This window comes from Thermoflexus sp. (genome assembly GCF_042408815.1).
GTDB lineage: Bacteria > Chloroflexota > Anaerolineae > Thermoflexales > Thermoflexaceae > Thermoflexus.
The window spans coordinates 1-57,671 of sequence record NZ_JBHOQR010000003.1; the positions used below are offsets into that span (position 1 = coordinate 1).

At 64.1% G+C, this 57,671-nt stretch carries 46 protein-coding genes, 1 tRNA gene and 1 pseudogene; 27 read left to right on the forward strand and 21 right to left on the reverse strand.

Annotated features, from left to right (window positions below; genetic code table 11):
- Nucleotides 1-422, reverse strand: a pseudogene (locus ACFMO3_RS01865) (hypothetical protein); the annotation flags it as partial.
- A 322-nt stretch (nt 423-744) separates the two neighbouring features.
- A complete protein-coding gene (gene dnaA, locus ACFMO3_RS01870) occupies nt 745-2,073 on the reverse strand; it encodes a chromosomal replication initiator protein DnaA (protein ID WP_376788926.1) in 1,329 nt (442 codons plus the stop codon).
- 687 nt (nt 2,074-2,760) lie between these two features.
- Between dnaA and rfbB the strand changes: the two genes are divergently transcribed.
- Nucleotides 2,761-3,801 carry a dTDP-glucose 4,6-dehydratase gene (gene rfbB, locus ACFMO3_RS01875; RefSeq protein WP_376788737.1) on the forward strand — a complete coding sequence of 347 codons (1,041 nt, stop codon included), beginning with the start codon at nt 2,761-2,763 and terminating at the stop codon, nt 3,799-3,801.
- A gap of 178 nt (nt 3,802-3,979) precedes the next feature.
- Here the strand turns inward: rfbB and ACFMO3_RS01880 are convergent, their stop codons facing one another.
- From ACFMO3_RS01880 to clpB, 3 genes are all read right to left on the reverse strand, one after another.
- The gene (locus ACFMO3_RS01880) at nt 3,980-6,052 is read right to left on the reverse strand and encodes a helicase-related protein (protein WP_376788738.1); all 2,073 of its coding nucleotides are present in this window, start codon (nt 6,050-6,052) and stop codon (nt 3,980-3,982) included.
- 213 nt (nt 6,053-6,265) lie between these two features.
- Complete coding sequence (locus ACFMO3_RS01885) at nt 6,266-6,910, reverse strand: alpha/beta hydrolase (RefSeq protein WP_376788739.1); 645 nt, start codon at nt 6,908-6,910, stop codon at nt 6,266-6,268.
- A gap of 129 nt (nt 6,911-7,039) precedes the next feature.
- Nucleotides 7,040-9,652 carry an ATP-dependent chaperone ClpB gene (gene clpB / locus ACFMO3_RS01890; protein ID WP_376788740.1) on the reverse strand — a complete coding sequence of 871 codons (2,613 nt, stop codon included), beginning with the start codon at nt 9,650-9,652 and terminating at the stop codon, nt 7,040-7,042.
- 342 nt (nt 9,653-9,994) lie between these two features.
- Between clpB and ACFMO3_RS01895 the strand changes: the two genes are divergently transcribed.
- From ACFMO3_RS01895 to ACFMO3_RS01905, 3 genes are all read left to right on the forward strand, one after another.
- The gene (locus tag ACFMO3_RS01895) at nt 9,995-13,075 is read left to right on the forward strand and encodes a molybdopterin-dependent oxidoreductase (protein WP_376788741.1); all 3,081 of its coding nucleotides are present in this window, start codon (nt 9,995-9,997) and stop codon (nt 13,073-13,075) included.
- A 141-nt stretch (nt 13,076-13,216) separates the two neighbouring features.
- Complete coding sequence (locus ACFMO3_RS01900) at nt 13,217-14,416, forward strand: glycosyltransferase (RefSeq protein ID WP_376788742.1); 1,200 nt, start codon at nt 13,217-13,219, stop codon at nt 14,414-14,416.
- 206 nt (nt 14,417-14,622) lie between these two features.
- Nucleotides 14,623-15,159: an NTPase gene (locus ACFMO3_RS01905; RefSeq protein WP_376788743.1), complete on the forward strand. Its 537-nt coding sequence runs from the start codon at nt 14,623-14,625 to the stop codon at nt 15,157-15,159.
- 29 nt (nt 15,160-15,188) lie between these two features.
- Here ACFMO3_RS01905 and ACFMO3_RS01910 read toward each other — a convergent pair whose 3' ends face one another.
- From ACFMO3_RS01910 to argJ, 4 genes are all read right to left on the reverse strand, one after another.
- A complete protein-coding gene (locus tag ACFMO3_RS01910) occupies nt 15,189-16,274 on the reverse strand; it encodes a pyridoxal-phosphate-dependent aminotransferase family protein (RefSeq protein WP_376788744.1) in 1,086 nt (361 codons plus the stop codon).
- Nucleotides 16,275-16,428: 154 nt separating this feature from the next.
- Nucleotides 16,429-16,505, reverse strand: a tRNA-Val gene (locus ACFMO3_RS01915).
- A 31-nt stretch (nt 16,506-16,536) separates the two neighbouring features.
- Nucleotides 16,537-17,637: a M20 family metallopeptidase gene (locus tag ACFMO3_RS01920; protein ID WP_376788745.1), complete on the reverse strand. Its 1,101-nt coding sequence runs from the start codon at nt 17,635-17,637 to the stop codon at nt 16,537-16,539.
- Between the two features lie 58 nt (nt 17,638-17,695).
- Nucleotides 17,696-18,895, reverse strand: coding sequence for a bifunctional glutamate N-acetyltransferase/amino-acid acetyltransferase ArgJ (gene argJ / locus ACFMO3_RS01925; protein WP_376788746.1), 1,200 nt, complete (start codon nt 18,893-18,895; stop codon nt 17,696-17,698).
- A gap of 246 nt (nt 18,896-19,141) precedes the next feature.
- On the opposite strand from argJ, the gene ACFMO3_RS01930 reads away from it, so the two are divergent.
- From ACFMO3_RS01930 to ACFMO3_RS01965, 8 genes are all read left to right on the forward strand, one after another.
- Nucleotides 19,142-19,531: a response regulator gene (locus ACFMO3_RS01930; RefSeq protein WP_376788747.1), complete on the forward strand. Its 390-nt coding sequence runs from the start codon at nt 19,142-19,144 to the stop codon at nt 19,529-19,531.
- Entirely contained in the window at nt 19,521-19,952 is a 432-nt protein-coding gene (locus tag ACFMO3_RS01935; RefSeq protein WP_376788748.1) for a response regulator, read from the forward strand. Before ACFMO3_RS01930 ends, ACFMO3_RS01935 begins: the two co-directional genes overlap by 11 nt.
- Before the next feature lie 11 nt (nt 19,953-19,963).
- Complete coding sequence (locus ACFMO3_RS01940; RefSeq protein ID WP_376788749.1) at nt 19,964-25,756, forward strand: GAF domain-containing protein; 5,793 nt, start codon at nt 19,964-19,966, stop codon at nt 25,754-25,756.
- A 315-nt stretch (nt 25,757-26,071) separates the two neighbouring features.
- Nucleotides 26,072-27,847: an aspartate--tRNA ligase gene (aspS, locus tag ACFMO3_RS01945; protein ID WP_376788750.1), complete on the forward strand. Its 1,776-nt coding sequence runs from the start codon at nt 26,072-26,074 to the stop codon at nt 27,845-27,847.
- Between the two features lie 172 nt (nt 27,848-28,019).
- Entirely contained in the window at nt 28,020-28,445 is a 426-nt protein-coding gene (locus tag ACFMO3_RS01950) for a response regulator transcription factor (protein WP_376788751.1), read from the forward strand.
- Nucleotides 28,445-29,275 (forward strand): competence/damage-inducible protein A, encoded by an 831-nt coding sequence (locus tag ACFMO3_RS01955; RefSeq protein ID WP_376788752.1) that lies wholly within the window; start codon nt 28,445-28,447, stop codon nt 29,273-29,275. The genes ACFMO3_RS01950 and ACFMO3_RS01955 overlap by 1 nt, the downstream gene beginning before the upstream one ends.
- Nucleotides 29,276-29,325: 50 nt before the next feature.
- Nucleotides 29,326-30,513, forward strand: a complete 1,188-nt coding sequence (locus ACFMO3_RS01960) for an extracellular solute-binding protein (protein ID WP_376788753.1) — start codon at nt 29,326-29,328, stop codon at nt 30,511-30,513.
- A gap of 183 nt (nt 30,514-30,696) precedes the next feature.
- Nucleotides 30,697-30,921, forward strand: coding sequence for an aldehyde dehydrogenase family protein (locus ACFMO3_RS01965; RefSeq protein WP_376788754.1), 225 nt, complete (start codon nt 30,697-30,699; stop codon nt 30,919-30,921).
- A 216-nt stretch (nt 30,922-31,137) separates the two neighbouring features.
- Here ACFMO3_RS01965 and ACFMO3_RS01970 read toward each other — a convergent pair whose 3' ends face one another.
- The 5 genes from ACFMO3_RS01970 to ACFMO3_RS01990 all read right to left on the reverse strand — a co-directional run bounded on the left by ACFMO3_RS01970 (nt 31,138) and on the right by ACFMO3_RS01990 (nt 35,358).
- Nucleotides 31,138-31,962, reverse strand: a complete 825-nt coding sequence (locus ACFMO3_RS01970; RefSeq protein ID WP_376788755.1) for a segregation and condensation protein A — start codon at nt 31,960-31,962, stop codon at nt 31,138-31,140.
- Nucleotides 31,959-33,119 (reverse strand): competence/damage-inducible protein A, encoded by a 1,161-nt coding sequence (locus tag ACFMO3_RS01975; RefSeq protein WP_376788756.1) that lies wholly within the window; start codon nt 33,117-33,119, stop codon nt 31,959-31,961. The genes ACFMO3_RS01970 and ACFMO3_RS01975 overlap by 4 nt, the downstream gene beginning before the upstream one ends.
- Nucleotides 33,120-33,181: 62 nt before the next feature.
- A complete protein-coding gene (locus ACFMO3_RS01980) occupies nt 33,182-33,721 on the reverse strand; it encodes a GNAT family N-acetyltransferase (RefSeq protein WP_376788757.1) in 540 nt (179 codons plus the stop codon).
- Between the two features lie 357 nt (nt 33,722-34,078).
- Nucleotides 34,079-34,324, reverse strand: a complete 246-nt coding sequence (locus tag ACFMO3_RS01985; protein WP_376788758.1) for a type II toxin-antitoxin system RelE/ParE family toxin — start codon at nt 34,322-34,324, stop codon at nt 34,079-34,081.
- Between the two features lie 212 nt (nt 34,325-34,536).
- On the reverse strand, nt 34,537-35,358 hold the full coding sequence (locus tag ACFMO3_RS01990) for a deoxynucleoside kinase (protein WP_376788759.1): 822 nt from the start codon (nt 35,356-35,358) through the stop codon (nt 34,537-34,539).
- 244 nt (nt 35,359-35,602) lie between these two features.
- Between ACFMO3_RS01990 and ACFMO3_RS01995 the strand changes: the two genes are divergently transcribed.
- Nucleotides 35,603-36,397: a hypothetical protein gene (locus tag ACFMO3_RS01995; protein ID WP_376788760.1), complete on the forward strand. Its 795-nt coding sequence runs from the start codon at nt 35,603-35,605 to the stop codon at nt 36,395-36,397.
- 12 nt (nt 36,398-36,409) lie between these two features.
- On the opposite strand, the gene ACFMO3_RS02000 is transcribed toward ACFMO3_RS01995, so the two are convergent.
- Nucleotides 36,410-38,782 (reverse strand): NACHT domain-containing protein, encoded by a 2,373-nt coding sequence (locus ACFMO3_RS02000; RefSeq protein ID WP_376788761.1) that lies wholly within the window; start codon nt 38,780-38,782, stop codon nt 36,410-36,412.
- Between the two features lie 114 nt (nt 38,783-38,896).
- The gene (locus ACFMO3_RS02005) at nt 38,897-39,601 is read right to left on the reverse strand and encodes a response regulator transcription factor (protein ID WP_376788762.1); all 705 of its coding nucleotides are present in this window, start codon (nt 39,599-39,601) and stop codon (nt 38,897-38,899) included.
- A gap of 451 nt (nt 39,602-40,052) precedes the next feature.
- On the opposite strand from ACFMO3_RS02005, the gene ACFMO3_RS02010 reads away from it, so the two are divergent.
- The 3 genes from ACFMO3_RS02010 (at nt 40,053) to ACFMO3_RS02020 (ending at nt 42,575) form a co-directional block, all read left to right on the forward strand.
- A complete protein-coding gene (locus ACFMO3_RS02010) occupies nt 40,053-40,535 on the forward strand; it encodes a peptidylprolyl isomerase (RefSeq protein ID WP_376788763.1) in 483 nt (160 codons plus the stop codon).
- A gap of 469 nt (nt 40,536-41,004) precedes the next feature.
- On the forward strand, nt 41,005-41,814 hold the full coding sequence (locus ACFMO3_RS02015; RefSeq protein ID WP_376788764.1) for a ThiF family adenylyltransferase: 810 nt from the start codon (nt 41,005-41,007) through the stop codon (nt 41,812-41,814).
- Between the two features lie 89 nt (nt 41,815-41,903).
- Entirely contained in the window at nt 41,904-42,575 is a 672-nt protein-coding gene (locus tag ACFMO3_RS02020; RefSeq protein ID WP_376788765.1) for a DUF1122 family protein, read from the forward strand.
- A 161-nt stretch (nt 42,576-42,736) separates the two neighbouring features.
- Here the strand turns inward: ACFMO3_RS02020 and ACFMO3_RS02025 are convergent, their stop codons facing one another.
- Nucleotides 42,737-44,173, reverse strand: a complete 1,437-nt coding sequence (locus tag ACFMO3_RS02025) for a serine hydrolase (protein ID WP_376788766.1) — start codon at nt 44,171-44,173, stop codon at nt 42,737-42,739.
- A gap of 316 nt (nt 44,174-44,489) precedes the next feature.
- Here ACFMO3_RS02025 and ACFMO3_RS02030 point away from each other — a divergent pair, with 316 nt between their 5' ends.
- The 10 genes from ACFMO3_RS02030 to ACFMO3_RS02075 all read left to right on the forward strand — a co-directional run bounded on the left by ACFMO3_RS02030 (nt 44,490) and on the right by ACFMO3_RS02075 (nt 53,034).
- A complete protein-coding gene (locus ACFMO3_RS02030) occupies nt 44,490-45,443 on the forward strand; it encodes a ring-cleaving dioxygenase (RefSeq protein ID WP_376788767.1) in 954 nt (317 codons plus the stop codon).
- A gap of 54 nt (nt 45,444-45,497) precedes the next feature.
- Nucleotides 45,498-46,010 carry a luciferase family protein gene (locus ACFMO3_RS02035; protein WP_376788768.1) on the forward strand — a complete coding sequence of 171 codons (513 nt, stop codon included), beginning with the start codon at nt 45,498-45,500 and terminating at the stop codon, nt 46,008-46,010.
- On the forward strand, nt 46,007-46,936 hold the full coding sequence (locus ACFMO3_RS02040; RefSeq protein ID WP_376788769.1) for a VOC family protein: 930 nt from the start codon (nt 46,007-46,009) through the stop codon (nt 46,934-46,936). Before ACFMO3_RS02035 ends, ACFMO3_RS02040 begins: the two co-directional genes overlap by 4 nt.
- 220 nt (nt 46,937-47,156) lie before the next feature.
- Nucleotides 47,157-47,558 (forward strand): DoxX family membrane protein, encoded by a 402-nt coding sequence (locus tag ACFMO3_RS02045; RefSeq protein WP_376788770.1) that lies wholly within the window; start codon nt 47,157-47,159, stop codon nt 47,556-47,558.
- A 106-nt stretch (nt 47,559-47,664) separates the two neighbouring features.
- Nucleotides 47,665-47,853, forward strand: coding sequence for a hypothetical protein (locus tag ACFMO3_RS02050; protein ID WP_376788771.1), 189 nt, complete (start codon nt 47,665-47,667; stop codon nt 47,851-47,853).
- A 165-nt stretch (nt 47,854-48,018) separates the two neighbouring features.
- Nucleotides 48,019-48,579 (forward strand): DUF488 family protein, encoded by a 561-nt coding sequence (locus ACFMO3_RS02055; RefSeq protein WP_376788772.1) that lies wholly within the window; start codon nt 48,019-48,021, stop codon nt 48,577-48,579.
- A gap of 53 nt (nt 48,580-48,632) precedes the next feature.
- Complete coding sequence (locus ACFMO3_RS02060; RefSeq protein WP_376788773.1) at nt 48,633-50,021, forward strand: MDR family MFS transporter; 1,389 nt, start codon at nt 48,633-48,635, stop codon at nt 50,019-50,021.
- Nucleotides 50,022-50,157: 136 nt separating this feature from the next.
- Nucleotides 50,158-50,880, forward strand: coding sequence for a MerR family transcriptional regulator (locus ACFMO3_RS02065; RefSeq protein ID WP_376788774.1), 723 nt, complete (start codon nt 50,158-50,160; stop codon nt 50,878-50,880).
- A gap of 97 nt (nt 50,881-50,977) precedes the next feature.
- Nucleotides 50,978-52,384, forward strand: coding sequence for a sensor histidine kinase (locus tag ACFMO3_RS02070; protein ID WP_376788775.1), 1,407 nt, complete (start codon nt 50,978-50,980; stop codon nt 52,382-52,384).
- Nucleotides 52,381-53,034, forward strand: coding sequence for a response regulator (locus ACFMO3_RS02075; protein WP_376788776.1), 654 nt, complete (start codon nt 52,381-52,383; stop codon nt 53,032-53,034). Before ACFMO3_RS02070 ends, ACFMO3_RS02075 begins: the two co-directional genes overlap by 4 nt.
- Before the next feature lie 132 nt (nt 53,035-53,166).
- Here the strand turns inward: ACFMO3_RS02075 and ACFMO3_RS02080 are convergent, their stop codons facing one another.
- Complete coding sequence (locus ACFMO3_RS02080; protein WP_376788777.1) at nt 53,167-53,661, reverse strand: cupin domain-containing protein; 495 nt, start codon at nt 53,659-53,661, stop codon at nt 53,167-53,169.
- A gap of 83 nt (nt 53,662-53,744) precedes the next feature.
- Here ACFMO3_RS02080 and ACFMO3_RS02085 point away from each other — a divergent pair, with 83 nt between their 5' ends.
- Nucleotides 53,745-54,830: a zinc-binding dehydrogenase gene (locus tag ACFMO3_RS02085; protein ID WP_376788778.1), complete on the forward strand. Its 1,086-nt coding sequence runs from the start codon at nt 53,745-53,747 to the stop codon at nt 54,828-54,830.
- A gap of 60 nt (nt 54,831-54,890) precedes the next feature.
- Here ACFMO3_RS02085 and mutY read toward each other — a convergent pair whose 3' ends face one another.
- The 3 genes from mutY to lexA all read right to left on the reverse strand — a co-directional run bounded on the left by mutY (nt 54,891) and on the right by lexA (nt 57,565).
- Nucleotides 54,891-56,018: an A/G-specific adenine glycosylase gene (gene mutY / locus ACFMO3_RS02090; protein ID WP_376788779.1), complete on the reverse strand. Its 1,128-nt coding sequence runs from the start codon at nt 56,016-56,018 to the stop codon at nt 54,891-54,893.
- A gap of 93 nt (nt 56,019-56,111) precedes the next feature.
- Nucleotides 56,112-56,714 carry a biotin transporter BioY gene (locus ACFMO3_RS02095; RefSeq protein WP_376788780.1) on the reverse strand — a complete coding sequence of 201 codons (603 nt, stop codon included), beginning with the start codon at nt 56,712-56,714 and terminating at the stop codon, nt 56,112-56,114.
- Between the two features lie 176 nt (nt 56,715-56,890).
- Nucleotides 56,891-57,565 carry a transcriptional repressor LexA gene (gene lexA / locus ACFMO3_RS02100; RefSeq protein ID WP_376788781.1) on the reverse strand — a complete coding sequence of 225 codons (675 nt, stop codon included), beginning with the start codon at nt 57,563-57,565 and terminating at the stop codon, nt 56,891-56,893.
- Between the last annotated feature and the right edge of the window lie 106 nt (nt 57,566-57,671).

Consider the following 57,671-nt stretch of genomic DNA (forward strand, 5'->3'; position numbering starts at 1 on the left):
GGGTTGGGGACCAGGGTGTAGGCGAGGTCCCGGGCCAAGGCCTCATACACGCAGGGGGGATGGAGGCGATAAACGGGTTTGGGCAGCTGGATCGGCTGGCCGGTGTTCGGGTCCCGCAGATCCAGCTGGAGGGGCACCAGGGTCCAGACCCGGGGATCCTCGGGGCAGAGGGGGGCGGGGGTGGCGGTGGGACGGGAAGCCACCGCCGTCCCCGTGGCGAAGATCGCCGTTCGGGTCGGCGGGGGCAGGGTGGGCGCCACGACCTGGGGGGTAGGAGTAGCCGGCGGGAAAGCGGTCGTGGGAGCCGGCTGGGTAGGGGTGAGGTGGGCGGGCGCAGGCGATCCCGCCGGCTTCCCCTGGCAGGCGAAGAGAAGAGCGGCCATGGGGAGCAAAATCCATCGTGATAATTCGAAACGGCCCATGGGGAGCCTCCTGTAAGGATCGTGGGATTGGAGCATATGGCCTCATGAAGATGATAGACGGTGGGAGGGGGTGATCTCTTCCGGTGGCTCTGGTGTTCGATGAGAGATCTAGGGAAGGAGCGCGGGAGAACGAGACGGGAGGCGTGGAGATATCGGGGCTGGGTGATCAGGCGGGTGGGGAAGGACACGTCTTCCCGGCACGGGGGAAAGCCATCCGGAGGCCATGACTCCCCGGAGGGGCGGCGTGTCGCGGGCGAGGACAGGGCTCCAATTTGTGTTTCAGCCTCGCTCTGGCGCAGAGGGGAAACCCATGTCGCTGCTTTTACTTTTCCTCGCGGTAAAGGCGCTCCCGGAGAGCCATGATCTCGCGGCGCAGGCGTTCGTTGTGCTCCAGCTCGCTCTGCACCTTCTCGATGCCGTAGAGCACTGTGGTGTGGTCGCGGCCCCCAAAGGCCTCGCCGATTTGAGGCAGAGAAGCCCCGGTCTCCTCCCGGGCCAGATACATGGCGACCTGGCGTGGATGCACCAGCTCCTTGTTCCGCCGCGGCCCGCGCAGGGCCTCCGCGGGAACCCCATAGAAATCGGCCACCACCTGGATGATCTGATCGATGGAGATCGATTTGCGCCGGGGCAGCAGATCGGCCAGGGCGCTGGTGGCTATCTCCATCGTCAGCGGAAGGCCCATTAGCTGGGCGTAGGCCACCACGCGGTTCAGCGCCCCCTCCAGCTCCCGGATGTTGCTCTGGATCTGTCGGGCGATGAACTCCATCACGTCGTCGGGCACCGGGATCGCCAGCCCCTCGGCTTTCGCCCGCAGGATCGCGATGCGGGTCTCCAGATCAGGAGGCTGGATGTCAGCGATCAGCCCCCACTCGAACCGCGAGCGAAGCCGCTCCTCCAGGGTTACCAGGGCGCGGGGCGGGCGGTCGCTGGAGATCACCAGCTGCTTGCCGTTGCTGTGCAGCGTGTTGAACGTATGGAAGAACTCCTCTTGGGTGCTCTCCTTGCCGGCAATGAACTGGATGTCGTCGATCAGCAGTACGTCAATGGAGCGATATTTGTCCCGAAACTGCTCGGTCGTCTGGGCCCGGATGGCGTTGATCAGATCGTTGGTGAATTCCTCTGAGGAGACGTAGAGGACGCGCAGGCCTTTGCGCAGGCAGACATGGCCGATCGCGTGCAGGAGGTGGGTTTTGCCCAGCCCGACGCCTCCATAAATGAACAGCGGGTTGTAGGTCTGAGCGGGCCGCTCCGCCACCGCCAGCGCCGCCGCATGGGCCAGCCGGTTACTGGGCCCCACCACGAAGGTCTCAAAGGTGTAGCGGGGGTTCAGACGCTGGGCCCACGGCGAGGCGGCGCCCGCATCTTCCTCGCCCGGATTGGTGGCCGAGGGCCGCATCTGGCCGTTCTCATATACCACGAAATGCACGGCCACCGGCCGCCCTATTACTCCGGTCAGCGTGCGGGCGATTACCGTCCGCAGCCGGTGTTCCAGCCAGTCCCGCGCATAGGCGCTGCGGACCCCGATGACGAAGGTATCCCCCTGCACCGAGACCACCTGACTTCCCTTCACCCATGTCTCGAACGTGGGCTTGGGGATCTGCCACTGGAGCTCGTTCAGGACGGTTTGCCAGATTTCACTGGGATGGATGTCCGTCATCCTTCCGTTCTCCCATAGTCCCGTGGATTCGCCCATCCTAACCGGTATGGGTGGCGTGGGATGGATTGGGCAAAGCGCTGATCGCGCTGCGCATCTTGGGTGGGCACTCACGAGGGAGATGGAATGGATCCCTGGCTGAAATCTCAAGACGATCGGGAACACACAGGCAGAGAGCTTGAACGTTCTGGTCCCCAGGGAGGCCCTTTCCTTAGATTTTTCTCGCTCGATGAGGCCCGCCCCCCGTCATTTCTTGGGCTTCGTCCCGGGCGAAGCGCCAGGGCCTCCGGATCCGGGGACATGCCCTTTTGATTTTATCCGGGACCAATCTCTCCAGCAATCCATGGCGTGCTCCTTTAACCTGGCGGTTTTCCCCAAGGTTTTCCACAGCTTTGTTTGGGGAATCCCCGATCTTTAGGCGTTTATCCCCACAACCGTATCGGTTGAACCCTTGTTCTCCCCATCGTTTTCCACAACGGCTGGGATGGCCTTGGCGTGTCCTATCCTTGGGGCGGTTTCCCCTCTCTTCGGGATGGGAAGGGCTGTGGGGAAAGCATCCATGGCAAGATCGGGGACACTGGAGGCGTCGAGGAAGCCGACCGCCTCTTCTTCGACCCTCCGCTATAATCGGTGAGGGGTATCCCCTCGAGGTGGATCGCGATTTCATGGCGGGAGGAGGACGTGAAGCGATTGATGATCGCTGGCGGGGCCGGCTTCATCGGCTCCAATTTCGTGCGCTGGACGCTGGAGACGTATCCTGAGGCCTATGTGCTGGTGTATGATAAGTTGACCTACGCAGGGAACCTGGACAACCTGAAGGATGTAGCGGAGCGATTCCGCGGCCGCTACGCCTTCGTCCGCGGCGACATCTGCGATGCCCAGGCGGTGCATGAAGCCATCCGGGCCCATCGCATCGAGGCCATTGTGAACTTCGCCGCCGAATCCCACGTGGATCGCTCGTTGATGGAGCCGGGGAGCTTCGTCCAGACGGACGTCTATGGGACTTATGTGCTGTTGGAAGCGGCCCGGATCTTCGGGCTGCGTTATCACCAAGTCTCTACCGATGAGGTTTATGGCGAGGTCCTGGAGGGCGCCTCCAAGGAGCAGGATCCCCTGATGCCCCGCAGCCCCTATTCGGCCAGCAAGGCGGGGGCGGATCTCCTCTGCATCGCTTATCACGTGAGCTTTGGGGTCCTGGTGACCATCACACGGGGCTCCAACAACATCGGCCCTTATCAGTATCCGGAGAAGTTCGTTCCCTTGTGTATCACCAATGCCATCGACAATGAGCCTCTGCCGATCTATGGCGATGGCCAGCAGATGCGGGACTATCAATACGTCCTGGATCACTGTGAGGGCATCGATCTGGTCCTGCGGAAGGGGCAGCCGGGGGAGATCTACAACCTGGGAACGGGGATCTCGACGCCGAATCTGGAGGTGGCGAAGAAGATCCTGGATCTATTGGGGAAGCCCTATTCGCTGATCCGGCTGGTGCCGGACCGGCCGGGGCACGACCGACGGTATGCGCTGGATATTTCGAAGATCATGGCCCTGGGGTGGCGGAGTCGGCATACCCTGGACGAGGCGCTGGAGAAGACGGTGCGGTGGTATGTGGAGAACGAATGGTGGTGGCGGAAGATCAAGTCCGGGGAATACCAGGAATACTACCGGCGCCAGTATGCTGAGCGGCTGGCTCGAAGCCGCCCCGCTTTCTCGCCGTGAGCGCTCCGCTTCCGGGCGTCCTCTTTAGCGTTCTGGGCATCCCGGATCTCGGAAAGCCCTTCCCTCAGCCAGGATCCGAAGGCCCATGACGCCACTGGGCTCCCATGAGGGGGGCGAGATGATCCCTCCCCTCAGGCCTTCTCGAGGAAACCGGAGAGGCACTCCGGATGGCGGCCCGTCACTCCGGCTCCACGATCATCCGGATGGCCATGGTCCGCTCGATGCCCCGCCAGAGGAGCAGGATCTCCTCATGAACATGACCCCGAACCCGAACGGTCCGGCGTTCTTTCACCCGAGCCACCCCCAGCCGGATGAGATCCTCCGGATCCACCGGGATCATCGCAGTGGCGATCCGTGCCCCCTGGGCGGAGAAAGTCCCGGAGAGGGCGATCGCCATCGGGGGGCGTTCCTCTTCATAGGCGCGCCAGAACCCCGAATCCCGCCCGATCCAGCACAGCACATCCGGTGTCTCCAGGGCCCGCCGCTTCCAGTCCACCAGCCCCACCATATCTGGGAAGCCGGTGGCCAGATACCCTGCCAGCCGCCGTTCGTCCACCCGCTCTGGGAGCGAGCGGTTCCACCGGCCGTTTTCCTCCGCGAAGAGCAGGCGCATTCGGGATCGCAGATCCGGCAGGTAGATGTTCGCCGCCTCATCCAGGACACGATCGGCGAAGCCCTGGGCCCGGGCTTCTTCGGCCGCCGCGGAGGCGTCCTGCTCATAGCGCTGCATGTAACGGATCAGCGCGGCCATTGCGGCGTTCAGATCCCCCTGGCGGTTGGGCGGTGGCCCATAGCCTGGCAGTCGCCACGGACGGCCGACGGCGAGCAGGGAGACCGCGGCGATCAGGCTGTCCAGGATTTCCCCGGATTCCCCGGCCGCCTGGGCGGTGAGCAGGGGGACCGCCAGACGGGCCGGGAGGCCCAGCTCCAAAATCTGATAGCCTCGCGGGGTGATCCGCCCCCGGTGATCCAGCGCCTCCAGCCGTCGGAGCAGCCGGGTGGCCTCTTCGACCGCCTCCCGGGAGGGTGGGTCGGGGAGAGGGAGTTCCCGCACGGAAAGCCCCAGGGCCGCGCCGACCAGGACGATCCGTTCCGGCGAGGAGCGCAGGGTCTCCGGCGGTCGTGCGACCTCCCGCAGCTCCTCCATCCGAAAGCACCGGATGCAGATCCCCGGTGCTGTCCGCCCGGCGCGCCCCGCCCGCTGAGCGGCCTCCGCCTGGGAGATCGGCACCACCGGCAGCCGGACAAACCCGCGGGTGTCAGCCTCGCTCCGGCGCACCAGCCCCAGGTCCAGCACCAGCCCGGCGTTCATGGTCAGGGAAACCCCGGCCAGCTCCGTGCTAACGAAGAGGCGCGTCTCGCTGCGATCGGCCGCTTTCTCCACCACCGCCTCCTGCTCGCTGACGGCCATGGCCCCATACAGGGGGATCACCTCGTTGCGGAACTCCGATCGCAGCGCCTCCACCGTGGCTTCGATCTCCCGGACGCCGGGCATGAAGATCAGGGCGTGAAGGGGAATCCCCAGATGGGCGATCCGGATCTCATCCCCCCGGACCTCCACCTCGGTGCCCTGGAATTTGAGATGCCGGTAGCGCCGCAGGGTTTTCAGGACCACCTGAGCGGGCTGGTCGACCCGGATGGGGAAGCGGACTGGCCACTCAATGATCCGGATGGGATACTGGGGGGCAGGGAGCTCGATCTCGATGATCTCATATCCGAACCGCCGCGCGAGGCGGGCGATTCGTTCTTCCACCTGCTCCAGGGTGGCGGACATCACGGCGAAGGGACAGCCTTCTTTCAGGATCAGGGCGAAGGCCAGGTCTCCCTCCATCTGGCGAAGGTGGATTTCATCGACGACAGGGAAGATCCCGGAGAGGCCTTGACTCAGGAGATACTGGATCAGGATGCCGGTGGTGACATAGGCCACGTGCACATCCAGCATCCCATAAGGAAGGGTATGGCTGCCGCGCACGGCGTATCCTACACGCCCCCGCAGGATCAGCTGGCGCCCTCCAGCGAACGCATACACATCCGGGTGCAAATCTGGCGGCAGCTCATATACCCCGTCCCGGGTCCGTTGATTCACATACCAGGCCAGGGAGATGGCGGCCGCTCGGGTGGGGACAGCCACCATGGCGGGTTTATCCGCCCATGCCGCCAGCAGGAAGGGCACCACCGTGGATTTCCCCGAACCCGGTGGCCCTTTCACCAGATACATCGTCGGCGTGGAGGATTTCGGGCCGCGTTCCATATTGCCCTTTCTGGCTCTGCGTGAGAACGGATGCTATCCCGCTTGGATTTAGAGGCTGTCCCTGCGCGTCGGGGGCAACCCCTGGAGGATCGCTTCGGAACGGTCAATGCTGCGCACATTTTTCAAGGGAATTTTACTCCCCCAGGGAGCGGGACTTCATGAGGGTCTGGATCCCCAACGGGTCATCGCAGGGAAGGGAAGCGGGCACACCGGCTACGAGCGCGCGAGGTCGATTCGGCGCAGCCACGTCTGAAACGCACGCCACGCCTCAACACCCGTTTTGTGGCCGCCCGCGTATTCCACACAGGTCGTTTCGGCCCCTGAGAAATGGAACTGCTGGCACAGTTGACGGGCACGTTCCACCGGGACCAGGGGGTCATCGAGGCCATGGGCGACGAAAACGGGAAGGCCGGATAGAGCGGGAGACCATGGGAGGCGGGGGGATTCCGGAAGGAACCCGCTGAATACCGCCAGGCCCGCGATTCGTTCCGGCGCCCGCAGCGCGAGCAGAGCGGCCATCGCCCCGCCCTGGCTGAAACCCACCAGCAGCCATCGCCGGGGTTCGATGGGGAAGCGATGGGGGAGCTCATCGAGGAGCAGGATCAGCTGGGCCAGGCTCCAGGACAGGGCCCCGGGATCGGGCTTCCCCTCAGCGAGGGACGGATACCATGCATAGCCGCCCTGAGGGAGAGGATAGGGCGCGCGCGGACGAACCAGCCACCATCCGGGGCCGAAGGCGGTCTCGAAGATCGCCATCGATCCCTCATCGCCGCCCCAACCGTGCAGCAGCAAGGCGGCAGGGGCTTTCCCCTCCAGGGGCCCTGCATCGGATCGGCGGATCCGATAGATCAGGGTCACCGATCAAATCCCTCCTCTCGGTGGACGAGATAGGAGGAGCGGGGCGCCTGGGGCGCCCCGCTCGCCGCCCATGGGCCTGTATTCGGGGGGTCGGGATCTCCCTTCCTCGATGAGGCAACCCGTGGTCTCTCACGCGGCCCGGGCCCGGACGGGTTCCTCAGCCCGCTCGAAGACCAGCCGGCCATCCCGCAGATCCACCCGGATGATGTCGCCTTCGTGGAACGTCCCCTTGAGGATTTCCATGGCCAGCGGGTCTGCCAGCTCGCGCTGGATGGCCCGCTTCAGCGGCCGGGCGCCATAAACGGGATCGTAGCCCACCGTGGCCAGATACTGCTTCGCGTCTTCGGTGACCTCCAGCCCCATGCGCCGCTCGGCGAGCATCGCCCGCAGCCGCCGCAGCTGGATGTCCACGATCTGCCGTAGGTGCTCCATCGTCAGCGGGTGGAAGATCACGATCTCATCGATCCGGTTCAGGAACTCGGGCCGGAAATGTTGGTCCAGGGCACTGAGGACCAGCTGGCGCATCTTGCGCTCGTCCTGCCCTGCCAACTCCTTGATCCACTGGCTGCCGATGTTGCTGGTCATGATAATGAGGGTGTTCTTGAAGTCCACCGTGCGGCCCTTGCCATCGGTCAACCGACCCTCATCGAAGACCTGCAGCAGCACGTTGAAGACCTCGGGGTGGGCCTTCTCGATCTCGTCGAAGAGCACCACCGTGTAGGGCCGGCGCCGCACCGCCTCGGTGAGGTGGCCGCCCTCTTCGTAGCCCACGTAGCCAGGCGGCGCCCCGATGAGGCGGCTGACGGTGTGCTTCTCCTGGTATTCGCTCATGTCGATGCGGACCATGGCCCGCTCGTCGTTAAAGAGGGCCTCCGCCAGGGCCTTGGCCAGCTCGGTCTTGCCTACGCCTGTTGGTCCCAGGAAAAGGAAGACTCCGATGGGCCGGTTGGGATCCTTCAAGCCGGCGCGGGCCCGCCGCACGGCGTTGGCCACCGCCCGCACGGCCTCGTCCTGCCCGACGACTCGCTCATGGAGCCGCTCCTCCAGGTGCAGGAGCTTCTCGGTCTCCCCTTCCATCAGGCGGACCACTGGGATGCCGGTCCAGGCGGCCACCACCCGGGCCACGTCCTCGGCGTCCACTTCTTCCTTCAACAGCCGCTTGCCGCGGCTGAGGGCGTTGAGCTCCTCCTCCGCTGCCCGGAGCTGGCGCTCCAGGTCCGGGAGCACCCCATAGCGCAGGCGGGCCGCCTCCTCGTAATCCAGGCGGCGCTCGGCCATTTCGATCTGATGCTGGGTCTGCTGGATCTGCTCCTTGATCTGGCGGACCTTCTGGATGACGGCCTTTTCCCGTTCCCACTGGATGCGGAGGGCATCCGCCTGCTCGCGCAGTTCAGCGATCTCCCGTTCGATCGCCGCCAGGCGCTCCCGGCTGGCCTCGTCCCGTTCCTTCTTCAGAGCCTCCCGCTCGATCTCCAGTTGCAGGATGCGGCGGTCCAGCTCGTCCAGCTCCGTCGGCTTAGAGTCCATCTCCATGCGCAGGCGAGCCGCCGCCTCGTCGATCAGATCGATGGCCTTGTCCGGCAGCCGGCGGTCCGGGATGTAGCGATGGCTCAGGGTGGCGGCGGCGATCACCGCGGCGTCGGTGATCCGCACCCCGTGATGGACCTCATAGCGCTCCTTGAGCCCGCGCAGGATGCTGATGGTCTCCTCCACGGACGGCTCATCCACATAGACGGGCTGGAAGCGGCGTTCCAAGGCTGGATCCTTCTCAATATACTGGCGATACTCGTCCAGGGTGGTGGCGCCGATGCAATGGAGCTCGCCCCGGGCCAGCATCGGCTTAAGGATGTTGGCGGCGTCCATGGGAGCCCCTTCCGCCCGCCCGGCGCCCACCACGGTATGGATCTCATCGATGAACAGGATGATCTCCCCCTCGGCGTCGGTGACCTCCTTCAGGACAGCCTTCAAGCGTTCCTCGAACTCGCCCCGGTATTTGGCCCCGGCCACCAGCGCCCCCAGGTCCAGCTGCACAATGCGCTTGTTCTTCAGGCCCTCAGGGACATCGCCGCGGACGATGCGCTGGGCCAGACCCTCGACGATGGCCGTCTTGCCCACACCGGCGTCGCCCACCAGCACCGGGTTGTTCTTGGTGCGCCGGGAGAGGATCTGGATCACTCGGCGGATCTCCTCATCACGCCCGATAACCGGGTCCAGTTTCCCCGCCCGGGCCAGGGCGGTCAGATCCCGGCCGTATTTCTCCAAGGCCTGATAGGTGGCCTCCGGCGTGGGGGACGTCACCCGATGGGCGCCGCGGACCGCGGCCAGGGCGCGCATGATGGCATCGCGGCTCAAGCCCCGTCGCCGCAGCGCCGCCCCGGCGGCGCCGTCGACCCGGTCGGCCATCGCCAGGAGCAGATGCTCCGTGCTGACATACTCATCCCGCATGGCCTGGGCTTCCCGCTCCGCTTGACGGAGGGTTTCCGCCGCGGCGCGGGAAAGGCCTACCTCGCCGGCCCCATACACCTTGGGGCGGCCGGCCAGATAGCGCTCCAGCTCCTCCATGAGCTCCTGGGGATCGGCCCCAGCTCGACGCACCACCTGTGGCACCACGCCGTCGGTCTGGCGCAGCAGCGACAGGAGCAGGTGCTCGTTCTCAATGGCCGGGTGCCGGTATTCTTCGGCGAGCCGCTGGGCTTCCAGCAGGGCTTCCTGGGCTTTCTCTGTAAACCGATTCAGGTTCATGCTCTATCCTCCATCTCGCTTTGGCGATCCAGTCCCAATGTATCCCGAAGGCGTCAGAGAGAGGTTAGAAATGGATTAATGATCCGTATGCGCCGGGCCTCGCGCGTTTCAAAGGGGTGGGATGACCCGGGCTTCCTACCCCGCCTTTTATTCTTTGAGTCGTAGGGAGCTTCGATCTCCCTCTGGAAGCGCAGACGGATGGTTGTTCATGAACAGAGCGGGTCGATCTGTGGATCCCCCCCACCTCTCCGGGCTCCGATGTGCTACAATCCCCATAGGCTCTTCCGCCCTCGCGCCTCGGGTTGTGAAGCGCTGCAAGGCAGAGAGGAGCCCCAGATTGCCTTGGAACCTCAGATCCAGCGCCTGGGGGTGGATATGGAGATCACGCTGACCATCAACGGGGAGCAACGGACGTTTTCCATCGCCCCATCCACGCGCCTCCTGGATCTGCTCCGCCGCGCGGGATACTATGGGGTCAAGCACGGCTGCGATGACGGTTCCTGCGGCATGTGCACCGTCCTCCTGGATGGCACTCCGATCCTCGCCTGCGTCATGCTAGCGGCGAAGGCCGATGGCCGTTCGATCCTCACTATCGAGGGCGTGGGACGGACGCCGGAGCTGGGCTGGCGGCGGACGGAGGGCTTGCATCCGATCCAGGAAGCTTTCATCGAAATGGGCGCCATCCAGTGTGGCTTCTGCACCCCAGCCCTGGTGCTGGCGGCGAAGGCTCTCCTGGATCGCAACCCCAACCCCACCGAGGCGGAGGTCCGCGAGGCCTTCAGCGGGATCCTCTGCCGGTGCACTGGCTACCTGAAGCCGGTGCAGGCGGTGCTGCGGGCGGCCGCCCGTATGCGCGGGGAGCCCGTTCCCCCCATTGAGGAGGAAGCGCAACGCCTGATCATCCCGTCGGAAGGGCCGCTTCCGCTGGGCGAGGGGTTTCCCGTCGGAGAGATCTCCCCGCCGGAGTCGGAGGGCGGGCCGGGCCTCCAGACCCGAACCCGCACCATCGTCCTGCCGACCATTGTGCTTCCCCAACGGATCCCGGAGACCCGTGTGGTGGGCAAGCCGGAGAAGAAAGTCGACGCCCTGCGGCTGGTTCAGGGGAAGCCGGCCTTCACCGATGACTTCGAGCTGCGGGGCATGCTCTACGCCAAAGTGCTCAAAAGCCCCGTCCCCCACGCCCGAATCAAACGCATCGATGTGAGCAAGGCCCGGGCCCTGCCAGGGGTAGTCGCCATCCTCACCTATCAGGATCTACCACGGGTGGTCTATTCGACGGCCGGCCAGTCCGATCCTATCCCCGGGCCGCTGGACACGTTCTCTCTGGATTCCAAGGTGCGCTTCGTGGGCGATCGCGTAGCCTTCGTGGCCGCGGAGACCCTGGAGATCGCCGAGAAGGCCCTGGAGCTCATCGAGGTCGAATATGAAGAGCTCCCGGCGATCCTGGATCCCCGGGAGGCGATGAAGCCGGGGGCACCGATCATTCACGATGAGCCGGAGTATGTGCCCTTCGACGGCTCGGATCCCTCCCGCAACTTGGCCGCTCAGATCCATATCGAGATCGGGGAGGTGGACAAGGGCTTTGAGGAGGCCGATTACATCTTCGAAGGGGAATACCTCGTCCCCAAGGTCCAGCAATGCAGCCTGGAAACCCATGTGGTGATCACCTACTGGGACGAAGATGACCGCCTGGTGATCCGCACCTCCACCCAGGTCCCCTTCCACGTGCGGCGGATCCTGGCCCCGGTCCTGCGGCTCCCCCCTAAGCGGATCCGGGTGATCAAGCCGCGGATCGGCGGCGGCTTCGGCGGCAAGCAGGAGGTCTTGATCGAAGACATCGCCGCGCACCTGACCATCGCCACCGGGCGGCCGGTGCGTCTGGAGTGGACGCGGGAGGAGGAATTCACGGCCGCCCGTTCCCGGCATCCCATGCGCATCCGACTGCGCACCGGCGTCAAGCGAGACGGGACCATCGTGGCGAACGAAATGGATGTGCTCTCGGACACGGGGGCCTACGGCAGCCACGCGCTCACTGTGGCTGGCAACACTGGCCATAAGGCCATGGCGCTGTATCCGGCGTGGGACGAGAAGGGGGAGCCGCGCATCCGCTTCCACGCTGACGTGGTCTACACGAACACCCCACCCTCCGGCGCCTTCCGGGGCTACGGCGTCCCCCAGGGCTTCTTCGCCGTCGAGGTCCACATGGAGCGCATCGCCCGGGCGCTCGGGTTAGATCCGCTGGAGTTCCGCCTGAAGAACGCCCTGAAGGCGGGGCAGGAACATCCCTTCAGCCGGGCCTGGAGCGAGGGCCGGGAGCCGCGCCCCGAGATCATCCACACGTGTGGGCTGCCGGAGTGTGTGCGCTATGGCGCGGCCTACGTGGGCTGGCATGAGAAATTCGGGAATCCGGACTGGCATCGGGTGCCCGGGCAACCCCATCTGCGCCGGGGGATCGGCGTCGCCTGCGTGATGCAGGGGACGGCGATCCCCTACTTGGATATGGGGGCGGCCAGTCTCAAAATGAACGACGACGGCTCCTTCAACCTGCTCATCGGCGCTACGGATCTCGGCACGGGATCCGACACGGTGATCGCCCAGATGGTCGCGGAGGTGCTGGGGTGCGCGGTGGAAGACATCATTGTCTATTCCTCGGACACCGATTTTACCCCCTTCGATAAGGGCGCGTATGCGTCTTCCACTACATACATCTCTGGCGCGGCAGCGGTGAAGGCCGCCGAGCAGGTGGCGGAGCAGATCAAGGAGGTGGCGGCGGCCCTGCTGAGCGAGCGCGGGGCCCCGGTTTCCCCCGCCGACCTGCGCCTGGCTGACCGACAGGTCTGGGCGCCGGATGGCCGGAGGGTGACCCTGGAGGAAGTGGCCCTCTCCTCCCTGCATCATCGGGATCAGCGCCAGATCATGGCGGTGGCGTCTTATGTCTCTCCGGTTTCGCCGCCGCCCTTCGCTGCCCAGTTCGCGGAGGTGACGGTGGATATCGAAACCGGCGAGGTGTGGGTGGACCGTCTGGTGATGGCCGTGGATGCGGGGCGCATCGTCAACCCGCTGACGGCCTCCGGGCAAGTGGAGGGAGGGATGATCCAGGCGCTGGGCTATGCGGTCTCGGAGGAGATGGTTTTCGATGAGCGGGGACGCGTGGCCAATCCGCGTTTCGGTCCTTATAAGATCTTCCAGGCCCACGAGGTGCCGGAACTCGGGGTGATCTTCATCGAAACCGTCGAGCCCACCCATCCCTTCGGCATCAAGGCCGTGGCTGAGATCCCGATGGACGGCGTGGCGCCCGCCGTGGTTAACGCCATCTACGACGCAGTCGGCGTGTGGGTCACCCAGATCCCGGCCACCCCCGAGCGGGTCTGGCGGGCCCTCCGGGCCGCCAGGAAGGACAGCGCTCCAGGGGAGTTGGGATAAGCTCGGTCCACGCCGATCCCCTGCCTCTCAGGTCCTCCGGGCCCGGAGGCATCGGCCGCCGGGCGGAGGCCTGGACTTTTATCATGACATTGGGAAGCCTTCATCGCCGGTTTGAACGCTGAGCTGCGGGAGGACACGCCCATGGAGACCCATGGGAGCGGGGAGGAGCTTCAGGCGCGGACGGCGGCCCGTTCCGCCACACGGGTTCTCCTGTTGATGTCCGATACAGGCGGCGGCCACCGCAGCGTTTCGGAGGCCCTGGCCGAGGGCTTGCGGGCCCTTTATGGGGACGCGGTGGAGCCCCGCATCGTGGATGCTTTTATTCAATATGCTCCTTTCCCGTTGAATCGCTCCCCGGCTCTCTATCCCTACATGGTCAAGCCGGCCATCGTGCCCTTCTATGCCCGGGCCTGGCATTTCGCCAACCATCCCCGTCGGGCCCGGCAGCTGGTCTATCTCTTCTGGCCGTGGGTGCGTCAGCGCATCGCCAAACTGTTCGCCGAAAATCCTGCCGATGTGATCGTCTCCGTCCATCCCCTCTTCAACGACGTCACCCTGCGCTACTGGATGAAAGCCCCACGCCGTGTTCCCTTCGTCATCGTCATCTGCGACATCGGCTCCATCCATGCCCTCTGGTGCGCGAACGCGGATCTGGTCATCGCCCCTCACGAAGGCGCGCGCCATCGGGCTATTGCCTGCGGAGTGCCCCCGGAGCGAGTGGTAGTGACCGGTTTCCCGATCCGGCTGCGCTTCCGGGAGGTGCGGGGCCGGCCGAAAGCCTTCTGGCGGGAACGGCTGGGCTGGCGGCCGGATCTCCCCACGGTGCTGGTGATGGGTGGGGGGGAGGGCATGGGGAAGGTCTTCGAGAACGCCTGGGCAGCGGCCGAAGCCGGGCTGCCGCTCCAGATGGCGGTGGTGGCCGGGCGGAACGAACGGCTGCGGCGCCGTCTGGAGGCCGTCGAGTGGCCGGTCCCTACGTATGTCTATGGCTTCGTGCGCACCATCCCGGAGATGATGGCGGCGGCCGATGTCATCGTCACCAAGGCTGGGCCCAACACGATTGCGGAGGCGCTGGCGATGGGCCGCCCGATGATCCTTACCCATTACCTGCCCGGCCAGGAGGAGGGCAATGTGGATTACGTGGTGAACGGCGGTGCGGGCGTGTATGCCCCGGAGCCGGAGCAGGTCCGGGAGGTCGTTCGGGAATGGTTGAGCCAACCGGATCTTCTGGAAACCTTCGCCACGCGGGCGGCTGCCATGGGATACCCCGATGCGGCCCTGGATGCCGCCCGATGGATTTGGGAGATCGCCCGGAGGGGAGTCGCCGGATCGGAGGCATAGCCGGTAGGGTTGAGCAGGGGTGGGAGGGTTCCACGAATCCCCCATGAGCCTTTAGACGGGAGCGTGAGCGGTAGAGGCGGAGGAGGGGGGAACCGGGGAGAAAGGAGGGTAGGGCGCTCTTACTGTGACGTGACCCGTTTGCAGGGGAGGGCGACGGTAAGGGCAGGGCATGCCGCGCTCTTCCATGCAGCCCGGGGGAAATGACGGTGGGCTCCGTTTTGCTGATCACCGGACGGCCTGGCGTGGGCAAGACGACTCTGATCCGTCAGGTGGCTGAAGCCCTCGGCGACCGGGCCGGCGGATTTTACACCGAGGAGATCCGGGGCCCGCAGGGTCGCTTGGGCTTCCGGCTTGTTACCCTGGACGGGCGAGCGGCTCCCTTCGCCCACGTGGACTGGGTCGGGCGGGTTCCCTATCGAGTCGGGCGATACGGGGTAGATGTGGAGGTGCTGGACCGTCTGGGTGTGGCCGCGATCCGCGAGGCCCTGGCGGGCAAGGAGGTGGTTCTGGTGGATGAGATCGGGAAGATGGAGCTGTTCAGCCGCGCCTTCCGCGAGGCCCTGGAAGCGGTCGTCGCCAGCCCCCGCCCGCTGATCGCCACCATCCTTCGTAGCCCCCACCCCTGGGCCGACGCCTTCAAACGCCGCCCCGGCGTGGAGCTCTGGGAGCTCATCCCCGCCCAACGGGAAGCGCTCCTGGCCCGGACGCTCCTGTGGATTCAGCGGGTGCGATCGTCCGCATAAGAAGGCGCGGAAAGCGGAAGGGGATCGCACTACCTCCGGATCGCCTCCTCCAGCACGTCCATCCCTCGCCGCACCAGCTCCCGATCCGCCTGGGCGCCCATGTGGCCGATGCGGAACACCTTTCCGGCCAGCGGGCCCAGGCTTCCACCGACCGCCATCCCCCGCTCCCGCAGCCGGCGATCCAGCTCCGGCCAGGGCAGATCCTTCGGGACGTAGACCGCGGTGACGGTGGGGGAAGACCATTCCTCCCGACGAGGGAAGAGGCGAAGCCCCATGGCCCTCAAGCGCTCTCGGCAGTAGGCGGCCACCTCCGCGTGGCGGCGGAAAACGTTCTCCAGGCCTTCTTCCAGCACCCGCCGGCATGCAACATTCAGGGCCGCCAGCGCGGGCCAGGACGGCGTGTAGGGGAACCAGCGGTCCTCCAGGGCAGTGCGGAAGGGCCCCAGGGCGTCGTAGCCCGCATAGTCCACCTCCCGCACGATCTCCCACGCCCGCTCGCTCACCGTCACGATCCCCAGATCCGGCAACGCCGAGAGGCACTTCTGGGTGCCCACCAGACACAGATCAATGCGCCAGTCGTCCACCCGCAGGGGGACCCCGGCGGCGCTGGAGACCGCGTCGACGTAGAAGAGGGGGACATCATAGTGGGCAACCAGGGCGCCGACCTCGGCCACCGGGTTCAGGGTGCCCGAAGGCGTCTCACAATGCACCATGGTGACCATCTTCGGGCGGACCCGACGGATGGCTGCTTCCACCCGCTCCGGATCTGCCGCCTCGTCATAGTCGAATCCCACCACCTCGACCTCGGCACCGATGCGGCGGGCCATGTCGGCGATGCCGTAGCCGAAGACCCCCGTGGCCACTGCCACCACTCGATCCCCGGGGCGCAGCGTGCTCTTCAGAGCTCCCCAGAGCCCTACCATGGCCTCCCCGGTCATGAGGACAACGGTGTTCCGGGTCCTCAGGATCGTCCGAAGCATCTCCTGGGTCTCCGCATAGAGCGCATAATATTCCGGCTCCAGATCCGCGGAACCGTAATCCTCCTGATAGGCTGCCCGGATCTCGGGTGGCACGGTCGTCGGCCCCGGGACGAGGGGGATGGCATAGGTGCGCATGGAGACGCCTCTATACCCTTACTGGCTTTCAATCACGATGCGCTGGATCCTCTCCCCGATCTGGCGAAGCGAAAATTCACGAACCGCTTTCCCTGCCGGTTGATTCCAGAAGGCATCTCCGAAAGCAAAACGCCGCAGCCCTCCGGCTGCGGCGTGGTGGGCGAGGAGGGACTCGAACCCCCGACCTCACGGATGTGAGCCGTGCGCTCTGACCACCTGAGCTACTCGCCCTTTACTTGGCATTATAGCAGGATCTGGGCTTTCAGGCAACTGCTCTCTGGAGCAGGAAGAAAAACACCCGGGCCGCGTGGAGGAGCTCTGGGATGGGGATGTGCTCCTCCGGTGTGTGGGCGAGGGCTAGGGCGCCCGGCCCGAAGACGACGGCATGGGCCCCATATCGCGCGAAGGGCTCGGCGTCTGTCCAGCTGGGCATCCCGCTGAAACGGACGGGGAGGCCGGCTTCGGTCAACGTGGCGGCGAGCATTTGAACGACCGGAGCCTCGGGAGGGGTCTCAAAGGGAGGGGAGAGATCCAGGATGCGCCAGGATGCTGAATGGCGGGCGAGCACGGACTCGATTTCCCCCACAAAGGTTTCCCGTGGGATGCCCGGCAGCCATCGAATGTCCAGGTGGAGCGCACAGCGATCGGGGATCACCAGCGCCCGTTCGCCGCCGTGGATGAACAGCGGGGTCACGGCCCCACGGCCGATCCACGGGTGCTGGGCCTGGATGGAGGGAAGGGATTCCAGCTCCCGCAGGATCTCCAGCGCTTCCCGGATCGCGTTCCGGCCTTTCTCCGCTACGGAGCCATGGGCGGGCTGGCCCTGGATCTCCAGCGCCAGCTCCATGGTCCCTGCCTCCGCGATGTGGATCGTCAAATCGGTGGGTTCGATCGCCAACACCGCCTCCGGCCGGCAGGCCCTGGCCAGCGCTTCCGCTCCCCGTCCCATGTTTTCTTCATCCACCGTGAGGGCGATACTGACCGGCGAGCCGGCCAGGCGTTCCGATCCCAGAAGCGCTAAGGCAGCCATCAGGGCAGTCAACCCTCCTTTGACATCGGCGCTCCCCAGCCCGTAGATCCTCCCATCGCGTTCGACAGCCGTATACGGATGGGGATGATCCCGGGGAGGCACGGTATCCAGGTGGGCCGTGATCAGCAGGCGAGGACGAGGCTGGGGATGGATGAGAAGGTTCGGCCATGGGTGATCAGGAACGGGGAAGCGCGCGGCGGGAAATCCACGCTCCCGGAGCCAGCTTTCCAGGAAGGCGATCAGGGTGCCTTCCTCGCCGCTGGGCGAGGGGATCGCGATCAGCCGGGCGAGCAGGTCCTGCAGGAAAGATTCCAGGTTCTCCATGAGATCCATGCGCTTCCTCGCTCGGTCGAAGGTGGAGCGGCGGCCCATATATGGCGTTTCCACGCAGCTATGTGCGATACTTCCCATTGATCGTCACATATTCATGGGAAAGATCGCAGGTCCATACCCAGTCTTCACTGTCTCCCATATCCAGATCCAGAAGCACCCGGAAAGAGGGAGCCTGGAAGATGTGGCGGGCCTGTTCTTCGAAGTAAAAGGCGGGAGAGCCCCGGTCGAACAGCAGCAGAGGTGCTTCATCCCCCCGCTGGATCCAGAGGGAGACCATGTCGGGGTCGAAGGAAACACCAGCGGCTCCCGCGGCGGCGAGGATCCGCCCCCAGTTCGGATCCTCGCCATAGAACGCGGTCTTCACCAGCGGCGAGCGGGCGATGTGGCGGGCGATCCGACGCGCCTCCTCTGGCGTGCGCGCGCCCCGCACCCGGATCTCGACGAATTTCGTGGCCCCTTCGCCGTCCTGGACAATGGCTTTGGCCAGCTCCATGCACAGATCCGTCAGGGCTTCCTCGAAAAGCGGCATGGAGGCTTCGTCCACCGTCACTCCCGCTGCCCCATTGGCCAGGATCATCACCGTATCGTTGGTGCTTTGATCTCCATCGATCGTGATCCGATGGAAGCTAACGTCCACCGCGGAGTGGAGGAGCCTCTGCAGGCGATCCGCGTCGATCCCCACGTCGGTGGTGATCAGGGCCAGCATCGTCGCCATATGGGGGTGGATCATCCCGGCCCCCTTAGCCATCCCGCCGATGGTCACCGGGATCCCATGGAGCGTGAGGCGGCGGACCGCCATCTTGGGGCGGGTGTCGGTGGTCATGATGGCGCGGGCAGCGGCTTCACCTCCCTCCTCGGATAGAGCGGGGACGGCGCGCATCAGCCCAGCGCGGATTTTATCCACCGGCAGCGGGACGCCGATCACCCCGGTGGACATCATCAGGATCGTATCGGGTGGGAAACCCAGGAGGAAGGCGGCAAACTCGGTCACGCTATAGACATCCGAAAGCCCGCGGGGGCCGGTGCACGCGTTGGCGTTCCCGGAATTGATCACCACCGCCCGGAAGCCTGCACGCCGCTGGAGGAGCATCGCCTGATCGTAGCGAACCGGTGCGGCCTTGATCTGGTTCGTGGTGAAGACCGCGGCGGCAGTGCAGGGGCGGGTGCTGGCCACCAGGGCCAGATCCAGCGCCCCGCTAGCTTTGATCCCACAGGCGACCGCTGCGGCTCGAAACCCTTGAGGCGCTGTGACACTCATCGGGTTCCCTCCATACGAGGTATTGCCCGATCCGCCGGGTTTGCCGGTGGTCCATCCGGGTTAGAGCGATCTTGCCGGATTGACCCCATTTCGCGGAAAATATAAATATAATGATTTCACTGCGCGCGGGCTGCCGATTGGAGGATGGGAAGGGCCGGGCGCGTTGTCGGATGTTCTTGGCCGGCGCCCTAGATCCACTCCCGCGTTCCGAATTTGTCGATGGCGAGCGCTCGCTCAGGAGGTCCAATGGGCTCTGTGATTTTATACATCGAAGATAATTTTGAAAACCGATTACTGGTTCGGCGGATCCTGGAGGCCGAGGGGTATCAGGTAGTGGAAGCGGAGGATGGGCCCAGAGGGCTGGATCTGGCTCGCTCCATGCGCCCCGATTTAATCCTGGTCGATCTCCATCTACCGGATATCGATGGCTATGAGCTGGTCCGCCGGTTCAAGCAAATGCCGCATCTCCAGGGAGTCCCTATCATCGCCCTCACGGCCGATGTCATCCGCGGCACGCGGGAGCGCGCCCTGGCCACCGGGTGCGATGGCTATATTCCCAAGCCGATCGATGTGGACGCGCTGCCGGAGCAGATCGCAGCTTTCTTAAAGAGCGAGGAGACGCCTCATGGCCGGTGAACCGATCCAGCATTCGGTGGATCCCCGCGAAGCGACAATCTTGGTGGTGGAGGACAACCTCCAGAACTTCGTGCTGATCGCGCGCCTTCTAGGCTATCTAGGGGTGCGGAACATCCAGTGGAAAGCCTCCGGTTGGCAGGTCCTGGAGTTCGCCGGACAGCTGCCCCGGATCGATCTCATCCTCCTGGACATTCATCTGCCTTATGAGGATGGCTATGAGGTGCTTCGCCAGATCCGCGCGGATCCCCGCTTTCAGGGAACCCGGGTGGTAGCCGTATCGGCGGAGGCCACCGAAGACAATATGCGGCGAGCCCGGGAGGCTGGCTTCGACGGCTTCATTGGCAAGCCCATCGACCCGGATGCCTTCCCGGATCAGATCCGGCGGATCCTCGCGGGCGAGGGCGTTTGGACCCTCGGGTGAAGGAGGGCTGCATGGTCACGCTGGATTGGGGCTCGTGGCCCCTGCGTTGGAAGTTCCTGGCTGGTTTCATTCTAATCGTTCTGGTGAGCGTGGTCGGAACGGTGGAGGTGGCCCAGCGCTTGCTGGGGAGCGCTCTGCAGCGTCGGATTGTGGAAGAATTCCGGGGGGTGGCCCAGGCCCAGCGAGCCGCTCTGGAACGGGAGCTCTGGCATCAGATTGAGCTGCTTAGCGGTTGGTCGGAAGAGGAGTCCCTGGTCTCCAAGGCGCTGGATCACTCCACCCGTTATGTGGACCCCGAGCGACGAGCTTATATGCTCCAGCAGGAGGAGTTGATCTGGAGAACGCAGCCCGACTCCGCGTTGCGGCACGATATCCTCCGGGGCCCCGCGGCCGATGTCCTCCGTGGCATGCGAGGCCGGCTGAGCGGGCATCTTCATTTGCTCCTCACGGATTCCTATGGCACCCTGACGGCAGCCACAGAGCCTCCCCGCGCCTATCGTTTCGATCAGGAGCCTTGGTGGCAGGCGGCCTGGAATCGTGGACAGGGCGCCCCGTATATCAGCGATTTCCGGTTCGATGAAGACCTTCAGACCACCGTCGTCTATCTGGCGGTTCCAGTTTACCGTCAGGACACGCATCAGGCGGTCGGGGTGTTGCGGAGCGCTTACAGCGTCTCCCAGATCCTCAGCCTGTTGAACCAGTTTCAGACCGGACGTACCGGCCGGGCCTTGTTGCTGGATGCGGACGGCGCGGTCTTGCTGGATCCCCGTGGTATTTTGCAACGGGAACAGCGGCTTCCGGGCCTCCCCATAAGTCGCCAGGATCTGGCCCGCTCGGAGGGGGTTCTGCTCACTCCAAACTGGCTCATCGCCTACAGCCGTGTAGGCCCATGGATTGCCCATCAGCTTCCGTCGCTGGAGTCGCATGGATGGACGCTGGCAGTGGTCCAGGAGGAGAACGAGGCTCTGGATCCGGTTGGGCAATTGGGGCGTCAGGCGCTGATCTGGATGCTGATCTTGGGCTCCTTTGCCATTGGCCTCGCCTTCCTGGCCTCCGCTTCCCTCACCCGGCCGCTTGGGGAACTGACGGAGGCGGCGCGGCGTATGGGCGCGGGACAGCTCAACGTGCGGGTCCCGGTCACCTCGCGGGATGAGTTGGGTGTCCTCGCGGAAACGTTCAACGCGATGGCCCTCCGGCTGCGGGATCTCTATCAAAATCTGGAGCGCCGGGTGCAGGAGCGGACCCATCAGTTGCAAACCGCGGCGGAGATGGGCCGCGCTATCGCCTCGACGCTGGATCTGGATGAGCTCCTGCGCATGGCCGTCAACCTGATCCGGGATCGTCTGGGGTATTACCATGTCTCGGTGTTTCTGATCGATGAGAGCGGCCGGTGGGCCGTGTTGCGCGAATCCACCGGGGAAATCGGCCGCAAATTGAAGGAACGGGGACATCGACTCGAGGTGGGCGGGCTCAGTCTCATCGGATGGGTGACGGCGAACGGGCGGCCGCGTGTGGCCCAGCGGACGGCGGAGGACCCTGTGCATTTCAAGAATGAGTTGCTTCCGGAGACCCGTTCGGAAGCCGCTTTCCCGCTGAAGATCGGAGACCGGATCATTGGCGCCCTGGATGTTCAAAGCACCCTCGAGGAAGTCTTTGATGCCGGCGCCGTCTCAGTGTTGCAGATCCTGGCCGATCAGCTGGCGGTGGCCATCGAGAACGCCCGGCTCTATCAGCAGGCCCAGGTGGCCCTGGAGGAGACCCAGGCCCTGTATCAGGCAAGCCGGGATCTGACTGCTGCGACATCCATTGAGACGGCGGCCCGGGTCCTCCTGGCCCACCTTCCCATCCAGGGGGTGGACCGCTATGTCCTGGCCCTGGTGGAAGATCCGGAGGCCCAGGGGGAGGAGCGAGTCATCCAGGTCCGTTTGATCTGGGATCGGGAACGGGGACTCTTCAGCGAGCCCCGACGGTATACGGTGGCCGAGCTGCCCATCATCGGTCGGGAGGTCACGCGGGAACCCCTCTTCATCTCCGATGTGGCCACCGATCCGTGGCTGGACGAAGTCAGCCGCGCGTTCTATCTCCGGCATCGTGTGCGTGCCATCGTCTTCTTCCCCCTGTGGGCTGGCGATGCCTTCTGGGGCTGGCTGATCGCCCAGGGGGTCCAGCGCCCGCTGGAACTGGAAGATCGAGCCATCCGCCGGGTGCAGACGCTGGCGGACACCGCGGCTGTGGTGTTGCAGAACCGGCGCCTCTTTGAGCTGCTGGAGCAGCGGCTCCGGGAGCAGGCGTTGCTCTATGAAGTGGCTGCTTCGCTGGCGGAGGCTCCCGGATTGGAGGCGTTGCTGACGCGGATCTGTCGGGCTTTCGCTACGGGCCTGGGGGCAACCAGTGCCTATGTGGCCCGAGAGGCTACGGATGGACAGGGCTTCTTTGCTGTCAGCGAGTTCTACGCTCCCGAAGCGGCTCCGGAGGAGCGCATCTCCGACGTGGGCACTTATTATCGTTATGAGGACTATCCGCTTTATGCCCAGATGCGTTGGACGAGGCAGCCGGTGGTGCTGCGCCGGAACGAGCTGGAGGCTCGGGGAGCACCGGAAGCACAGCTCCTGGCCCGATATGGCGGTCGAACCGTGTTGCTGATCCCCCTGGTGGTCGGGGAGCAGTATTACGGGCATGTGGAAGTCTGGGACAGCCAGCGGGAGCGCTGGTTCTCAGCGGAGGAGCTCCGACTGGCTGCGGCGCTGGCCCATGGGGCGGCCCTGGCCCTCCAGCGGCAGGAGCTTTTCGAGGAGGCTGCTCGCCGGGCGCGCCTGTTGCAAGCGGCGGCGGAGGTCAGCCGGATCGCGGCCACCATCTTGGATCCCGACCGGCTGATGGCGGAGGCCGTCGAGCTCATCCGGGATCGCTTCGATTATTACTATGTGGGCTGGTTCGTTCCCGATGCGGATCAAAAATGGATGGTGCTGGCCGCCGGCACGGGGGAGCCCGGCCGGGTCATGAAGGAGCGAGGGCACCGACTGGAGATCGGCGGGCGATCCATGGTGGGCTGGGCCGCCGCCCATCGGCGGGCTCGAATTGCCCTGGATGTGGGCGCAGAGCCCGTTCGCTTCGCTAACCCCTTGCTCCCTTTGACCCGCTCGGAGATCGCCCTGCCGATGATGGTGCGCGGGGAGCTGGTCGGGGTCCTGGACATTCAATCCGAACAACCAGCCGCCTTCACCGAGGAGGACATCCGGGCCCTCCAGGTGATGGCCGATCAGCTGGCGACGGCCTGGCAGAACGCCCGGCTCTACGCCCAGGCTCAGACCCGGGCTCAGGAGCTGGCGACGCTCCATCGCCTGGCGGTAGAGTTCTCCCGTTCTCTGAATCTCACGGACATTCTGGAAACGGTCTGCCGGGCTTTCGTGGAGGTGCTGGGAGCGGATCACAGTGGAGCTGCGCTGTGGGAGAGGGGACAAAATGTCGGCGTGGTGGTGGCCGAGCATCCCCCACGGGGTTTCCTGGGGGTCCGGATCCAGATCGATAATGCGTTCACCCGGCAGGTGATGGAGACGGGCGAGCCCCAGTGGGCCTTCGATGTCCGTCAGGATGAGCGCCTGGAGGCCACCGGGCCTTTGCTGACGAGCTTGGGGATCCGCTCCATTGCCGTCGTTCCCCTGATTGCCCGAGGCCAGGTGATCGCCACGGTGGGGCTGGATTATATGCGGGCCCATCATGCCTTCACGCCTGAGGAGCTGCGCCTGGCTCAAACGATCGCCCAGCAGGCCGCTGTCGCCTTGGAGAACGCGCTCCTGTATGAGCAGGCCCAGCGGCAGGCCCGGCGGATCCAGACGGCGGCGGAGATCTCCCGGATTGTGGCAAGCGTCCTGGAAGTGGAGACGTTGCTTCAGCAGGCGGTGGATCTGGTGCGCGAGCGCTTCGACTATTACTATGTAGGCGCCTTCCTCCTGGACCCGTCAGGGGAGTGGGCAGTTCTGCGAGCGGGCACCGGCGAGGCCGGCCGGCAGATGGTCGCCCGGGGACACCGCCTGCGGGTCGGTGGGGAATCCATGATCGGCCAGGCATGCGCCCGCAGGGAGCCGGTGATCGCTCAGGATGTGAGCGAGGCGGAAGCTCGCTATATCAACCCCCTGCTTCCCGACACCCGTGCAGAGATGGCGCTGCCCCTGATTGTAGGCGACCGGGTCCTGGGAGCGCTGACGATTCAGGCGGATCGTCCCCACGCGTTCTCCCCGGAGGATCTCACGGTCCTCGGCATCGTGGCAGACAGCCTGGCGGTGGCCCTCCAGAACGCCATGCTCTATGAAGAGCAGAAGCGCACAGCCGAGCGCCTGCGGGAGCTGGACCGCTTGAAGACCCAGTTCATCGCGAACATGTCTCATGAGCTGAGGACGCCGCTGAACTCCATCATCGGCTTCAGCCGGGTGATCCTGAAGGGCATTGATGGGCCGCTGACGGAGGCCCAGCGGCAGGACCTCACAGCGATCTACAACGCCGGGCAGCATCTGCTCGGCCTAATCAATGACATCCTCGATCTCTCCAAGATCGAAGCCGGCCGGATGGAGCTCCAGTTCTCCGAAGTGGACATGCGAGAGATCATCCGCGGCGTGATGTCCACTGCAGTTGGCCTCGTCCGCGACAAACCCATCGAGTTGCGCCAGGAGGTCCCGGAGGATCTCCCGCCAGCCTGGGCCGATGCCCAGCGGGCCCGCCAGATCTTGCTGAATCTGGTTTCCAATGCCGCCAAGTTCACCGAGCGCGGCTTCATTGCGGTGCGCGCCTGGGCGGATGAAACCTTCGTGACGATCGCGGTTCAGGACACCGGGATCGGGATCCCGAAGGAGAAATATGAGGAGATTTTCCAGGAATTCACCCAGGTGGAAAGCGGGACCATCCGACGGTATGGCGGAACCGGGTTGGGCCTGGCGATCGCCCGGCGCCTGGTGGAACTGATGGGTGGCCGGATCTGGGTGGAGAGCGAGGTGGGAAAGGGCTCCACGTTCTTCTTCACGCTCCCAAGGGTTCGTCCCTCTGCTCCGGCGGAACGTCGCTCCGGCCGGCCGGTGGTCCTGTGTGTGGATGACGATCCGGGCGTGATCACTCTTTATCGACGCTATCTGGAGAAGCACGGCTTTGAGGTGATCGGCCTCACGGATCCTCAGGATATCCTGGAAGTTGTGCGACGGGTTCGCCCGGATGTCATCACGCTGGACATCATGATGCCCCAAAAGGATGGCTGGGCCGTCCTTCAGGAATTGAAGACCGATCCGGAAGCCCGCCGGATTCCCGTGATCGTCTGTTCTATCGTGGATGAACGTGGGCGGGGTTTCAGCCTGGGGGCGGCAGAGTATCTGGTCAAGCCCTTCACTGAGGAGGAGCTGCTGGAGGCCATCCAGCGGGTGGACGGCCGGCCCGGGCCGCTCCGGGTCCTCGTCATCGACGATTCGGAAGCGGATCGTCAGCTCATCCGGCGGGTTCTGGAGCGCATGGGCGGCTATCAGATCCTGGAAGCCTCCGGAGGGGAGGAAGGAACAGCCCTGGCCCGCCGAGAGCGGCCCGATCTGGTGATCCTGGATCTGATGATGCCGCAGATGGACGGCTTCATGGTGGTGGAGGCGCTGAAAGAGGATCCGGCGACCCGATCTATCCCGATCATCGTGCTAACGGCGAAGTCTTTGACCGAGGAGGATCGCCAGCGGCTGAATGGACGGATCGAGGCGCTGCTTCAAAAGTTCGGGGTGGATCCGGAAGCTCTCCTCGAGGAGATTGTGGAGGTGTTGCAGAAGCCCCGGTCCCCGTGAGCCTCTGGCTTGGCACCCCATGTGGCTTATGCTATCCTTTTTTTCGTTGGAAGGCAGGAGGACACAGGCACCATGGTGGAAGGGAGCGATCAGGCTTTGAACCGAGAGGAGGAGGGAAACAACGCCTCCCAGGCCTCACCGGCGGGAGGCGGTAGATCTCCTTGGACGCTCTGAAGGGGGAAATGAGAGAAATCCGGCCTGGGCCGCCTGCCCGCAGAGAGGCGGCCCAGGCTTTTTACGTCAGCCCTCGGATGGCGAGCAGCGGCGGAGCCATCTACTCGTTATCCCCAGATAAAGCGCGGACAGGAGGCCTCGATGTTGAAGACCCATGGATGTGGCGAATTGCGCCTGACCCACGTCGGCCAAATTGTGGAGCTGGCCGGCTGGGTTCATCGCCGCCGGGATCATGGGGGATTGATTTTTATCGATCTGCGGGATCGGAGCGGTCTGGTGCAGGTGGTGGGCGATCCCTCCCGTTCGGCCCCCGCCCATGCCGTCCTCGATGAGGTCCGCCTGGAGTATGTGATCCAGATCCGCGGGCTGGTCCGCCGACGGCCGGTCGGCGCGGAGAACCCCAACCTGCCGACAGGAGACATCGAAGTCGAAGCGCACGAGGTTCGCATTTTGAACCCCGCACGGCCCTTGCCCTTTTCCATTGATGACGATGGCCGGCGGATCGACGAGGCCGTCCGCCTGCGCTATCGCTATCTGGATTTGCGCCGGGCCCGGATGCAGCGAAACCTGATGCTGCGCCACCAGACCACCCGGGCTATCCGGGATTACCTCGACGCCCGAGGGTTCGTAGAGGTGGAAACGCCTATCCTGATCAAGAGCACGCCTGAGGGCGCACGGGATTTCATTGTTCCAAGCCGCCTCCATCCGGGGAAGTTTTATGCACTCCCCCAGTCCCCGCAGCAGCTCAAGCAGCTGCTCATGGTGGCGGGCCTGGAAAAATATTATCAGATCGCCCGGTGTTTTCGCGATGAAGATCTGCGAGGCGATCGGCAGCCGGAGTTCACCCAGCTGGATCTGGAGATGTCCTTTGTGGAGCGGGAGGATATCCTCCAGCTCGTTGAGGGCCTGCTGGTCGAAGTGGTGCAGCGGGTGACGCCCCATAAGCGCTTCCGCGTCCCTTTCCCCCGCCTCACCTATGCGGAGGCGATGGCCCGCTACGGCTCGGACAAACCGGATCTCCGCTTCGGCATGGAGCTGGTGGATCTGACGGATGTGTTCCGGGAAAGCGCGTTTGAGGTGTTCCGGGCCGCGGCGCGGAGCGGAGGCCAGGTGAAGGCCTTGCGAGTCCCCGGATGCGCAGGCTACAGCCGCCGGGAGATCGATGAGCTGACAGCCTATGTGAAGTCGCTGGGCGCGAAAGGATTGGTCGCCCTGGCTTTTACCGGCGATGGCGTGAAAGGGGTTGCCGCGAGGTTCCTCACTGAGGGAGAACAGGCAGTCATCGCGGAGCGAACCGGCGCCGGGGTGGGGGATCTTATCTGCATGGTGGCGGATGCGCCGGAGACCGTCGCCAAAGCCCTGGGGGGACTGCGGTTGCTCTTTCGGGACCGGTTGCGCCTGGCGGATCCGAATGAGTTTGCTTTCGCATGGATCCTGGAGTTCCCAATGTTTGAATGGAACGAGGAAGAGGGGCGCTGGGAGGCCATGCATCATCCTTTCACCTCGCCGATGGATGAGGATCTGGATCGCCTAGAGACAGATCCCGCATCCGTCCGGGCGAAAGCCTATGATATCGTGTGTAACGGATATGAGATCGGTGGGGGGAGCATCCGGATCCATCGCCGGGATGTCCAGGAGCGGGTCTTCCGGCTGCTGGGCTACACGCCGGAGCAGGCGCGCGCCCGGTTCGGCCATCTGCTGGAAGCCTTCGAGTTCGGTGCCCCGCCTCACGGGGGGATCGCCCTGGGACTGGATCGTCTGGTGATGCTCCTGGCCGACGAGCCGAACATCCGGGAGGTCATCGCTTTCCCGAAAACGGCCAGCGCGACGGATCTCCTCTTCGACGCCCCGTCCGAGGTGGATGAGCGTCAGTTGCGGGAGCTTCATATTCGGGTGATCCGGGAGGAGCAGGGATAAGGGAGCCAGCGGCCTGGCTGCCCATCCTGCTCCTCCCACCCGGTTTGCCCGAAGGATTCGTTTTGATTAAACTTTCCCTCAAAGGATGTGGCGGGGGGGGGTAGGCGCGAGCGTCCTCGCGGAAGCCATGCCCAGACCCCGGTGGAGGGCGTAGTCCAAAGGGGGGCGCCTCATGGCGGACAGGGATCAAAGAAAAATCCGCATTGTGTGCATCGAAGACAGTCTAGATATGATCAACCTGATCCGGCTGATTGTCACTCGAAGGGGCTATGAGCTAGTCGGGTGGGCAACCGGAGGTGTGGAGGGCATCGAGGTCATCCGGCGGGAGAAGCCCGATCTCGTCCTGCTGGATCTGATGATGCCTGACATCGACGGCTGGGAAGTTTACCAGCAGATGAAGGCCGATCCGGAGTTGCGGAACATCCCGGTGATCGTGGTCACGGCCCGAGCGCAGCATGTCGACCGCATTCTGGGGCTCCACATCGCCCGGGTGGATGATTATCTGACGAAGCCTTTTGGACCCTCTGAGCTGATCGCCAGCATCGAGCGGGTGATGAGCCGTTCTTCCCCTGCGGAGTCCAATCAGGAGCAGGCTTGATGGGATCTTCTTCCCCGACGGCGGAAATCCTGGCCATCGGGAACGAGTTGTTGCTGGGCGAGGTGGTCGACACGAATACGTCTTGGCTCTGTCGTCTCCTCACCAGGCTGGGAGGAAGGGTCCGGCGGGCGGTCTTGCTGCCCGACGAGGTGGAAGCGATATGGGCCGAGCTGGAAGGCGCATTGCGACGAGGGCCCGACTTGGTGTTCACAACCGGCGGTTTGGGGCCTACGGAGGATGATCGAACGCTCATGGCGGTGGCGCGGGCCACGGGTCGGCCGCTGGAGGAGCATCCCCAGGCGCTTCAGATGGTGGCGGCGCGATATCAGGCCCTGGCTGCGGCAGGCTATGTGGCCAGCCCAGAGCTCACGCCGTCGCGTCGTAAGATGGCGCTGCTCCCCCAGGGGGCTGTGCCCCTGGCCAATCCGATAGGCGCAGCGCCCGGAGTTCTCCTTCCCCTCGAACAGACCCTCCTGATCTGTCTCCCCGGAGTTCCTGAAGAGATGAAAGCGATCGTTGAGGGCCCCCTCACGCCCTATCTTCAATCCCGATTGGGAAAGGCTGGCTTTGCCGAGCTCCGCCTGCTCGTCGATTGTGGGGATGAATCCCGCCTGGCGCCGTTGCTGGAGGAGGTCCAGCATCGATGGCCCCAAGTATATATCAAATCCCAAGCCCGCGCCTTCGGCCCGGGCATTCGCCTTCGGATTTACTTTTCCGCCACGGCCTCTACCCCAGAGGAAGCCCGGGCCTTGGTAGAGGAAGCCCGCCGTCATCTGGAAGAACGACTGGCGGAAGCCGGGATCGGAACGGAGATGCTGGGACCCGATTGACGTTACGATGGAGCATGGAGAGCAGACATCCCTTATTTCTGAGGTGAACCATGGGAATCGTGGGTCGCATCTTCTGTCTGCTGGTTCTGGTGGCCATCCTGGCCGCATGTGGAGCTCCTGCCGCCTCTCCAACTCCTGTTCCTCCTGCTGTCTCGCCTACCACCATTTCGCCGACTGCTCTCGCTCCTTCTTCCGCCTCGCCGACTGCTCCGGCGCCTTCTACCGTTGCGGAAGACTCCTGCGGCGATCGATCGAAGCTTTCGAAGGAGCTTTACCTGTTCAACTGGCCGGATTACATCGCCCAGGAGGTGCTGGATCGGTTTGAGCGGGAGTGCGGAGTCCGGGTGATCGTCGATACGTATGATTCCAACGAGGCTTTGCTGGCCAAGCTCCAGGCCGGGGCAACCGGATATGATGTCATCGTGCCCTCCGATTACATGGTCTCGATCATGATCAAGGAGGGAATGCTGGCAGAACTGGACAAGAGCCATCTTCCCAATCTCAAACACATCGACCCGGCCCACCTCGGCCTTTATTTCGACCCGGAGAATAAATACACGGTGCCCTACATGTGGGGGACGTCCGGGTTTATGTATGATACCGCGGTGATCCGACGGGAGCTGAAGAGCTGGAAGGATGTGTTCGAGCCAGCCCCGGATGTTCGGGGAAAGATCTCGATGCTGAAGGATGAGCGGGAGGTCATCGGAGCGGCCCTGAAATATCTGGGGTTCTCCATGAATACGACCAACCCGGATGAGCTGCAGAAGGCCAAGGAGGTGCTGATCCGTCAGAAGCCCTATGTGAAGGCATATACCAGCGACACGAACCGCGATCTCCTGGTGGCCGGCGAGGTCGTCCTGGCCCACATCTGGACCGGGGATGCGATCCGGGCTCGGGATGCCAAGCCCTCCCTGAAGTATGTGATCCCAGAGGAGGGGTGCACGATCTGGCAGGACAATCTAGCGATTCCAAAGACGGCGAAGAATAAATATACAGCCGAAGTTTTCATCAACTTCCTGATGCGTCCGGATATCGCGGCGATCAATGCGAATACGATCAAGTATGGCAGCCCTAACCGAACGGCGATCCAGCAGCGACTGATCGATCCTGCTCTCCTCGATGATCCGGGCATTTACCCGCCGGAGGAATTGAAGCGCAGGATGGAGTGGCTGATCGATGTGGGGGAGGCCATTGAGTTGTACGATCGGATCTGGACCGAGCTGGGGGTGGGACGGTAAAACGACCCCTCCTGCAAGCTCATGGGCCCATGAGGGCGTTGGGAATCCCCCAATCCCATAGGGGCCTGCTGTCGGATCTGAGGGAGGGCAGGGATGCGGCGGATGTGGATCGGCGGCGAACGGACGGCGGGATCTGCGTGCGAGGAGATCCCCGTTCTGGATCCAGCGACCGAATAGGAAACCGTGCCTCGGGGGACACCGGCAGATGTGGAGGTCGCGGTGGCGGCCGCCCAGCGGGCTTTCGACAGCTGGCGGAAGGTGTCCGCAGCCACGCAAGCCGAGATGCTGCATGAGGTGGCTCGTAAAATCCGGGGCCATCAGGAAGAGCTGATCCGGCTATTGACCTTTGGTCGGCGAACACCTTTGATTATTACGCCGAGCTGGCCCGCCACGAGCGGGGCCGGGTGATCCCTTCCCCTGAGCCCGGTCAGGAGTTCCGGCAGACCCAGCACGTGCACTGGGATATCGAGGGGGGTGAGAAGCCATGGTGGTTCCCCTACGGCTCCCGCGACGAGGGAAATCCACTGCGGAGCTCCTGAAAAGGGGGCAGGGAGGCCGAAGGCGTCTTTTCCTGTCCTCCACGCTCCCCGAACGCTTTCGGCCCGGCAGGCCTCGATGGAGGAATCAGGGCTTGACCGTTGGCTCATGGGCAGAAGTTGGCGGATTTTCCATGCCCCTTTCCCCCTGGGGCACTTTCGCGGGGTGGGAATGCAGGGGGAAGACCGAAGGATACGGTTCAATGTAGATCTCATCGAACAGCTGGCTCTGGCGGGCGATCACCCGGCGCAGTTTCAGGAGTTCCAGCAGACCCAGGAAAAGAGCGATGAGATCGTAGCGGGTCTCCGCTTCACGAAGCAGATGCCTGAGCGCCACTCGCTGCCGATCCTGCACCGCCTCCAGAATCCGTTCCATCGCCTCCTGGATCGTCAGACGATAGGGGGTGAGAAAACGATCCACAGTGGGCGTCTCGGGTTGAGTGAGCAGCGCACGGCGTGCCAGGCGGAGGAGATCTTCCAGGCAAACGCCCTCCAACCCGATCCCGGGATCGTCCGGCCGGGGAGGGGGTGCAGTTCGTCCGTAAGCGGTGAATCCCTCCCGTTCGGCGAGCTGGCGGGCCAGCGCCCGGAAGAGGCGATAGGCTTTCAACTGCTCTACCAGTTCCTCCCCGAGGTCTTCCTCCTGTTCATCAGGCTCCGGCGGCCGTGGCAGCAGCATGGAAGATTTTATGTAAAGCAGTTTGGCGGCGATCACCAGATATTCTGCCAGCTGATCCAGTGTTAATGCCTGCAGGATGGTCACGTATTCCAGATACTGGGCGGTGACCTGGGCCAGGGAAATCTGGGTGATATCCAGGTTGTTCCGCTCGATCAGATATAGAAGGAGATCGAGCGGCCCCTCGAAAACAGGAAGTCGCACCGGGGGGAGAGAAGGTTTGAGCGGAAGACTCATGGGGCCTCCTGGAGCCAGCGCCATAGCAGGCCCATGGCGGCGTTCGCCGCCCATTCCGCCGCGTGGGGTAGAGGGCCTCGATGGCCGCGCTGAAGACTGCGGGAGCCTTCCGAGGTGGCCATGGCGACGGTGATCTGAAAGCGCTCTCCTTCCGGGAGAACCTCCGCAGCCAATCCCACCGCCGTTCCCGTCTGGCGGCGGATCGCTTCCGCGGCATGTTCGGGGGCCGCCGTCCGTCGAGAGCGCACTTCCCCGATTCGAAAGACCTGGCCCTCCGGATCCGCCGCCGCCAGGCGGCCGCCCAGCAAGCCCAGCGTGCCTCGCTCCAGGGTGGCTAGTGTGAGCCCGCGCTCCTGCAGCATGGCGATTAAAGCCTCCTCGGGTGCACGGTTGCCTTCCCCGTAAACGGCCCAGCGGAGGCGCTCCCGGATGGTCTGAACGGCGGTCTCCGCCCGGGCGGCGGCTTCTTCGCGCGTGGCACCCCGGGCCTGGATCCGGATATCCACCATCCCGGGATGCGCGTTCAGTCCCACTCGGGGGTTCTCCCCCTCCAGGAGATCTCGTAAGCGCTCGTCGATGACGCTCTCGCCGAGGCCGATCGTGCGAACCACCCTCCAGACCATCGCCTCGGCCGGTGGGAATCGGCGCTCCAGGCAGGGGATCACTGATTCCGTGAGCATGCGCTCCAGTTCGCGGGGGACTCCGGGAAGGGCAAAAAGGATATGGTCCCCTTCTTCAATCCAGAACCCTGGGGCGGTGCCGATCGGGTTGGAGATCACCTGGGAGCCCTGAGGGCGGAACGCCTGACGGCGGTTGTTCTCCGGCATGGGGAAACCAAGGGACTGGAAGCGCGCGCGGATGGATTCAAAAAGCTCCGGATCAAAAACCAGCGGCCTCCCCAGGGCCTCGGCGACGGCTTCTCGTGTCACATCGTCCACCGTAGGGCCCAGACCCCCGCTGATGATGAGGATCTCACTCCGGGCCATCGCCGCCCGGATGGCGGCCACCATGCGGGGTAGATCGTCCCCGACCACCGTGATCTGAACCAGAGGGATAGAAAGCCCTTGAAGGGCGCGGGCGATACGGGCCGAATTGGTGTCCACCACGTCTCCGCTCAGCAGCTCCGTGCCGGTAGCCAGGACCTCCGCGTTGGGCATGGAACCTCCCTTTCTTCACTCCGAAAGATGCATGGGCGGGAAAGCGCTGGCCTCACGCATCTTCATGGAGAGCCCGGGGAAGGGGAGAGAGATCCAACAAGAGCAGCCTCTGGATCGGCGCTTTCGGGCAGATCCTCCAGCGAACGGACCATGCGGATCCACTTCCCCCAACGTCCGTTTTCCTGAAAGCCCAGAGCGCGATAGATCGCGCGGGCCCGCTCGTTGTGCTCGCCTACCCATAGCTCGCAAACCCGACAGCCCCGGGAACGCAGATAGGTCATCCCACGCAGCAATAAGGCGCGTCCCAGGCCACGCCCTTGATATTCCGGATCCACCACCAGTTCATGAATCGCCCCCACCGCTCCATGGTCCCATCGGGAATCCGTAGCGATGAACCCCACGGGGCGATCTCCATCATAGGCGATGAACGAGCCATTAGGATCCCGGTGGCGGAGCCATTTCAGATAAGCCTTCACCTCCGCGCGATGACGATAGTAATAATCTCCCAGGGGCCGATAGGCACGCAAGTAAAGATCAACGAGATGGGGGGAGCCGGAGAGAGGCTCCTGCACAATGCGAATCGAGTCTGTGGGACGAAGCAAGAGGAATCACCTCCTTCCGGAGATATATATCCTTGGGGCGCTTTCTCTCCGAACAGGACGGGGATTGCACGCCTGGTCTCCTCCAGGGAACGGAGGGGCTGGGCCGATCCCCGCCTTCTTCCTCTGGTCCGAGGGGGAAGCCAGGGAGGAGGAGGGCATCTCGCATGACGGATCTGCAACCAACGGCACGGTTCCTCATAGGAGCGGATGCAAACCGCTCCGTGATCCGAAGACAGGAAAGCCGCCTCCCTGATCCTACATCTGGGCAAGCCTCTCCTCAGCCGTGGAGAGAGCGGACGTAGGGAAATAAAAATCCTCACCCCGTGGCCGGGGGCTGACAGCGATTTGCCTCCCATCTTAGCGATAGGCATCGTTGCGTTTCCGGATATCCTCGATCTGTAAAGTCTGCTTGTCCCAGGTGAGATAAATTCGATACTCTCCAGCCCGATACGACAGCAGCTCCCCCCGATCGTGACGGATCTTTGTCAGCAGGGGGCGCTGAGCAACCGCCAGCTGGCGAATTCGCCGCATCACCTGTTCTCGATGTTTCGGATGCAGCTCATCCAGCGCTCGTTGCGCGCGTTCGGTAATTCGAAGAACCATTTTGCCTCCACCACCCCCTCCCATCATTCTCGGGATCTCTCTCCTGTCCGTATTCCGGCAATCGACTCCTTGCCCCGGAGAAGGGATCGAGAGATTCTGAGCCCCATCGATCCGCCTCGTATCCCCCTCGACCGACCTGTTTAAATTTTATATCCTCCGAGGAGGGCTGGCGAATTTATCGAGCGCGGTGTCCCTGCTCGCTGGACGTTCGATTATGAGAGCCCTGCGGCCCGGGCGATGGCTGCGAGCTGCTGCTGACAGATCTCGAGGACATGGGCGATCTGTTGGGGATCCCGGGGCTGCGTGAAAAGCGTTTCCTGGAGCAAAGCGATGGCTCGGGTTAGTGCCGCGAAGGATCGGACAAGGGTATCCTCGGTGGATATCGGGGGGGAGGAGCGAGGGCGAGGGAAAACCGGAAGGGGCGGTTGAGCTGGAGCCAGCCCCAGCGCCCCGCGCACCTCCTGGAGGATCTCGCGGAACACGTTTTCCTCCTGCACGAAATTCCGGGTGGCGTCGATCATCAGGAAAGGCCTCTCGTAGGTAGAAAAGAATGCCTCGTAGGCCAGTCGGAGACGCTCGATATAGGCCCGGTCCATTCCCCGCTCGTAAGGCCGATCCCGCATGGCGATACGAGCCATCAGGGTATCCGTATCCGCTCGAAGGTAAAGGACCAGCGTGGGCTGAGGGGTTTTCTCGGCCAGGGCTTTGTGCAGTTGTTCGTAAAGGGCCAGTTCATCTCCTTCTAGGTTCAGATGGGCGAAGAGACGATCCTTGGCGAACATGTAATCGCTGACCACCGGCTCATGCTCCAGGTGGGCGGCGAGCTCTTGGTGCTGGCGATATCGACTCAACAGGAAAAAGATCTGGGTGGGAAAAGCATAGCGGGCGCGATCCCGATAGAAATGCGGCAGGAAAGGGTTCTCCTCGAATCGCTCCAGGATCGGATATGCTCCCAGCGCCGGAGCCAGCATACGAGCCAGCGTGGTCTTGCCGGCGCCGATCACGCCCTCGATGGCCAGGAACCAGTGGGTCATGGGCGCCTCCCTGGATCTGGAGAATGATCCGGATGGCGCGGCGGGTTTCCCTCTGGAGCCGGACCGGCATCCGGCGCCCTCCCCGAGGGACCCGGTGGCCTAATTCCTACTATACCAATGGCGTAAACCTTTTGTTCCGATTATGAATCGGATACAGGCTGCCCGAATCCTATAGAGGGCGAGGGGGTGTCGATGGAAAAGCCCTGCCCGGCCCCTTGACGATCTTCTTTCCCGGAGAAGGCGCATGTGGAGGTTGGCGCTTTCGGATCGCTCGTTTCCTGGATTTCCCCCTGAGGCCATCTTCGAGCAGGCGCGGCGTGTGGGGATCCCTCGCCTCGTCGTGCATGATGAAATCCTGCGCCCGGGTCAAAGGCGTCCCCTGTGGAGGGGGAGGAGTCTGGAGAAGGAAGAATGGCGGGAGGTCTCTCAATGGGCGAAGGCGCTGGACTACAGCCGCTCGCGTTTACACGCGGTGCGTTTCGAGCGCCTGCGGACGGGGATCCATCTTGTCGCCTGGGCCATTGCCCCCTGTCCCCCTCAGGAGGCGGGCGCTTCCCGGATCCGGCAGTATGCGCTGACCGCTGCCACGGCAGCTGCCTTCGTGGGCGCTCAGGGATTGCTGATGGAGGGGATGGATCGATGGGAGCCCGGGGAGGCCATGGCGTTCTTTCGTTGTCTTCTCCCTGCCTTCAGCGGCCTTCGCCTGATCCTGTTGCTTCGGCTTTCGGAGGCCAGCCCGCTTCTTCTCGAAGTCGCCCGTGAATTCAAGGCCCGGATCCGGCCGTGGATTGCGCTGGATCTGGAGGAGGCGATTCCAAAGGATTTCCCCGCACTGTGGAGCATGATGTATCCCTCCGTTTCGATGCTGATGTTTCGTTGCACGCCGGAGCATCTAGAATGGTGGGATCAGGAGGGTTGCCCCATTCTGGAGCGAACAGGTTTTGGGGGAGAGCTGGTGGTGACGTTCCCCGGGGCTGCTGGGAGTGAAGGGAAAATGGGGAGAAACCTGATGCGGGCACACCGGCTATGGCTGGAGTAATGCATCCTCATTTTAAAGCACGCGTGCCCCCGTGCGGCGGGCGATCACTTCCAGGGCTCGAAAGGCGAGATCGCGGGTGAACCGGTCGATCTGAGGATCGAAAGCGAGCATCCGCAATGGCCCCAGGGCCTCCTGATCCCCCACATGGGCCAGCGTCAGGATGGCCGCCCGGCGCACGCCCTCATCCCCTCGCTCGAGGGCTCGGTAGAGGCTATGGAGCGCTGAGGAGCGCTCCCCCACGGCTTCGCCTTCCCGCACCGCCCACTCGATCAGCCATCCCTGTTGTTCCACAACGACCGGACGGAGATCAGGGGCGGGAGGCTGGCGGTTCTTCTCCCAGAGGGTTAACGCATCCTGGGCGGCCGACCGCACCAGCCATTCGGGATCCTCGCGGGCGATGGTCTCCAGGCGGGCTTTGGCCCATTCCTCTGGGATCAAAGCCAGCGCGAATACCGCGGCCCGGCGAGTCCGCCAGTCCGCTTCTTCGGCCGCTTCTTGAAGCAGCTGGGGGCCTTCGGGATAGGCCCGCAGGGCTTCGGCTGCTAGACGGCGGAGAGGCTCTTCTCCTTCCAGGAGGAGGAGGACCAGCCGTTGCATGGCGGCTTCGGTGCGATGGTCACCGAGAGCAGTAATGACTGTGCGGCGGACTTCGGGTTCTGGATCCCTCCATACCGATTCCAGGAAGGGCAAGTCGCCTTCCTGCCCCAGCCAGCCCAGGCCCCGGATAGCAGCCATGCGGATTTCTGGGTCCGAATGGCGAAGGGCCTTATGGAAAAGAACGGGAACGCCGCGATCTCCCGTGGCCACCATGGCCTCAGTCACTCGTAGGCGAAGCGTCATTGGCAATCCAGGTTTCAGAAACACCCGGCCTAGGGCGGCCATCCCCTGGGGGCGCCATGGGGCCTGAGGGGAGGCCACCGCGATCCATCGTGCCATGCGCAACAATCGAGTATGGAAGGCGTCATCGGGCTCTGTGAGAACCCGATCGATGATGCCGGACATCGGGCCAAGGGCTGCATAGAATGTGAACACGTCCGCCCATCGGGGATCATCCAGATGGGCCATCAGGAGGGTATTATCCCCAGACTGGGCCAGCACCCAGGCCGCCAGATACGCCTGCAGCAGGGGATGGCGGAAGCACCCGCGCTGCTCATCGATCGGCACAATCGGCCGTCCGGGAGCGGTCAGTCTCTCGATCACCCGATCCAGATTCCGACGTCCCCGCGGCGGCGCCAGCGCGGGGAGGGCACGGATCAGCGCTTGCTCTATATCCTCCAGGGTGATAAGGAAGCGTTCCTCGTTTAACAACTGAAGGGCCAACTGACCCAGGATCAGACGGGCCGTGGGGGGAGTCAGCGCGGTCTCCCCCGCGATCCCCTGGAGCATGCGGTCCAGGATTGCATCATAGAGCTCCGGCCGCCCCGGGCGATCGTGTTTCAACACCACGGCGGCGACGACATCTGCAGGGCGCATGCGGACGGGTCGGGGGAGCCCCCACGTTTTGAGATGCCCCTCCAGCTCGGATACGGATGCCTGACTTGTCAGAGCCCAGCGTTCAAGGAATATCCGCACCGCGCGTTCGGACCACGGGGCGAGGGCGAGGGGCAGGAACCCCAGTGCCTCCAGCGGATGGGTTGCCCACTCGGCCCCTGTGAGCACTACAGGAGTGTGCGGGTAGCTCTCCAACAACTGTCCTAACCAGCGCAGGATCTCCTCGCGGCGTGCTGGAGGCACGGCTTCCAGGTCATCCAGAAGCAACACGGCCGTCCCATTATGCAGAGCAGTGCGGATCATACTGCCCAGACGGGCTCGCAGGACGAGGGGGAGAGTTTCCCTCAGCGTCTCTATGAGGGCGGCTTCCGGCGGGGCCATAGGATCCGGGACGAGCAGGGGCAGGCGAATATAAAACGGAAGGGGGGAAGCTTGATCCCCCCACTTCAAATGTCCGGCGAGGGTCTCGCGGATCAGCCAGCAGAGAGCGCCGGTGCGGCCGCTCCCTGGGGGTCCGTAGAGGAAGAGGCGGGAGGCCGCCTGGACGATCTGACCCAGGGGCAGTTCGGACTCCGATGGGAGGTCCTCCCCATGGGTGCTCGGGTGGGGAAGGGGAGGGCTCAGAGGCGGCTCGATCAAACACTGCGCGAGGCGGGGATCCAGGGCCGACCAGGCGATCCAGCCGGGAAGCTGATCCAGCAGCCAGTGTCGATACTGCATCTCGGCCGATAGACGCAGACGCTGATGGGCCTGATCCAGACGCTCCCTCATCCTCTCGTAGAACCGTCGAAGGGGACGTCGGGTCCCATAGAGCAGCCCGGCGCTCAGCAAAGCCATAGCCGCTCCGATGAGGGCGGAGAGGGGATCAAAGCGCCACGATCCCGGGAAACCCACCACGTTCCTCCTTAAGGCTTCAACCCGCTGGGCTCGGATTCAAAACGGCGAGGTTGCCTTTCATCCTCAGAGAGAAGACAGGGGAATCCCTTTTCCGGTGCCGCCATGCTGAGATCACTCATGGGCCCCGAGCTCGTCGGGGCCAATTAGCCGGTAACCGATCCCTCGCTCGGTTCGGATAAAGAGCGGGTGATTGGGGTCCGGCTCGATCTTCTGGCGGAGATACCAGATGTAAAGCTTCAGATAGCCCCGATCCTGGACATGTTCTTCCCCCCACACCTCGCGTAACAGGAAGTCATGGGTCAGCGGGCGGCCTGCGAAACGGGCCATGATGGAGAGGAGCTTGAACTCGGTGGGGGTCAGATCCACCGGGCGCCCGTCCACTCGAACTTCCTGGGTGATCAGGTTCACATAAAGGCGTCCGTTATCGTAGATCCCACGGGAGGTGGTGGATTCGTAACGCCGGAGCACGGCCTGAATGCGGGCGAGAAGCTGCCGGGGGCCGAAGGGTTTCGTGAGGTAATCATCGGCGCCGCTCTCCAGCCCCCGCACAATGTCCGATTCCGTCCCCAGGGCGCTGATGATGATCACCGGTGTCTCCCCGGTCGAACGGATGGTTCTGAGGACTTCCCATCCATCCATGCCCGGCAGCATCAAATCGAGGAGGACCAGGTCAGGGGTTTGTGCGCGTAGGAGATCAAGACCTTCCTGTCCGCTATGGGCCAGGTAGACTTTATAGGCGTTTTGCTCCAGCTGCCATGCCAGGAAGCGGGCCAGCTCCACATCATCCTCGATGATCAGGATCTTCTTGGCGTTCAAGGCTATCCCCCCCGGGGTTTCGGGGCATGCGTATCTCAGGCAACTTCGCCCCAGCCCGTTCATGGCTTGTTGTCCGCGGCGCAGGCAGACCCGATCTCATAGGAATCGGGAATCGCCAGCCTCTCCTCTCGGTTGCGATGTGGTTTCTCGTCGGGGGATTCTCAGCGAATTGATCCAGCTTAGCTAGCTTTTTACCATAACCCCACCTCGTTGGGCAAGTTCCATGCGATTCGGTAAGCGGAAAACATATGTGCAGGAAGCGAAGAGGCTTTGGAAGCAGCCATCTCCGGCCGCGGTCGGGGAGGGCCGACGCGGAGGATTTGCCTTTCATGCGGAGTTCGATTATGATAAAGATAATGGCGCTGCCGGTTTTGCGGCAGGGGCTTTTCGCAAGAGGGCGCTCTCCGTAAGCCGGGAGGGCGCCCTTTTAACTTTCATGGAGGTTTGACCCATGCTGCAAGAGCGTCTGACCGTTCAGGACAATATGGTGGTGACCCTGGCCTACACCCTCCGCCTGAAGGACGGTCGGGTTGTGGAGTCCTCGGAAGAGAGCGAGCCCATCACTTTCATTCAGGGCGCTGGGGAGATCCTCCCCGGCCTGGAGGAGGCCCTCTACGGGATGGCGGTGGGGGAGGAGAAGGAGATCTGGCTGGCTCCTGAGGACGCCTACGGGCCCCGACGGGCGGATGCCTACCAGGTGGTCCCTCGCAGTGAGTTCCCGGCGGATTTCCCCCTGGCTCCGGGCATCGGTCTGTATGTTTACACGGAGAGCGGCGAGGCCTTCCCGGCTTATATCACCGAGGTCGGCCCGGATACGGTGACCCTGGACTTCAATCATCCACTGGCAGGGGAGGAGCTTCATTTCACCGTGAAGATCTTGGCTCTGCGCCCCGCTACTCCTGAGGAACTGGAGCGCGGCCACCCCCACGACTGAGCGCGGGGTGCTAGGGTAAGGGGGAGCCTGACCGGGCCCTCGCTAACACCCGGCCAGGCTCCCGAACCTTCCGGATCATCCCACGCTGCGGGCCAACTGCATGGAAGCAATCTTCCTCTCGAAGCCCCTGATCGATCTGGCCGGAATAGAACCGGGCCTTGGCGGATCCGGGCCCGTCCTCTCCTTCCCCGCCGCTTGAGAGGCTACTGGAAATCCAGGGATGGTTGCCGGTCGGTGGCCTGCGCTTTTTGTGCACTGCTGGCATGTCGTCTCCGAGCAGGATCCTGGGGTTCCCCTCTTCGAGAGGAGAAAGACGCGAGTTCATGCATCGAGCTAAAATATTCGGCGGAAAGATCCGGTGTCTTGCTCGGGTTCTGGGATCAGGTAGCCGAAGCTCGGGGAGGTGAGATTCCGCTCTGGCCTTTGGTGCAGCTTCCCATCCTCTCCCCGATGGATCCGTGGCGCTGGCATGGTTTTCTCGTTCAACGAATCCCAAATCCGTCGTTATGCCCGGCATATCGTGTTGCCTGGGGTGGGCGGGCGGGGGCAACGCCGGCTCCTCCAGAGCCGGGTTCTGATCATCGGCGCAGGCGGCCTGGGTTGTCCCATCGCCCTCTATCTTGCCGCCGCGGGGGTGGGCGTTATCGGGATCATCGACGATGATGTAGTGGATCTCAGCAACCTCCAGCGGCAGATCCTTTTCCGAACCGAGGATGTGGGCCGCCCGAAGGCCGAGGTCGCCCAAGAGCGGCTGCAAGCCCTCAACCCGGATGTCCGCGTGATCCCCTACGTGGAACGGTTCACGGCGGCCAATGCGCGCCGGCTGGTGGCCGGATACGATCTGATCCTGGATGGAAGCGATAATTTCCCAACGAAATACTTGGCCAACGATGTCTGTGTTTGGGAGGGCAAGCCACTGATCTGGGGAGCCGTTTTCCAGTATGAGGGCCAGATCGGCATGGTGCCTCCAGGCGGACGGCCATGCTATCGTTGTCTTCTGCCCACCCCGCCGCCTCCCGATCAGGTTCCGGATTGCCAGCAGGCCGGCGTCTTCGGGGCGCTGCCTGGGATCATCGGCGCGATGCAGGCCTTTGAGGCGCTGAAGTGGCTGCTGGGCCTGGGCCCATCCCTGGCCGGCCGCCTCCTCGCCTTCGACGGGCTCCGCGCGGAATGGCTGGCCGTCCGGGTGGAACGCCGTCCGGATTGCCCGGTGTGCGGCGATCATCCGACGCTCTTTGAGCCCATCGATTACGAAATGTTCTGTGGGGTCTCCCGCTGATCTCCGTGGGCCCGACGAAGAAGGGGTGAGGCATTCCCCTTCATTCGATCGAGCGCAACGCTATTTTCTCAGGGAGAAGGAACCTCACCATGCCTTCACCCAGATGGGAAACCCTGGATGGCCTTTCCATCGGGGCCTATCGGATTCAAGTCCGGGAGGAAGGATCGGCCGGGACGGCCGGGCAGCGCTATCTGGCTTTTTACCTGGAGCGGGAGGGGCTCCGTTCCGATCGGCCGATCCTGCGGGGTCTTTATGCGGAGCCTCGTCCCCGACCGATCCCGGGATGGCTGGATGGCTTCTTTCGCAACCCGATCCCCTTTCAGGGACAACTGGTGGAGCTCAACGACGCCGATCTCCAGGAGTTCTTCCGAGCAATCGGCACATTGATCCCGCCCGGGGGATGGCTGGCCCTGGCCTATGAGACGTTCGGCGAATCCCTGGCGATCCATCAGGAAACCGAACAGGCGCTCCGGCTGGGGGTCCCCCCGATCCTGACACCGCTGGGGATGTGCCTGTTCTATGCCGACTGCGCCTTTCCGATTCGGGACTGGTCGATTGCAGAGGGGTGGCGGGAAGGGCCACGCAAGCTCCAGGGGTTCAGGCCCCGCGAGGAGGCACATTACCGGCGGCGGGCGGAGGCGTTGCGGGAGGAGATCCAGGCTTTCCTGCGCCGCACGCAGGGATCAACCCGTCCGGAGTTCCTGCGCGCCCGACATCGGGCGGAGCAGTTGCTCGCGGCGTGGCTTCCTCCCGAGGGGTGATGCTCCATGTGGGTGAGGGGGATAGGGGGGAAGTCGAGCGGGTTGCGCAGTCGCTTGCCCCCCAAACATGCCGGGATGCCTGGGCTATGCCTCTTCGCTCCCCTGCGAAATCGCCGAAGGGGCGATCCGGTGGGGGGAGCGGGATGCCCTCCTCCTATCCCTCAGCGTCCCAGGAAGAACTGTGCAGTCATTCGCGATAGATCTCGCATCATGCGAACGGCCTCCCCCCACTCCATCAAGAGGGGGCGATGCAGGAAAACCACCAGCACGTAATCGGACGGGCCGGCCATGACGATCCCAGCGTCCGCGCGTGTTTCGTTCGTCCATCCCGGACGGTGGGCGAAGGTGAGGCCGGGGGGGAGACCTGCGGCCAAGAGGGTCGGCTGGCCTTGCGCGTCGATCAGACGATTTTGCGCCATCGCCTCTATGATCAACTGGCACTCGCCCGGCTCTATCGCCCCTTCGAAAGCCAGCAGCAAAGGCCCGCCATTGCGTGCGCATTGGTAAAGCATCTCCAGGAGCACTCCCATATCCTCCGGCGTGGTCTGCTGCTGAGGATCCGGACGGGTGGGGAGATCCGGACGACGGTTGGCGGGAGTGACCACGGCCGGTGGGGCGCCGGGTCGCTGGAAGGGCCATGCGAGGAAGGAGTTCGTCAGCCCCAGCTCCCGAAGGAGCGCCGTGACCTGCTCCGCTCCTTTTGCTGGATCGCCCTCGCCGAGCTCGGTGAGGAGCTCTTGAAGGGCGGTGAGAGCCGTTTCATCTGTCAACATTTGGAACACCCGGGCGCGGCGGGCCTCATCATGGGCTAAGTCCCGACTCCGGGCGACGGCCAGGGCCACAGGCAGGCGCATGACCCCGACGCCGGAGAACGCCAGATCCCCGTTGTGCATCCAGGTCTGCCCGCTTCGCAGATCTTTCACAAAGATCCCAGCCGTTCCATCGAAGGATTGCAGATAGGCCTCAAAGAACCGTCCCAAGGCGGTTATGGAGAGGGCGGGCGCGGGCTTTTCGTCCACCACCAGTGTCACCTCGCGAGGGATGGCCTGGGCCAGCGCCGCCTGGAGCCGTTCGGCGGAGAGGCTGATGTTCAGCACGTGGCCTGGCCGGCCCGGGAGGAACGTGAAACGCTCGAGATCCGGCTGGGGCTCCACCGGCGGCTCATCATACCGTCGGGCGACCTCCAGCAACCAGAGACGGATCCGTTCCGGGGAGACCTGGATAGCGATGGGGAGATCCCGCGGGGGTGGAGGCTGACGGAACAGAAACTGCAGGAAGGCCACCGGGCGCTGGCGTTCCGTTAGAGCCTCCCGCAGGAGCCTCCGGCTGGCCTCCCGATCCAGCCGCACTTCGAGATCGGTGGGATCCAGCATCAGGATCTGATCGCGGTAGTGCACCTGGAGGGGAGTCTTCAGGGCCTGTTCCACGGCATCCAGAGCTTCTTCCACCGAACGGCCACCCACGACCAGCCCGGCCACTGTCCAGGTGCGGGGGATCCGCTGAAGCTCCTGTTGGAAAAGGGCGAACTGCCAGACCAGAAACCCCACCAGCAGGCCCGCCGTTCCCCAGCTCAGCCAGCGGTTCAGTGAACGTAGCATCCCGTCCGCCTCCGAATCCACTGTTGAAGTGTTGAAGCAAGCGCCCTGTTGATCCTCCCTATTATATCTGCGGATCTTTCCTCTCCTCAGGGAGCGGATGCCCTCCGGCTCGAAGGCGGGGCCGCGTCAACCATCGGCCCGCACGGCGCCGCCGGATCTCCCCCTAAAGGATACGGGGCCCAGCTCGCTGGGGAAAGGATCCCGCGGAGCGCGAACCGCTCTGGACCCCTCTCCCAAATCTTGACAGTCCGGGCAGCCTCGCATATCATGGGTTCGTGCATTAAATCTAACTTTAAATTTAGATTTGGGCCGCTGGATGGAAGGGATCCCGGAGATCGGGGGATTGCACCATGTGACGGCCATCGCGGGAGATCCGCAGGGGAACCTGCGGTTCTACCGGGAGGTCTTAGGGTTACGGCTGGTCAAGCGCACCGTGAATTTTGATGATCCGGGAACCTACCACCTGTATTACGGGGATGCCCTGGGCCGGCCGGGGACCTTGCTGACGTTCTTTCCGTGGCCCGGGGCGCGCCCGGGGCAGGTCGGTGCGGGGCAGGTTGTCGCGATCGCCTTCACGATCCCGGAGGCCGCCATTGGTTACTGGCAGGAGCGGTTGCATTCCCATGGGGTCGCTGTGGAGCGCATCGCGCCGCGTTTTCAAGAGGAGGAGGTGGTCCTGGGGTTTCGGGACCCCGATGGCCTGGCCCTGGAGCTGGTCGCTCATCCCCGGGCGAAGGAACGTGCGGGCTGGCCGGATGGGCCGGTTCCGCCGGATTATGCGATCCGAGGCCTTCATGCGGTGACCCTTCTGGAGGCGGTCGCCGAACTCACGCTTCGTTTTCTGATCGAGGAAATGGGGTTCCGAGTGGAGCGGGAGGAGGGGAATCGGATCCGACTGCAGGTCGGCCCAGGGGGTCCAGGGGCGTGGATGGATCTCCGGATCGATCCTCGGGCCTCCCGGGGCCGCGTGGCAGTGGGGACCGTGCATCACGTGGCCTGGCGGGTTCGCAACGAGGCCGAGCAGGGCGCCTGGCGGCTTCATTTGCAGGCGCGGGGGCTTTATGTCACCCCGGTGATGGACCGGAAGTATTTCCGCTCGATCTATTTCCGGGAGCCCGGCGGGGTGCTCTTCGAGATGGCCACGGATCCGCCGGGGTTCACGATGGATGAGCCACCGGAACATCTGGGGACGGGCCTGATGTTGCCGGACTGGCTGGAGCCCCAGCGGGGCGAGATCGAGCGGGCGCTGCCGCCTCTGGAGGCCCCTTAAAGCCAACGGCCCACGGATGGACCAAAGGGCAAGCTGAGAAAGGGGGGCAGAGCGATGGATCGCCTGGAGGATCTTCCAACGCGCGCGGGGGAGCGGCCGTTGACGCGCTGCTCGATGCCCCACCAGCAGCTCACCCAGAACGCCCCGCGGGCGCTGCAGGAAGCGCTGTTCGAACGGGCGCGGGCCCTGCCGGGCGTTCGGGTGGCCCCCAGTCGGATCTCCGTTCCTGGAGCCCGGGCGTTTTACCTGGACCCGGAGCGAGCGCGGGGCCCAGCGGAGGCTTTTGTGTTCGGTTATGAGTTCGCCCATCTCCATCCCCCCTACGATGGAAGCCTGCATCTATCGCTGCCGCCCAAGCTGGCGGAACGAGTGGTGGAGCGCGGATGGGGGGAATTCCACCCCCTGGTTGCCCCGGGTGTGTTGCCCCCGACCGTTGTGATGGTGTATGGGCCGCGGGATGAGGCGGAGCTGGAGGTGGTATGGCGGATCCTCCAGGCCAGCTACGCTTTCGCGCGCGGCGAAGGAGTGGAGTCGGTCCAGGCCCAGAAAGGAGACCGAAACAAATGAGGGAGCGCATTGGGTTACCCGAGAATACCCATATCGGTGGGGTTCACCTTCAGATCCGAGATCTGGGGCGGTCCCTGGCCTTCTACCGGGACCTTCTGGGGTTCCAGGAGGTTGGGCGGGAGGGCACCACCGTCCTCTTGTCCGCGCCGGGATCGCGATCCCCGTTGCTGGCGCTGACGGAGCGCCGGGACGCGCGGCCGAAGCCGCCGCGGACGACCGGGTTATATCACGTGGCGATCCGGCTGCCGACTCGGCGGGATCTAGCCCGGGTGTTCCGCCGGCTGCTGGAACACGGATGGCCGTTCCAGGGCTTCTCGGATCACGGCGTCAGTGAAGCCCTTTATCTTCCCGATCCGGATGGGAACGGCCTGGAGCTCTATCGGGATCGGCCGCGGGAGCAGTGGCCCTGGCGTGGCGGACGCCTGGCAATGGTCACGGCGCCTCTGGATGTAGAGGACCTGCTTCGCGAAGCGACCGCCGAGTCTTGGGAAGGGCTTCCGGTCGGGACGGATATCGGGCACATCCATTTGCATGTGGCGGACCTGGATGAGGCGGAGGCGTTTTACAGTGGGATCCTGGGCCTGGCGGTGACGCAGCGGGACTATCCCGGGGCACGGTTTTTCGCCGCTGGGGGTTATCACCATCACGTGGGGACGAACCTTTGGGCCGGTCGAGGTGTGCCCCCACCGCCTCCAGAGGCGGTTGGGCTCCGCGCCTTCGCCCTGGTGGTCCCGGAGGAAGCGGCCTGGGCGGGAATCCGGGAGCGGGCGATCGCCGCTGGCCTCTCGATTCGAGAAGGGCCTGGTGTCCTCTTCCTGCGGGATCCCTCCGGCAACGCTGTGCAGGTCACCATGGAGGACCGTTTCGTCCTGGAAGGATCCGGCGGCGGGGAACGTGCCGGTCGCAGCGGTTTTGCTTCCTCCTGAAACTAAGGCCGGTGAGGGTGGGTATCCGGGAGTTGGAGGCGCAGGCCCCTCATGGCTTCGCGAATGGGGCGTCCCTTGCGGGGCGCAGGAGGAGATTCCGGCGGGTCTGCGGAGGCGGATCCCGTCCGAGGGAAGTCCGGGACGATCCCGCCTGGGCTTCCCCCGGGCGAACCCTCAGGGTTTGCCTCTCTGATCATCCCTGTTCTCACGGAGGTGCACCATGGAGGTCCTGTTCCTCATTGGTCGGATCATCGTCGGGGTCTATTATCTGTTCAACGCGGCCAACCATCTGATCATGGGTACAGAGCAGTTGACCCAGTATGCCCGGTATAAGGGGGTGCCTGCTCCCCGCTGGGCAGTCATTGTCGCTGGGCTCCTGTTGCTGATCGGCGGCCTGAGCCTCCTGCTCGGCATCTATCCAGGCATCGGGGTGCTCAGCCTGGTCCTGTTTTTCCTGCCTGTGACCTTCAAGATGCACAACTTCTGGGCGGTGCAGGACCAGCAGCAGAGGATGATGGAGATGGTGAACTTCACTAAGAATCTGGCCCTGATGGGCTCGGCGTTGATGTTCCTGATGATCGAGCGCTGGCCGTTCAGTTTAATCCCGCAGTTGTGGCCGTGAGGGGTTGAAGGGCAAAGGGCACGCGGTTCTGAGGCGTGCCCTTTGCTGATCTCTTCTCTCCGGCTTTCCCGGAGGGATACCGGGACCGATCGGGCAGGAGGGAGCCATGGCCTTCTACCTGGTGCGCGCGCGGTTGTGGATGGAGCGGGGGGAGTTTCGGAGGCTGCGGCCGTTCGGTTTGGCGCTGACCGCCTCCCTGGAGAACGCCCGCTGGGATCCGGAGACCGATGAGGCGGTGTGGGAGGAGGAGGATTACTGTTCCCCGCCGCTGGCCATCTCAAACAGGGATGGATGACAGAGGCTCGCTTCTGCCGCGGGCTTGCTGGATGTGCAAGGATGCCATCCGACTCTCTCCCAGGGTCGTTGGCTGGTTCGAACTCATCCTCCGGCCCAGAGTTGACAGCCCAGTAGCCCTTGGTCACAATCGGCGTGGGCGCTCCGCCCCGTGGAGGCAAGGCGCATGTTCACGATCTGGACGCTGGGGCATTCGAACCGAGGGCTGGAGGAGTTCCTCGGGCTCCTTCGAGTTCACTGGGTGGAGTGGGTGATCGATGTGCGGCGGTTCCCCTTCTCCCGGCGGCATCCTCATTTCTCTGGGTCTGCCCTCGCTGCGGCCCTGGCCGCCGCCGGGATCGGCTACCTCCATCTGCCGGAGCTGGGTGGGCGGCGTGCTCCCCGCCCGGATTCTCCCCACATCGCCTGGCGGACGCCGGGGTTCCGCGCGTATGCCGATCATATGGAGAGCGAGGACTTCCGGCGGGGGCTGGAGCGGGTGATCGAGGAGGCCCAGCGCTCCCGGGTTGCGCTGATGTGCGCCGAGCGGGTTCCCTGGCGCTGCCACCGGCGGCTCATCGCTGACGCGCTGACGGCGCGGGGGATCCGGGTGGAGCACATCCTGGATTGGGACCGCTGGGTCCCGCATCAGCTTCCCTCGTGGGCGCGCCTGGAGGAAGGGCGGCTGGTCTACGATGGATTTCCCGCACCATGCGGAGTGCAAGGGGATCTGTTCCCGGGGGATTGACGGAGATGTCATCGCGCGCGAGGGATCTTGGGAAAGCGGGGCGAGTTTCCATCGTGGAGACGGAAGGCGCTCCCCATCGTCTGCGGGTCACGGCCGGTCTGATCCTGGGGCTGTTCCTGGCGGCCCTGGAGGCCACCGTGGTGGCCACCGCCATGCCGCGGGTGATTCAGGAGTTAGGGGGAGTTTCGCTCTACAGCCTGCCCTTCGCCCTGTATCTGCTGCTGGCCACGGTCTCTGGGCCGATCTGGGGCCGGGCCTCGGATCTATATGGCCGGCGACGTCTGTATCTAATGGCGGTGAGCATCTTTCTGCTGGGCTCCGCCCTCAGCGGGGCAGCGCGATCGATGGGGATGCTGATCGGGGCGCGCGCGCTTCAGGGGTTGGGCGGCGGAGGCCTGCAAACGCTGACCTTCACACTGGTGGGGGAGCTCTATCCGTTGCGGGATCGGGCGCGGGTGCAGGGCTGGATCAGCGGGGTGTGGGGGTTCTCTGCCCTGGTGGGGCCTCTGGTCGGCGGGTTGATTGTCGATCATTTCTCGTGGCGATGGGTTTTCTATTTGAACCTGCCCTTCGGGCTTGCGGCGATGTCACTGGTGGGCTGGGGGATCCCAGAGGCTCGACGGAAGTCGGGGGCGCAAGTGGATCTGGGGGGCGCGGCGTTGTTCGCCTTGGGGGCTGGGGCCCTGATCTATGGCCTGGAGTTGGAATTCCCGCCCGCCCTGGTCCTGGCTGCTCTGGTCATAATTAGCTTCGCGATCTTCGAGCGACACCAGGTCTTTCCTTTGATTCCCTTTCCTGCTCTGCGCCGGCCGTTTGCCTTCCGGGGCTTCCTGGGGAACCTCCTCGGGGGGATGGCGTTCTTTGGGATGACGGCTTTTATTCCGCTCTTCGCTCAGAGCGCGCGAGGGCAGAGCGCGACGATCAGCGGGTTATTGCTATCCCCGATGACCGTGGGATGGACGGTCAGCAGCGTGCTGACTGCCCGGTGGTTGCCCCGCTGGGGGCCCCGGCCGCTGGCCCGCTGGGGGCCGGTCGCGATGGCGGCCGGGTTTGGGGTGTGGGCGATGGCGCAACAGGCGCCCCTGCCGCTTCTGGCCCTCACGGGCCTGGTCGTGGGCGCTGGGATGGGCGTGATGATGCTCGCCCTCCTGGTCTGCGCTCAGGAGGAGGCTCCACGGGAAGTCCTCGGGATCGTCACCGGCATGTTGCTGTTCGCCCGCAACATCGGCGGGTCGATGGGGGCAGCGGCGATGGGGGCGGTGCTGGGCTCTGCTCTCACAGCGGGCGGAGAAGCGCTCTTAAGGGCCTTCTGGAAAATCCCGGCCCTGGCTCTAGGGCTATCGATAGGGCTGCTGGCGATCGGCCTGAGCGTGCCGGATCTTCCAGAGCGGACCGCTGGGCCTCTGGGAGAACCGGAGCTGGGGGTGGAGATCGAGAAGTAGCGCGTTGCCCGGTTCCTTCCTGAGGCTATGGGGCTGCAGGGAGCGCTTTCCCTCCGCGGGAAGTGGGGAGGCTGGTCGTTACCCTGGGACAGAGCGCCGGCATCCCGGATTACCTGAATCCTAGCAAGGATCCAAAATGGAGCGGGAAGAGCGATTGTGGACGATTGGAGAAGTGGTTCATCATCTGCAGGAGCGTTTCCCGGATGTAACGCCGAGCAAGCTGCGTTACTGGGAGAAAGCCGGCCTAATCCGTCCCCGGCGCACCCAGGGGGGGCATCGCCTGTATTGCCCGATGGATGTGGAGCGGCTGGTTCTGATCCTGAACCTGCGGGCGCGCCATCGGCTTCCCCTTCCCGTGGTGCGGGCGTTGCTGGATCGTCTGGAAGAGGACCCAGCGCTGAACCTGGGCGCGGTGGAGGCGCTGCTACAGGTACTGCAGGAATCCGGTGGGAAGCTTGCTGCGCTGACGGCCGAGCAAGCCGCTCGGCAGGCGGGGATCTCCATGGAGCAGCTCCGCCGGATGGAGGCCCTGGGCCTTCTTCCGGATGGAAGCTCGGGCGAAGAACGGCGCTACAATCCGGAGGATGTGGCGCTGATGCGGGTGGTGCGGGATCTCGAGGCCATGGGGATCACGTGTCAGAACCTGGCTTTCTATGTGAAGCTGGTTCGCGCCCAGGTCCGCCATGATATATCGCTATACGCTCCGCTGGTGGGGGATCTGGATACCGATGCCGAGCGCATCGGTCGCTTCCGGGAGCTTCATCATCTGATCCAGACGCTGATCGGCCTGCTTTACCGCAAGTATGTGCGCCGCGCGTTGATGCGGCGCTGGCTGCGTCGCAGGGCTCGCTCCGCGTAGGGTTGCGATCGGGAATTTTTCTCCCCCTCCTCACGGCCCGAAGGGTCACGGGGAAAGGTGATCTCTGCCGCTCTTCAAAGATCCAAGGGAGGATGGGGTGCGCGAGGCCTTGCAGACCTTTTTTACGATCAATCGGGTCGTTGTGTATTCCATTTACGGCCAGGTCTTCTTCACTATGGGGGTGATCCTGGCCGTTCAAAGCCTACACCACAGCCGGCTGCGGCTGGCACAGGCGCTCCCCTGGCTGGCCCTTTTCGGGATCCTGCACGGTCTCCACGAGTGGGGCGATGTGTTTATTCCCATCCAGGCGACCTATCTGCCCGCCTTTCTGACCAAGCTGCTGCACATCGCCCAGGTTTTTCTCCTGGCGCTCTCCTTCCTTTGCTTGTTTCAGTTTGGGATTGCCATGCTTAGCCCTCTGCCTTCCCCATGGCGTTGGGTCTTCTGGCTTCCTGTGGGGATATTCCTGGTGTGGTTGTTAGGTCCCTTCTACATCGGCCTCGCGTTGATCCCGGAGATCACGGATTGGCATGCTACGGCTTCCGCCCTGGCGCGCTATAGCCTGGGACTCCCGGGCGGGTTGCTGGCCGCTTATGGCCTTCGGGTCCACGCTCATCGCCACATCGCCCCGCTGGATTTGCCGGATATCTTCCGAACCCTCCGGATCGCCGGGCTGGCGATGGCAGGATATGGGATCGCGGGGGGACTCCTGGGGCCTGCTGTGTCCTTTTTCCCGGGGAATCTTCTCCATGAGGATGTGGTGTTCCAGGCTGTAGGCGTCCCGATGCCGGTCTGGCGTTCCATTCTGGGCCTGATCCTGCTGATCGCCCTCCTCCGTTCCATAGAAGTTTTTCAGGTGGAAATCGATCACCGGTTGGAGGAGATGGAGCGGGCGAATATCCTCGCTCTGGAGCGGGAGCGGATCGGGCGGGACCTCCATGACCGTATTCTCCAGCAAATTTATGCTGCTGGGCTGCTCGCGGAGGTCCTGCGCGAACAGTACGGGTCCAGTGCGTCGATGAGCGAGGTTCTGGATCGAATCCTGCTCTCTCTGAACCGGGCGATCGAAGACATCCGGATTTACATTTCGACCTTGCAGGGCATCTCTCGGCCCGGACATCTGCGCTCATTGCTGGAGGAGATCATTCGGGATCCCCGCTTCCGGAGCCTGATCGATATCGAGGCGCGGATTGAGGTTCCGGATCTGACCCTGGAGCCCGAGCAGGCGGCTCACCTGGCGGCTATCCTGATCGAAGCGTTTAGCAACGTGATCCGTCACGCGCGCGTCCGTCGGGCGCTCCTGGAGGCCCGGATGGAAAATGGCCACCTGCGGATCGGGATTCGTGATGAAGGGGTGGGAATGCGCCCGGATCATCCAGTGGGGATAGGCTTGCGGACCATGCAGGAGCGCGCGCGGCTGCTGGGAGGGGTCTTACGCATTGAGAGCCAACCGGGAGAGGGAACGACGGTATGGCTGGAGTTGCCGGTGGAGCGCAAAGGATGAGGCGGCTGCGGCTCCTGGTAGTGGATGATCATGAGGTCGTGCGGCTGGGGTTGCGATTGCTGTTGCAGAACCGGCCGGATTTCGAACTGGTGGGGGAGGCGGAGAACGGGGCGCAGGCTCTGGCGCTAGTGGAGCGCCTGCGCCCTGACCTGGTGATCCTCGATGTTCGCCTTCCGGATCGGGATGGCTTGGAAGTCTGCCGGGAGATCACGGAGCGATTCCCTGGCATTCGGGTTCTCATCCTGACGGCCTATCCGGATGAAGCGTTCATTGTGCGGGCGATCGAGGCGGGGGCCTCCGGATACGTTTTGAAGCGGGCGGGGAGCCGGGAGCTCATGGAGGCTCTGGAAGCTTTGGCTCGAGGCGAGGCCATTCTGGATCCTGCGATCACCCGTAAGGTGCTGGAGCAATTCCGGCAACGGGCGCGGGCGGCTCAGGCGGATGCCTTCAAAGATCTCACGCCGCGGGAGCGATTGATCCTGGCCCGCATTGCGGAGGGCAAGACCAACAAAGAGATCGCGGAGGAGCTCTATCTGACCGAGAAGACGGTGCGGAACTATGTCAGCATCATCCTGGATAAGCTGGGGGTCTCCAACCGGGTGGAGGCGGCGGCTTATGCCCTTAAGCACCGCATTCACGATTTCATTTAAGCCAGAGGGGTGCTGCTGGCGTCTTGTAGAGGACTTTCGGGGGCCGCAGGAGCGCCTTCAGCGCCCCCGCGGCCAGCGTGGAGTGTTCTCCAGGCCTCGGGTAGGGGGAGAAGTCAGACCGCCGGAGTCGGATCAGAACACATAAGGGGCCGTGATGGGATTCCGCTTCAGCGCCCGCCACTCGGACTCCTCCACCGGCCGCGGCGGATCTCGCTCTGCGTCCACTGGACACAGGAAGCCGAAGGGCTCATCGCTATCGTTGATCCAGCGATGAGGCACCTCGGGGGGCACGTAGACCACATCAAAGGGGGTCACTTCGAACACCTCGGGGCCCACGAGGGCCTTGCCTCGGCCCCGAATGACGATGATGAAATGGACATGCTGATGTTTCTCCAGGCTGGAGTAGCCCCCCGGAGCCAGCTCGAAGTAGCGAAGCTGGAATCGACAGGGAGCCTCCGGGGGGCCGCCGATGACGAACCGGGTCACCCCTCGCCAGCCGAACCCTCGTTCCTCTCCGAGGCTGAACTTATAGGCCTGCGGCTCAATCCCTTCCCATCGGAATCGCTCTGGATGGAACGGGATCCGACGGCCGGTTCCCAGCAGCTCTCGAACCGCGGGATCGCTCATTGCGTGCGCCTCCATTCAGACAGATCACTTGAGCTATTTTAACGCTCCTGTTAAATTGAGGGGAAATACGCGGGAGGGATCCGATGGCGGAGCGGATGCTGGCGGCGCGTCTGTATGGGCCAGGGGATCTGCGGCTGGAGGAGATCCCTGTGCCGGAGCCTGGACCGGGCGAGGTGATTCTCCGGGTGGAGCGCGCCCTTACCTGTGGCACGGATCTCAAGATCTTCCGCCGGGGGCATCATCCGGCTCTGGGGTCGTTGCCTTCCCTGTTCGGCCATGAAGTGGCTGGGGAGGTCATTGCGGTCGGGGAAGGCGTGCTGGATTTCCGTCCGGGGATGCGGGTGGTGGCAGCCAATTCCGCGCCGTGTGGTTCCTGCCGATTCTGTCAGCGAGGGGAATTCAGCCTGTGCCCGAACCTCACCTTCTTCTTCGGCGCCTTCGCCCAGTATGCCCGGATCCCCGCACCGATCGTCCGGGTCAATCTGTATCCGATTCCCGATCACCTCTCTGCGGCGGTTGCGGCGTTGGTGGAGCCTCTGGCGTGTGCCCTGCGCGGCATTGAGGCGGCGGAAATCGAGCCCGGATCCACTGTCCTGGTGATGGGTGGGGGTTCCCTCGGGCTGATGCTGGCCCACCTGGCCAAATCCCGGGGGGCGTGGGTAGCCCTTTCCGATCCCCATCCCGAGCGTCGGGAGGCTGCGCGAGGCATCGGTGTGGATCTAACGCTGGATTCCCGGGAGGATGTCCGCGCCGCGCTTCAACAGGCCCTCGGGGAGCTGCCGGAGGTCGTGATCGAGGCGGTGGGACGTGTGGAGACGTGGGAGGCCGCTGCGGACACGGTGCGGCCAGGCGGGCGGGTGATTCTATTCGGCGGGTGCCCGGTGGGCACGCGGGCTTCCTTTGATACGGCCCGCCTGCACTACGGGGAGCTCACCCTGCGGGGCGTTTTTCATCATCACCCCCGGTTCGTTCGCGCGGCGTTAAGTCTCCTGAGCGCCGGGCGGGTGCCCGTGGAGCATCTGATTAGCGGGGAGCTCCCGCTTGCGCGTCTGCTGGAGGCCTTCGAACGGATGGAGCGGCGTCAGGGGTTTAAGTTCGCGATCGATCCCTGGGCGGATGAGACCGGAACCCCGCGGGGTTCGCTCCCGCTTTCTGACATGACCCGGTGATGGGATTTAAGGGGCTTGGGCGAGGCGCCCAAGGCGCTATGCCCAGCCCTGATGGGACCCTCATGAGGTCGCCTGGCCTAACGGCCCTACCCTCCATTCTTCTTTCTCTTCTTTCAGCCGCTTCACGATCTGGCGATCCGTGTTCGGAAAGGGGTAGCGATCCAGCTCCTCGATCCGGACCCATCGGGCATCGGCGCAGCCTGCGGGCCGGAGAGTTCCCCCGACCCATCGACACCGGAAGACATGGAGCGTGATGCGCATGTGGGTGTAGGCATGCCGGATGGTCATCATCGGCTTCAGCACCTCCACCTCGATCCCCAGCTCCTCCCGGAGTTCCCGCTTCAGGCACTCCTCCAGGCTTTCCCCGGGTTCCACTTTGCCACCCGGGAATTCCCACAACCCGCCCAGCATGCTCTCCGTTGGGCGCTGGGCGATCAGCACGCGATCGCCATGCTGGATCACCCCCGCGGTCACATCATAATGGGGAAGGGGTCGACGAGGGGCCCGGATGGGAAACGCTTCCGGATTCCCCTGGTGGAAGGCCGCGCAGAAGGCTTGGAGGGGACATGCCCGGCAGCGCGGTGCCTTCGGCGTGCAGAGGGTGGCCCCCAGATCCATCAGCGCCTGATTGAAATCCCCCGCCTGGCCGCGCGGGAGAAGACGTTCCGCCAAGGCCTGCAGCCGACGCCGGCCCTCCGGCCGTCGGGGGTCCTCCGCCATCGCGAAGAGCCGCGTCAGCACTCGCACCCCGTTCCCATCGATGGCGGGGAGATCCTGCTCGAAGGCGATGCTGAGGACCGCGGCAGCGATGTAAGGGCCAACCCCGGGCAGGCGACGCCATTCTGGAAGCGTTTGAGGGAAGGACCCTCCGTATTCGTGCATCAGCATGCGGGCCGCGCGGTGCAGATGTCGTGCCCGCGCATAATACCCCAGCCCCTCCCAGGCCTTCAGCACCTCCTCCAACGGCGCGGCGGCCAGATCCTGCAGCGTGGGGAAGCGGGCGAGGAAGCGCTCATAGTAGGGGATCACCGTCTCCACCCGGGTTTGCTGGAGCATCACCTCGCCCACCCAGATGGCGTAGGGATCGCGCCGGCGACGCCAGGGCAGGTCCCGACGGTTCCCTCCATACCAATGCAGGAGCGCTTCCGTGATCTTCTCGTAGGGGGGTGTAGCCTTGGCGGATCCCATGGGCGGTTCGAACTGTTTTTCAATACGTTCGGAGGGGGACATAACAGCGGTAGGGGCGCACGGCCGTGCGCCCCTACTATGCGCAGTCCTGGCTCATCGCTCCCGCCGGATGTTTCGAACCACCCCCCATACGGAGGGTAGAAGGAGGGTGGCCAGGAAGAGTTTCAGCAAATCGCCGGGGATAAAGGGAAGCAATCCCAAGACCAGGGCCCCTTTCGGGCCGAGGAAGCCCCCGAGGAACATCGCAAGCCATGGGAGGCCAAACAGGTAAATCACGACGTTGCCAGCCAGCATCGCCAGGGCCGTCGAAAGGGGCCGGCGATCCCAGCCTCGTTCTGCCAGCCACCCGGTGACGAAGGCAGCGGCGATGAAGCCGATCAGATACCCCCCGGTGGGCCCTGTCAGCCGCTTCAGGCCAGCCGTTCCCCCGGCGAAGACCGGCAAGCCCAGGCTGCCTTCCAGAACGTAAGCAACCATGCTGAGGGCTCCCCGTCGACTTCCCAGCGCCGCGCCGGTGAGAAGCACGGCCAGGGTCTGGCCGGTAATGGGAACAGGGGTGAAGGGCAGAGGGATAGCGATCTGGGCCATCATGGCGGTGAACAGGCTGCCGATCAGGATCAGGAGAACATCCACCGCCCGCTGCTGCGCCCGGCTCCGGCGCAGCGCCTCCGGGAAAACGAGATCCGCGAGAACCATGGATGAATCCACCTCCTCCGGGCAGATTACAAGGCTCAATGATACTTTAAAGATGTCCGGGATGCAATCCGGTCTCTTTCATTCCCTCTCCCTCCCATCGTGGGGTGCTGGAGGATCCTCGGGTTTTCAGGGGAGCGGAAGGGGTTCCAGCTGCTCCTAGCGAAAGCGTGTCCGTTCTATTTTTCCAAGGGGAGCGGGATGCCATTCAGGCTCCGGAGCACCTGAACTACCTTCCCCTGGATTTGAACCACTTCTGCCGGCACATCGAAGGGGCTCATGATTGGATGAGCCGACTGCAGGCGGACGCGATCTCCTTCCCGATACACATACTTCAGTGCGGTTTCGTGGCGGTCCGTTAACCAGATCACTGCCATTTCTCCGTCCCTCACCTCGGGCGTAGGCTGCACGATGATCAGATCCCCATCGCCGATCAGGGCATCGATCATGGAATTCCCACGAACCTGAAGGGCAAACAGCCCGTTCCCATGGGCAAGCCATGGGCGAGGGATCCGGATCCAGGCATGGGGCTCCGCATCGGGGTGGGGGATCGGCTCGCCAGCGGCGATCGACCCCATGAAGGGAATGAGGATCATATCCTCTACCGGGGCCAATCCATCCGGCCATTGTCGGAGGCGGATCCCCCGAGAGCGCCGACCCACCCGAACGATGAGACCTTCCTTCTCCAGCTGGCGGAGATGATAGTCCACCACAGAAGGTGAGGAGATCTTCAATCCCCTCTGGATCTCCCGAACGGTCGGATAGGTTCTTTCCTGCTGATACCATCGGGCGATAAAGTGGAGGATCTCCTGCCGAAGATTCCGTCGGATCCGCGATCGGCGCCTCCGCGTCATGCCGAGCCTCCCGTATCCCAAAACGTATCCCAACTTTTCCCAAATCTTATCGGAACATTTGTTCCATGTCAAGGGATGATCATTTCTCCGCCACCGGGGTTGACCT

What these genes read in the sequence shown, in the direction of transcription:
- ACFMO3_RS01880 (WP_376788738.1), bottom strand. Translation starts at nt 6,052, where the DNA reads ATGGAACGCGGCCCGAAATCCTCCACGCCGACGATGTATCTGGTGAAA.
- clpB (WP_376788740.1), bottom strand. Translation starts at nt 9,652, where the DNA reads ATGAACCTGAATCGGTTTACAGAGAAAGCCCAGGAAGCCCTGCTGGAA.
- ACFMO3_RS01900 (WP_376788742.1), top strand. Translation starts at nt 13,217, where the DNA reads ATGGAGACCCATGGGAGCGGGGAGGAGCTTCAGGCGCGGACGGCGGCC.
- ACFMO3_RS01910 (WP_376788744.1), bottom strand. Translation starts at nt 16,274, where the DNA reads ATGCGCACCTATGCCATCCCCCTCGTCCCGGGGCCGACGACCGTGCCA.
- ACFMO3_RS01920 (WP_376788745.1), bottom strand. Translation starts at nt 17,637, where the DNA reads ATGGATCTCATGGAGAACCTGGAATCTTTCCTGCAGGACCTGCTCGCC.
- argJ (WP_376788746.1), bottom strand. Translation starts at nt 18,895, where the DNA reads ATGAGTGTCACAGCGCCTCAAGGGTTTCGAGCCGCAGCGGTCGCCTGT.
- ACFMO3_RS01930 (WP_376788747.1), top strand. Translation starts at nt 19,142, where the DNA reads ATGGGCTCTGTGATTTTATACATCGAAGATAATTTTGAAAACCGATTA.
- ACFMO3_RS01935 (WP_376788748.1), top strand. Translation starts at nt 19,521, where the DNA reads ATGGCCGGTGAACCGATCCAGCATTCGGTGGATCCCCGCGAAGCGACA.
- ACFMO3_RS01940 (WP_376788749.1), top strand. Translation starts at nt 19,964, where the DNA reads ATGGTCACGCTGGATTGGGGCTCGTGGCCCCTGCGTTGGAAGTTCCTG.
- aspS (WP_376788750.1), top strand. Translation starts at nt 26,072, where the DNA reads ATGTTGAAGACCCATGGATGTGGCGAATTGCGCCTGACCCACGTCGGC.
- ACFMO3_RS01950 (WP_376788751.1), top strand. Translation starts at nt 28,020, where the DNA reads ATGGCGGACAGGGATCAAAGAAAAATCCGCATTGTGTGCATCGAAGAC.
- ACFMO3_RS01955 (WP_376788752.1), top strand. Translation starts at nt 28,445, where the DNA reads ATGGGATCTTCTTCCCCGACGGCGGAAATCCTGGCCATCGGGAACGAG.
- ACFMO3_RS01960 (WP_376788753.1), top strand. Translation starts at nt 29,326, where the DNA reads ATGGGAATCGTGGGTCGCATCTTCTGTCTGCTGGTTCTGGTGGCCATC.
- ACFMO3_RS01970 (WP_376788755.1), bottom strand. Translation starts at nt 31,962, where the DNA reads ATGAGTCTTCCGCTCAAACCTTCTCTCCCCCCGGTGCGACTTCCTGTT.
- ACFMO3_RS01975 (WP_376788756.1), bottom strand. Translation starts at nt 33,119, where the DNA reads ATGCCCAACGCGGAGGTCCTGGCTACCGGCACGGAGCTGCTGAGCGGA.
- ACFMO3_RS01985 (WP_376788758.1), bottom strand. Translation starts at nt 34,324, where the DNA reads ATGGTTCTTCGAATTACCGAACGCGCGCAACGAGCGCTGGATGAGCTG.
- ACFMO3_RS01990 (WP_376788759.1), bottom strand. Translation starts at nt 35,358, where the DNA reads ATGACCCACTGGTTCCTGGCCATCGAGGGCGTGATCGGCGCCGGCAAG.
- ACFMO3_RS01995 (WP_376788760.1), top strand. Translation starts at nt 35,603, where the DNA reads ATGTGGAGGTTGGCGCTTTCGGATCGCTCGTTTCCTGGATTTCCCCCT.
- ACFMO3_RS02010 (WP_376788763.1), top strand. Translation starts at nt 40,053, where the DNA reads ATGCTGCAAGAGCGTCTGACCGTTCAGGACAATATGGTGGTGACCCTG.
- ACFMO3_RS02015 (WP_376788764.1), top strand. Translation starts at nt 41,005, where the DNA reads ATGGTTTTCTCGTTCAACGAATCCCAAATCCGTCGTTATGCCCGGCAT.
- ACFMO3_RS02020 (WP_376788765.1), top strand. Translation starts at nt 41,904, where the DNA reads ATGCCTTCACCCAGATGGGAAACCCTGGATGGCCTTTCCATCGGGGCC.
- ACFMO3_RS02025 (WP_376788766.1), bottom strand. Translation starts at nt 44,173, where the DNA reads ATGCTACGTTCACTGAACCGCTGGCTGAGCTGGGGAACGGCGGGCCTG.
- ACFMO3_RS02030 (WP_376788767.1), top strand. Translation starts at nt 44,490, where the DNA reads ATGGAAGGGATCCCGGAGATCGGGGGATTGCACCATGTGACGGCCATC.
- ACFMO3_RS02035 (WP_376788768.1), top strand. Translation starts at nt 45,498, where the DNA reads ATGGATCGCCTGGAGGATCTTCCAACGCGCGCGGGGGAGCGGCCGTTG.
- ACFMO3_RS02040 (WP_376788769.1), top strand. Translation starts at nt 46,007, where the DNA reads ATGAGGGAGCGCATTGGGTTACCCGAGAATACCCATATCGGTGGGGTT.
- ACFMO3_RS02045 (WP_376788770.1), top strand. Translation starts at nt 47,157, where the DNA reads ATGGAGGTCCTGTTCCTCATTGGTCGGATCATCGTCGGGGTCTATTAT.
- ACFMO3_RS02050 (WP_376788771.1), top strand. Translation starts at nt 47,665, where the DNA reads ATGGCCTTCTACCTGGTGCGCGCGCGGTTGTGGATGGAGCGGGGGGAG.
- ACFMO3_RS02055 (WP_376788772.1), top strand. Translation starts at nt 48,019, where the DNA reads ATGTTCACGATCTGGACGCTGGGGCATTCGAACCGAGGGCTGGAGGAG.
- ACFMO3_RS02065 (WP_376788774.1), top strand. Translation starts at nt 50,158, where the DNA reads ATGGAGCGGGAAGAGCGATTGTGGACGATTGGAGAAGTGGTTCATCAT.
- ACFMO3_RS02075 (WP_376788776.1), top strand. Translation starts at nt 52,381, where the DNA reads ATGAGGCGGCTGCGGCTCCTGGTAGTGGATGATCATGAGGTCGTGCGG.
- ACFMO3_RS02080 (WP_376788777.1), bottom strand. Translation starts at nt 53,661, where the DNA reads ATGAGCGATCCCGCGGTTCGAGAGCTGCTGGGAACCGGCCGTCGGATC.
- ACFMO3_RS02085 (WP_376788778.1), top strand. Translation starts at nt 53,745, where the DNA reads ATGGCGGAGCGGATGCTGGCGGCGCGTCTGTATGGGCCAGGGGATCTG.
- mutY (WP_376788779.1), bottom strand. Translation starts at nt 56,018, where the DNA reads ATGGGATCCGCCAAGGCTACACCCCCCTACGAGAAGATCACGGAAGCG.
- ACFMO3_RS02095 (WP_376788780.1), bottom strand. Translation starts at nt 56,714, where the DNA reads ATGGTTCTCGCGGATCTCGTTTTCCCGGAGGCGCTGCGCCGGAGCCGG.
- lexA (WP_376788781.1), bottom strand. Translation starts at nt 57,565, where the DNA reads ATGACGCGGAGGCGCCGATCGCGGATCCGACGGAATCTTCGGCAGGAG.